General features: G+C 42.7%; 56 protein-coding genes and 1 pseudogene (1 of these 57 only partly in view). 23 read left to right on the top strand and 34 right to left on the bottom strand.

Going from position 1 to position 57,671, the window contains the following annotated elements:
- The 9 genes from HW45_RS24445 to HW45_RS24410 all read right to left on the bottom strand — a co-directional run.
- A protein-coding gene (locus HW45_RS24445; protein WP_038230493.1) for a cell division protein ZapC crosses the window boundary here: on the bottom strand, window positions 1-523 show its 5' portion. 23 nt of this gene lie to the left of the window's left edge; only the first 523 of its 546 coding nucleotides appear in the window; its start codon is at window positions 521-523; its stop codon lies off the left edge, out of view.
- 159 nt (window positions 524-682) lie between these two features.
- Window positions 683-1,693, bottom strand: a complete 1,011-nt coding sequence (gene pyrD, locus HW45_RS24440) for a quinone-dependent dihydroorotate dehydrogenase (RefSeq protein ID WP_038230491.1) — start codon at window positions 1,691-1,693, stop codon at window positions 683-685.
- A 215-nt stretch (window positions 1,694-1,908) separates the two neighbouring features.
- Complete coding sequence (locus HW45_RS24435) at window positions 1,909-6,753, bottom strand: NAD-glutamate dehydrogenase (RefSeq protein WP_038230488.1); 4,845 nt, start codon at window positions 6,751-6,753, stop codon at window positions 1,909-1,911.
- Between the two features lie 157 nt (window positions 6,754-6,910).
- Window positions 6,911-7,129 carry a DUF2835 domain-containing protein gene (locus HW45_RS29105; protein ID WP_081875894.1) on the bottom strand — a complete coding sequence of 73 codons (219 nt, stop codon included), beginning with the start codon at window positions 7,127-7,129 and terminating at the stop codon, window positions 6,911-6,913.
- A gap of 96 nt (window positions 7,130-7,225) precedes the next feature.
- Window positions 7,226-9,835, bottom strand: a complete 2,610-nt coding sequence (gene pepN / locus HW45_RS24430) for an aminopeptidase N (protein ID WP_038230486.1) — start codon at window positions 9,833-9,835, stop codon at window positions 7,226-7,228.
- A gap of 139 nt (window positions 9,836-9,974) precedes the next feature.
- The gene (locus tag HW45_RS24425; RefSeq protein ID WP_038230483.1) at window positions 9,975-10,637 is read right to left on the bottom strand and encodes a hypothetical protein; all 663 of its coding nucleotides are present in this window, start codon (window positions 10,635-10,637) and stop codon (window positions 9,975-9,977) included.
- A 165-nt stretch (window positions 10,638-10,802) separates the two neighbouring features.
- Entirely contained in the window at window positions 10,803-12,806 is a 2,004-nt protein-coding gene (prc, locus tag HW45_RS24420; RefSeq protein WP_038230480.1) for a carboxy terminal-processing peptidase, read from the bottom strand.
- A 17-nt stretch (window positions 12,807-12,823) separates the two neighbouring features.
- Window positions 12,824-13,453 (bottom strand): RNA chaperone ProQ, encoded by a 630-nt coding sequence (proQ, locus tag HW45_RS24415; RefSeq protein WP_006074539.1) that lies wholly within the window; start codon window positions 13,451-13,453, stop codon window positions 12,824-12,826.
- A 98-nt stretch (window positions 13,454-13,551) separates the two neighbouring features.
- Window positions 13,552-14,025 (bottom strand): GAF domain-containing protein, encoded by a 474-nt coding sequence (locus tag HW45_RS24410; protein WP_006074540.1) that lies wholly within the window; start codon window positions 14,023-14,025, stop codon window positions 13,552-13,554.
- 83 nt (window positions 14,026-14,108) lie between these two features.
- Here HW45_RS24410 and HW45_RS24405 point away from each other — a divergent pair, with 83 nt between their 5' ends.
- The 4 genes from HW45_RS24405 (at window position 14,109) to rsmF (ending at window position 21,371) form a co-directional block, all read left to right on the top strand.
- Window positions 14,109-15,905: an ABC transporter ATP-binding protein gene (locus HW45_RS24405; protein WP_038230478.1), complete on the top strand. Its 1,797-nt coding sequence runs from the start codon at window positions 14,109-14,111 to the stop codon at window positions 15,903-15,905.
- 39 nt (window positions 15,906-15,944) lie between these two features.
- Window positions 15,945-17,195, top strand: coding sequence for a paraquat-inducible protein A (locus HW45_RS24400; protein ID WP_038230476.1), 1,251 nt, complete (start codon window positions 15,945-15,947; stop codon window positions 17,193-17,195).
- 8 nt (window positions 17,196-17,203) lie between these two features.
- A complete protein-coding gene (locus HW45_RS24395) occupies window positions 17,204-19,840 on the top strand; it encodes a PqiB family protein (RefSeq protein WP_038230473.1) in 2,637 nt (878 codons plus the stop codon).
- A gap of 112 nt (window positions 19,841-19,952) precedes the next feature.
- Window positions 19,953-21,371: a 16S rRNA (cytosine(1407)-C(5))-methyltransferase RsmF gene (rsmF, locus tag HW45_RS24390; protein WP_038230471.1), complete on the top strand. Its 1,419-nt coding sequence runs from the start codon at window positions 19,953-19,955 to the stop codon at window positions 21,369-21,371.
- 282 nt (window positions 21,372-21,653) lie between these two features.
- On the opposite strand, the gene HW45_RS24385 is transcribed toward rsmF, so the two are convergent.
- Window positions 21,654-22,493 (bottom strand): CvfB family protein, encoded by an 840-nt coding sequence (locus tag HW45_RS24385; protein WP_038230470.1) that lies wholly within the window; start codon window positions 22,491-22,493, stop codon window positions 21,654-21,656.
- A gap of 112 nt (window positions 22,494-22,605) precedes the next feature.
- Between HW45_RS24385 and HW45_RS24380 the strand changes: the two genes are divergently transcribed.
- Complete coding sequence (locus HW45_RS24380; protein ID WP_038230467.1) at window positions 22,606-23,955, top strand: hypothetical protein; 1,350 nt, start codon at window positions 22,606-22,608, stop codon at window positions 23,953-23,955.
- A gap of 38 nt (window positions 23,956-23,993) precedes the next feature.
- Here HW45_RS24380 and HW45_RS24375 read toward each other — a convergent pair whose 3' ends face one another.
- Window positions 23,994-24,473: a PaaI family thioesterase gene (locus HW45_RS24375; RefSeq protein WP_038230464.1), complete on the bottom strand. Its 480-nt coding sequence runs from the start codon at window positions 24,471-24,473 to the stop codon at window positions 23,994-23,996.
- Between the two features lie 128 nt (window positions 24,474-24,601).
- The gene (locus HW45_RS24370; RefSeq protein ID WP_038230462.1) at window positions 24,602-25,513 is read right to left on the bottom strand and encodes a putative PEP-binding protein; all 912 of its coding nucleotides are present in this window, start codon (window positions 25,511-25,513) and stop codon (window positions 24,602-24,604) included.
- A 261-nt stretch (window positions 25,514-25,774) separates the two neighbouring features.
- Between HW45_RS24370 and HW45_RS24365 the strand changes: the two genes are divergently transcribed.
- Together HW45_RS24365 and HW45_RS24360 are read left to right on the top strand one after the other, a co-directional pair.
- On the top strand, window positions 25,775-26,839 hold the full coding sequence (locus HW45_RS24365) for a 3-deoxy-7-phosphoheptulonate synthase (RefSeq protein WP_038230460.1): 1,065 nt from the start codon (window positions 25,775-25,777) through the stop codon (window positions 26,837-26,839).
- Between the two features lies 1 nt (window position 26,840).
- Window positions 26,841-27,323 carry a YajQ family cyclic di-GMP-binding protein gene (locus tag HW45_RS24360; protein WP_038230458.1) on the top strand — a complete coding sequence of 161 codons (483 nt, stop codon included), beginning with the start codon at window positions 26,841-26,843 and terminating at the stop codon, window positions 27,321-27,323.
- 41 nt (window positions 27,324-27,364) lie between these two features.
- Here HW45_RS24360 and HW45_RS24355 read toward each other — a convergent pair whose 3' ends face one another.
- The gene (locus HW45_RS24355) at window positions 27,365-28,303 is read right to left on the bottom strand and encodes a siroheme synthase (protein WP_038230456.1); all 939 of its coding nucleotides are present in this window, start codon (window positions 28,301-28,303) and stop codon (window positions 27,365-27,367) included.
- Window positions 28,304-28,760: 457 nt separating this feature from the next.
- Here HW45_RS24355 and HW45_RS24350 point away from each other — a divergent pair, with 457 nt between their 5' ends.
- From HW45_RS24350 to HW45_RS24325, 6 genes are all read left to right on the top strand, one after another.
- Window positions 28,761-29,789, top strand: a complete 1,029-nt coding sequence (locus tag HW45_RS24350; RefSeq protein ID WP_006074559.1) for an amino acid ABC transporter substrate-binding protein — start codon at window positions 28,761-28,763, stop codon at window positions 29,787-29,789.
- 70 nt (window positions 29,790-29,859) lie between these two features.
- Window positions 29,860-31,062 carry an amino acid ABC transporter permease gene (locus HW45_RS24345; RefSeq protein ID WP_038230454.1) on the top strand — a complete coding sequence of 401 codons (1,203 nt, stop codon included), beginning with the start codon at window positions 29,860-29,862 and terminating at the stop codon, window positions 31,060-31,062.
- Window position 31,063: 1 nt separating this feature from the next.
- Window positions 31,064-32,161, top strand: coding sequence for an amino acid ABC transporter permease (locus tag HW45_RS24340; protein WP_038230453.1), 1,098 nt, complete (start codon window positions 31,064-31,066; stop codon window positions 32,159-32,161).
- 21 nt (window positions 32,162-32,182) lie between these two features.
- Window positions 32,183-32,932 (top strand): amino acid ABC transporter ATP-binding protein, encoded by a 750-nt coding sequence (locus tag HW45_RS24335; RefSeq protein ID WP_031496112.1) that lies wholly within the window; start codon window positions 32,183-32,185, stop codon window positions 32,930-32,932.
- Window positions 32,933-33,149: 217 nt separating this feature from the next.
- Window positions 33,150-33,812, top strand: coding sequence for a Bax inhibitor-1 family protein (locus HW45_RS24330; RefSeq protein ID WP_038230452.1), 663 nt, complete (start codon window positions 33,150-33,152; stop codon window positions 33,810-33,812).
- 146 nt (window positions 33,813-33,958) lie between these two features.
- Window positions 33,959-34,288: a TusE/DsrC/DsvC family sulfur relay protein gene (locus HW45_RS24325; protein ID WP_038230450.1), complete on the top strand. Its 330-nt coding sequence runs from the start codon at window positions 33,959-33,961 to the stop codon at window positions 34,286-34,288.
- 4 nt (window positions 34,289-34,292) lie between these two features.
- Here HW45_RS24325 and yccX read toward each other — a convergent pair whose 3' ends face one another.
- Window positions 34,293-34,568, bottom strand: coding sequence for an acylphosphatase (gene yccX, locus HW45_RS24320; RefSeq protein WP_038230446.1), 276 nt, complete (start codon window positions 34,566-34,568; stop codon window positions 34,293-34,295).
- Window positions 34,569-34,718: 150 nt separating this feature from the next.
- Here yccX and HW45_RS24315 point away from each other — a divergent pair, with 150 nt between their 5' ends.
- The 4 genes from HW45_RS24315 to HW45_RS24300 all read left to right on the top strand — a co-directional run bounded on the left by HW45_RS24315 (window position 34,719) and on the right by HW45_RS24300 (window position 38,725).
- Window positions 34,719-35,909, top strand: a complete 1,191-nt coding sequence (locus HW45_RS24315) for a class I SAM-dependent methyltransferase (RefSeq protein WP_038230445.1) — start codon at window positions 34,719-34,721, stop codon at window positions 35,907-35,909.
- Window positions 35,910-36,293: 384 nt separating this feature from the next.
- Complete coding sequence (locus tag HW45_RS24310; RefSeq protein WP_038230444.1) at window positions 36,294-37,619, top strand: TolC family outer membrane protein; 1,326 nt, start codon at window positions 36,294-36,296, stop codon at window positions 37,617-37,619.
- Between the two features lies 1 nt (window position 37,620).
- The gene (locus HW45_RS24305) at window positions 37,621-38,244 is read left to right on the top strand and encodes an OmpA family protein (protein ID WP_006074157.1); all 624 of its coding nucleotides are present in this window, start codon (window positions 37,621-37,623) and stop codon (window positions 38,242-38,244) included.
- Window positions 38,245-38,365: 121 nt separating this feature from the next.
- Window positions 38,366-38,725 (top strand): DUF2750 domain-containing protein, encoded by a 360-nt coding sequence (locus HW45_RS24300; RefSeq protein WP_006074158.1) that lies wholly within the window; start codon window positions 38,366-38,368, stop codon window positions 38,723-38,725.
- Between the two features lie 33 nt (window positions 38,726-38,758).
- Here HW45_RS24300 and queC read toward each other — a convergent pair whose 3' ends face one another.
- Both queC and queE read right to left on the bottom strand, forming a co-directional pair.
- Window positions 38,759-39,445 (bottom strand): 7-cyano-7-deazaguanine synthase QueC, encoded by a 687-nt coding sequence (gene queC, locus HW45_RS24295; RefSeq protein ID WP_038230442.1) that lies wholly within the window; start codon window positions 39,443-39,445, stop codon window positions 38,759-38,761.
- 17 nt (window positions 39,446-39,462) lie between these two features.
- Window positions 39,463-40,143: a 7-carboxy-7-deazaguanine synthase QueE gene (gene queE, locus HW45_RS24290; protein ID WP_038230441.1), complete on the bottom strand. Its 681-nt coding sequence runs from the start codon at window positions 40,141-40,143 to the stop codon at window positions 39,463-39,465.
- A 148-nt stretch (window positions 40,144-40,291) separates the two neighbouring features.
- On the opposite strand from queE, the gene HW45_RS24285 reads away from it, so the two are divergent.
- Both HW45_RS24285 and yegS read left to right on the top strand, forming a co-directional pair.
- Window positions 40,292-41,095: a Cof-type HAD-IIB family hydrolase gene (locus tag HW45_RS24285; protein WP_006074164.1), complete on the top strand. Its 804-nt coding sequence runs from the start codon at window positions 40,292-40,294 to the stop codon at window positions 41,093-41,095.
- 45 nt (window positions 41,096-41,140) lie between these two features.
- A complete protein-coding gene (yegS, locus tag HW45_RS24280; protein WP_038230439.1) occupies window positions 41,141-42,043 on the top strand; it encodes a lipid kinase YegS in 903 nt (300 codons plus the stop codon).
- 66 nt (window positions 42,044-42,109) lie between these two features.
- On the opposite strand, the gene nagK is transcribed toward yegS, so the two are convergent.
- Both nagK and HW45_RS24270 read right to left on the bottom strand, forming a co-directional pair.
- Window positions 42,110-43,018, bottom strand: coding sequence for an N-acetylglucosamine kinase (gene nagK / locus HW45_RS24275; RefSeq protein ID WP_006074168.1), 909 nt, complete (start codon window positions 43,016-43,018; stop codon window positions 42,110-42,112).
- A gap of 151 nt (window positions 43,019-43,169) precedes the next feature.
- On the bottom strand, window positions 43,170-43,916 hold the full coding sequence (locus tag HW45_RS24270; protein WP_200874598.1) for a tRNA-uridine aminocarboxypropyltransferase: 747 nt from the start codon (window positions 43,914-43,916) through the stop codon (window positions 43,170-43,172).
- A 69-nt stretch (window positions 43,917-43,985) separates the two neighbouring features.
- Between HW45_RS24270 and HW45_RS24265 the strand changes: the two genes are divergently transcribed.
- Entirely contained in the window at window positions 43,986-44,798 is an 813-nt protein-coding gene (locus tag HW45_RS24265; RefSeq protein WP_038230437.1) for a sterol desaturase family protein, read from the top strand.
- A 2-nt stretch (window positions 44,799-44,800) separates the two neighbouring features.
- Here the strand turns inward: HW45_RS24265 and HW45_RS24260 are convergent, their stop codons facing one another.
- A complete protein-coding gene (locus HW45_RS24260; protein WP_038230434.1) occupies window positions 44,801-46,840 on the bottom strand; it encodes a methyl-accepting chemotaxis protein in 2,040 nt (679 codons plus the stop codon).
- Window positions 46,841-46,985: 145 nt separating this feature from the next.
- On the opposite strand from HW45_RS24260, the gene HW45_RS24255 reads away from it, so the two are divergent.
- Entirely contained in the window at window positions 46,986-47,456 is a 471-nt protein-coding gene (locus tag HW45_RS24255; RefSeq protein WP_006074175.1) for an NlpC/P60 family protein, read from the top strand.
- Window positions 47,457-47,520: 64 nt separating this feature from the next.
- Here the strand turns inward: HW45_RS24255 and HW45_RS24250 are convergent, their stop codons facing one another.
- A complete protein-coding gene (locus HW45_RS24250; RefSeq protein ID WP_006074176.1) occupies window positions 47,521-47,865 on the bottom strand; it encodes a DUF3802 family protein in 345 nt (114 codons plus the stop codon).
- A gap of 178 nt (window positions 47,866-48,043) precedes the next feature.
- On the opposite strand from HW45_RS24250, the gene HW45_RS24245 reads away from it, so the two are divergent.
- Window positions 48,044-48,910 carry a fructosamine kinase family protein gene (locus HW45_RS24245; protein WP_038230432.1) on the top strand — a complete coding sequence of 289 codons (867 nt, stop codon included), beginning with the start codon at window positions 48,044-48,046 and terminating at the stop codon, window positions 48,908-48,910.
- Window positions 48,911-48,914: 4 nt separating this feature from the next.
- Here HW45_RS24245 and HW45_RS30080 read toward each other — a convergent pair whose 3' ends face one another.
- The 12 genes and pseudogenes from HW45_RS30080 to HW45_RS24195 all read right to left on the bottom strand — a co-directional run bounded on the left by HW45_RS30080 (window position 48,915) and on the right by HW45_RS24195 (window position 55,452).
- Window positions 48,915-49,361 carry an HAD family hydrolase gene (locus HW45_RS30080; protein WP_327196433.1) on the bottom strand — a complete coding sequence of 149 codons (447 nt, stop codon included), beginning with the start codon at window positions 49,359-49,361 and terminating at the stop codon, window positions 48,915-48,917.
- Between the two features lie 30 nt (window positions 49,362-49,391).
- Window positions 49,392-49,958: pseudogene (locus HW45_RS30075) on the bottom strand (GNAT family N-acetyltransferase); the annotation flags it as partial.
- A gap of 11 nt (window positions 49,959-49,969) precedes the next feature.
- A complete protein-coding gene (locus HW45_RS24235) occupies window positions 49,970-50,338 on the bottom strand; it encodes a GFA family protein (protein WP_038230429.1) in 369 nt (122 codons plus the stop codon).
- A gap of 38 nt (window positions 50,339-50,376) precedes the next feature.
- On the bottom strand, window positions 50,377-50,979 hold the full coding sequence (locus HW45_RS24230) for a LysE/ArgO family amino acid transporter (protein ID WP_038230426.1): 603 nt from the start codon (window positions 50,977-50,979) through the stop codon (window positions 50,377-50,379).
- Between the two features lie 65 nt (window positions 50,980-51,044).
- Entirely contained in the window at window positions 51,045-51,236 is a 192-nt protein-coding gene (locus HW45_RS29095; RefSeq protein WP_006074186.1) for a CPXCG motif-containing cysteine-rich protein, read from the bottom strand.
- 112 nt (window positions 51,237-51,348) lie between these two features.
- Window positions 51,349-51,771, bottom strand: a complete 423-nt coding sequence (locus HW45_RS24225; RefSeq protein ID WP_038230664.1) for a GNAT family N-acetyltransferase — start codon at window positions 51,769-51,771, stop codon at window positions 51,349-51,351.
- Window positions 51,772-51,792: 21 nt separating this feature from the next.
- A complete protein-coding gene (locus HW45_RS24220) occupies window positions 51,793-52,143 on the bottom strand; it encodes a hypothetical protein (RefSeq protein WP_038230423.1) in 351 nt (116 codons plus the stop codon).
- A 31-nt stretch (window positions 52,144-52,174) separates the two neighbouring features.
- On the bottom strand, window positions 52,175-52,636 hold the full coding sequence (locus tag HW45_RS24215) for a GNAT family N-acetyltransferase (protein WP_038230420.1): 462 nt from the start codon (window positions 52,634-52,636) through the stop codon (window positions 52,175-52,177).
- Between the two features lie 19 nt (window positions 52,637-52,655).
- Window positions 52,656-53,069, bottom strand: a complete 414-nt coding sequence (arfB, locus tag HW45_RS24210) for an alternative ribosome rescue aminoacyl-tRNA hydrolase ArfB (RefSeq protein ID WP_038230418.1) — start codon at window positions 53,067-53,069, stop codon at window positions 52,656-52,658.
- A gap of 7 nt (window positions 53,070-53,076) precedes the next feature.
- Window positions 53,077-53,373: a Dabb family protein gene (locus HW45_RS24205; RefSeq protein ID WP_038230417.1), complete on the bottom strand. Its 297-nt coding sequence runs from the start codon at window positions 53,371-53,373 to the stop codon at window positions 53,077-53,079.
- A gap of 74 nt (window positions 53,374-53,447) precedes the next feature.
- Window positions 53,448-53,648 carry a hypothetical protein gene (locus tag HW45_RS24200; protein ID WP_038230415.1) on the bottom strand — a complete coding sequence of 67 codons (201 nt, stop codon included), beginning with the start codon at window positions 53,646-53,648 and terminating at the stop codon, window positions 53,448-53,450.
- A gap of 112 nt (window positions 53,649-53,760) precedes the next feature.
- On the bottom strand, window positions 53,761-55,452 hold the full coding sequence (locus HW45_RS24195) for a mechanosensitive ion channel family protein (protein WP_038230412.1): 1,692 nt from the start codon (window positions 55,450-55,452) through the stop codon (window positions 53,761-53,763).
- Between the two features lie 327 nt (window positions 55,453-55,779).
- On the opposite strand from HW45_RS24195, the gene HW45_RS24190 reads away from it, so the two are divergent.
- Window positions 55,780-56,337 carry a hypothetical protein gene (locus HW45_RS24190; protein ID WP_038230410.1) on the top strand — a complete coding sequence of 186 codons (558 nt, stop codon included), beginning with the start codon at window positions 55,780-55,782 and terminating at the stop codon, window positions 56,335-56,337.
- 6 nt (window positions 56,338-56,343) lie between these two features.
- On the opposite strand, the gene HW45_RS24185 is transcribed toward HW45_RS24190, so the two are convergent.
- A complete protein-coding gene (locus HW45_RS24185; protein WP_038230409.1) occupies window positions 56,344-57,090 on the bottom strand; it encodes a phosphotransferase enzyme family protein in 747 nt (248 codons plus the stop codon).
- Between the two features lie 24 nt (window positions 57,091-57,114).
- Window positions 57,115-57,531, bottom strand: a complete 417-nt coding sequence (locus HW45_RS24180) for a GNAT family N-acetyltransferase (RefSeq protein ID WP_038230407.1) — start codon at window positions 57,529-57,531, stop codon at window positions 57,115-57,117.
- Window positions 57,532-57,671: the final 140 nt, after the last annotated feature.

The raw sequence follows: 57,671 nt of genomic DNA, 5'->3' as shown, positions 1-57,671 counted from the left end.
GGTTAATTCTCATAAATTGGTGTGCACAAGCCATTCTGTCATGCATGACTTTAATGCTCTGGCCAAATTGAACACCTTTACTTGGAGTCAAACTAAATGACTCTAAATCTACTAAGGCACATAAGCTAGCGCTCTCCCCGACTTCTAGGACAATAAAGAAACCTTCCGAATGTTGATTAACTAATCGGACTAAATCGCCTTCTTGGGGTTGATAGCTGCCATTTTGATGGTCAAAGAACCAACTCTTTGGCTGAACGGGCTTATGGAAGCGCTTGGCTGCAACACAATAGAGTGTGAGTTCAGCCTGTCGAGGCTCAGATAGCCCCAATATGCTTATTTGGTCTTTAAAGGTTTGGAACGCGGATGCGTCATCTACAGTAAAGTTGTTCTGACCCATCGCGCAGTCGACAAGGAGCTTTCGGGAAAGATTGGTTTTAAAAACCATCTCATCTCCCAAATCCAGCATGAGAGAACCTTCGTCCTCATCCATATACCAGATCCATGTATCGCTGGGTTTAAGCATCGTTCCGTCTCTTATATTTAAAGAATAATCAGACTGTTAGGTAAAACGCTTAATTACCTTTTTTGTCAGTTGAATATAATTCTACAAACGATTACGCAAAAAAAAAGGGGAAAACAATTTTCCCCTTCTCTTATGTTAGACCCAGTAACTTTTCAGTAATTACAGGTTTTTAACGATGTCTTTAACAAGTCTTGGACCATGGTAAATGAATCCGGAGTAAACTTGGACGAGTGTTGCACCTGCCATCAACTTCTCTTTCGCAGAAACATAGGAATCAATGCCGCCAACACCGATAATTGGCAGCTTACCTTGCAAATTCTCAGCAAGTAGACGCACTACTTCGGTACTACGTGATTGAACTGGACGACCACTTAAGCCACCAGCTTCATTCGCATGCTTCATTCCTTCTACGATAGAACGATCCAACGTAGTATTCGTTGCGATCACGCCATCAATTTTATTTTTGATCAACGATTCACAGATTTGGCCAATCTCGTCGTCACTAAGATCCGGAGCGATCTTCAATGCCAAAGGTACATATTTATTATGTTTTTCAGCAAGTTCCGCTTGTTTCGTTTTCAGTTCTTCTAACAGCTCATCAAGTGCTTCACCATATTGAAGGCTGCGCAGTCCCGGAGTATTTGGAGAGGAAATGTTTACGGCAATATAACCAGCGTGCTCGTATACCTTTTCCATGCAGATAATGTAGTCTTCAGCACCCTTTTCGATCGGAGTGTCTTTGTTCTTGCCGATATTAATACCTAGAATACCGTCAAATTTTGCTTTCTTTACGTTCTCTACAAGGTTATCGACACCTAGGTTATTGAAACCCATTCGATTAATAATCCCTTCAGCTTCAACTAAACGGAAAAGACGAGGTTTGTCGTTACCTGGTTGAGGACGAGGTGTCACAGTCCCTACTTCCACAAAACCAAAGCCCATAGCAGCAAACGCTTCGATGCATTCGCCATTCTTATCAAGACCTGCAGCAAGACCTACAGGGTTCTTAAAAGTCAGCCCCATACATTCAACAGGACGATTAGGAAGTTGTTGACGATATGCTAGATCAAGAGGAGTGCCAGTAAAACGTTTGAAGTTCTGAATAGCGAGATCGTGAGCCTTTTCGGCATCAAGTTGGAAAAAGCCAGTTCTGGCAAGACGGTAAAGCATTGTGCCTCCGATAGAAAACCCGTGTAAACGGGGTGGTATTATTTACTTATTTGTTTGAACATGCAATGAAGTTTTTAGTTTTCTCGCGAAAACGCAAACGATTAGGCGAATAAAGACACAAATTATGTGACATTGTCACTCATTATTCTCTCGACAATAAAAAAGCGCCTATAAAAGGCGCTTATCACTTAATAAAACCGGTTAGCAGTATCTATTTATTGTGTGTTTGCACAATTTAAATTTAACAAGCTCAATTCTCGGAGAGCTACAGAGAACTTAGCAAACTCATGAACATTACCTACTTTGAACTCGTTGAGTATATTTTCCCAACGAAGCAAACTACTCGCATTAGTTTCCATCCAATTATTAAGTGACAGGATAACGTCTTCGTTATCGCCACCACAGCCACATTTAAGGACTTGCGCTGTCAACAAACGTTGCTGCCAGTCTAGATCTTCGCGGAATGCTGCCCTAGCAAGAGCTTGCCAATTATTGTCAACGCCTTGACTGTTTATTTGGTTTAAGAACCAATGCAATGATAGACGGTCACCGAGATGGAAATAGAGTTTAGAGGCTTGCTCAACACTAAAGTTAGCTTCTGCAGCGATTTCCGAAATATCAACAGCGGATAGTAAGCTAGATAAACGAGCTACATAATTGGCCAGCTCTTTTCCTACTCCTTGCTCCACCCAGTTTTCAGCTTGTAGACGATGTTCCGCTACTTCTTCAGCTACAAGGCAAGTTTCAAGTGTTTCCTCTACTTTCATAACATCATCACGATAGCGAGCAACGAGTTGCTCAACCGACTGTTTGCCAGGTCGATTTCTCAAGATCCAACGAGCAAGTCTGCGTAATGTGCGGCGTACAATAAACAACAGCTCATATTGCGCTTCTGAACTGGCAATATTATCAAGTTTACGTATTTGCTCGAAGGTGTATGCAAAACCATAGATCTCTCTAGATGCTGCGTATGCATTGGCAATATCAACCACTGTGGCACCCGTCTCTTCTTGTAGACGAGTCACGAAATTACATCCCATTTCGTTAACCATCTGATTTGCAAGCATTGTAGAGATGATTTCAGCCTTCAGAGGATGCGTTGACATACTTTCTATGTAGTTACGGCGTAACTCAGATGGGAAGTATTGTGTCAGTTGCTGCTGATGATACGCATCGGTCGCGATCTCATCAGTCACCAGTTCTTCTTTCAATACCATCTTACCGTAAGCCACCAGCACTGAGAGCTCAGGTCTTGTCATTCCAATGCCTTGTTTCTCGCGCTCAATCAGCTCTTCATCAGATGGAATATATTCCAAACCACGATCCAAATGACCTGCTTTTTCTAGCGTATGTATGAAACGAATCTGTTCTTTGACTAGCGATACGCCTTGGAATTCTGTTACTGAGATAGACTCTGACTGGCAATAAGCATCATCTAGAACAATTTCGCCAACCTCATCTTCCATAGACTCAAGGATTTCATTGCGTTGTTTGACTGTCAGATCACCGTTAGACACAAGACCATTCAAGAAGATCTTAATATTAACTTCGTTATCGGAGCAATCTACACCACCTACATTGTCAACAAAGTCAGTATTAACACGACCACCAGTTAAAGCGTACTCAATACGCCCCAGTTGAGTCATACCTAAGTTACCGCCCTCACCAACTACCTTGGCTTTCAATTCGTTGCCGTTGATGCGTAGTACGTCATTAGCGCGATCACCTACATCAGTATGCGTTTCAGCGCTAGACTTGACGTAGGTACCGATACCGCCGTTCCAAAGTAGATCGACTTCCATGGAGAGAATCATCTTGATAAGATCATTTGGTGCCATGGATGCTTTCTTGGTCCCAAGCATTTTTTGGATCTCAGGAGTTAACGTGATCGATTTTGCTTTGCGAGCAAAAACACCACCGCCCTTTGAGATCAATTTCGGATCATAGTCTTCCCAACTCGAGCGTGGGAGATCAAATAATCGTTTACGCTCTTCCCAACTTTTCGCTGAAGATTGTGGGTTTGGATCAATGAAGATATGCATGTGGTTAAACGCAGCTTGAAGTTTGATGTGCTTCGATAACAACATACCGTTACCAAATACATCCCCTGCCATGTCACCAACACCAATAGCAGTAAAGTCTTCGTTCTGACAATCAATGCCCATTTCACGGAAGTGACGTTTAACTGACTCCCAACCACCCTTAGCGGTAATACCCATTGCTTTATGGTCGTATCCGTTGGAACCACCGGAAGCAAACGCATCACCCAACCAGAAGTTATATTCATCTGATACCGAGTTGGCCAAGTCAGAGAACGTCGCAGTCCCCTTATCCGCAGCTACTACTAAATACGGATCGTCTTCATCATGTCGAACAACACTCTTCGGTGGAATAATTTCACCTTCGATAATGTTGTCGGATACATCCAATAACGCTCTGATGAACTGTTTATAACAGCGTTGACCTTCAGCAAATATCTCATCACGTGATGATAGTTGTGGTTGGCGTTTACAAACAAAACCACCTTTTGCCCCTACAGGTACGATCACCGTGTTCTTAACTTGCTGCGCTTTCACCAACCCAAGTATTTCGGTACGGAAATCTTCTTGGCGATCCGACCAACGCAAACCACCACGAGCAACTTTACCACCACGTAGGTGTACACCCTCAATGTCCGGCGCATAAACGAAAATTTCAAACGCAGGTACTGGAGCTGGAATTTCCGGAATGTTCTTTGGCTCAAGCTTTAAAGATAACCAAGGCTTGTTAACACCATTGTTATCTTTCTGATAGTAGTTTGTACGCAGCGTAGCCGAAATCATTTCGACATAGCGACGGATAATACGGTCATCATCCAAGCTTTCTACTTTATCTAACTGTTTGTGGATCTTATCAATAACACGTTGTTGCCCTTTCTTGCTTCCTTTTAGAGAAGGCATAAAGCGCTGTGCAAATAACTCAACTAGGTCTTTTGCTAGATCTGGGTAATGATTCAGAGTGTCTTCAATATAGTGCTGGCTGAATGGGAAACCGACTTGACGCATATAACGCGCATACGCCCTTAAGATTGACACTTCACGACCAGTTAAACCGGAACCTAGTACCAGACGGTTGAAACCATCACTTTCCAAACCACCAGACCAAATTGCAGCGAATGCTTGTTGGAATCGATCGCGAGCTTCTCGAAGATCGACAACCGCATCACTCTTATGTAGCATCGCAAAATCTAGGATCCAGTATGTTCCGCCGTCTGACTTAACAATCTCATACGGTGATTCACCGATCACTCGCAGACCAAGATTTTCGAGCATTGGCATTACATCGGATAAGTGTATTGGTTCATCACGATGATATAGTTTCAGTTTAACTTCTTTGGAATCCGCCGCCGCTTCTTGTGGTCGGTAGAACAGCATGCCCAACTTATTATCTTCATCAAGGGATTCAAGTCGCTCAATATCCGCCACAGCAGAGGTCGGCATCATGTCTTCTTTATATGAACGAGGGAATGCTCTTGAATACACTTTCGATAACGGTAGTCCTTTGCTCTCACCAAAATTGGCAACAATAGCTTCCGAAAGACGATCATCCCAAGACGCTGATACTTCCATTAGGTTTCTTTCTATCGCCTTCACATCCATATCCATATTATTGTTATCAACCCTTACGATGTAATGGGTTCTAGCCAGAGGGCTTTCGGAGAAATAAGTCGTAAACTCAACCTCTTGCTCACAACCAAAGTAGTTTTGAAGGATCCGTTGTGTATCTTTTCGAAGCTGAGTGTTATAACGATCTTTGCTAACATACACCATGCAGCTAAAGAAACGACCAAACGGATCTTTACGAACAAACAAGCGGATCAAGTCACGATCCTGCATTTGAACCACACCCATACCTATCTCAAGCAATTCTTCTTCTTTTGCTTGAAGTAGTTCATCGCGCGGATAGTTTTCTAATATATTACGAAGCGCTTTATATGAATAAGATCCATTTCGGTATCCACTAGCATCCAAGATACGATCAACTTTTTCGCGAATTAGTGGAATGGTGGATACACTTTGGTTGTACACGGCTGATGTATACAGGCCAGTAAATCGATGTTCTCCCACAACCTTTCCATTTGCATCGAATTTCTTGATTCCGATGTAATCCGTATACGCGGGTCTGTGGATACGACTTGCTTTATTACCTTTGGTAAGAATAAGTAGGAAAGGCTTTTTCGCTTCTAGGCGTGCCGAGTCGGAAAACTCAGAAATTTTTACCGAACGGACACGTTCTTCACTGGCGAACAGGCCTAAGCCTTTATCTTCGGTAGGTTTGAGTATGGAGTCACCCTCTTCATTGATGAGATCAAACTCTTTGTAGCCCATAAAGGTAAAATTGTGGTTACCAACCCAATCTAAAAACGCGATGGTTTCATCAAAACGATCGGCTTCCATTGGAAGTTTCTTTTTGTTCTTAACCAGATCTTTTGTGATTTGCTTAAGCTTATCCGACATCGCCTCCCACTCATTAACGACCAAACTAGTGTCTTCGAATATAGAAACCAACTCATCCTTAAGCGCTGACATTTCAGCTTTGTCACTTAAACGGTCGATTTCGATATGGAAAATCGATTGTAAGTGCCCTTTCCCTTCATTAACTGATGTTATCTGCCCTTGTTCATCGCGTTCAAATTGAGTCGGACCATGAAGCATGATGTGACAAGTCAAATCTACTCGATTAAGAGCCATCTTGACTGAGTCAACTAAGAACGGAGAATCTGGAACGGCGATTTCTAAAATAGTGTGAGTTGATTGCCACCCATGACGACTAACCGCCGGGTTGAATACCCGAACCGACACTTCATCGTATTTTTTCTCATTGAGATGATGCCATAAACTAACAACAGCACCGTAAAGATCTGATTCATTTCTTTGTAGCAAATCATCGGGGGAAACATTGCTAAAAATATGTTTGGCGAGTTTAGTTACTAAAGGCTGATTGCTCCCTTCAACTTTGGATTCAATCAACTTGTATACTTTCTCCAGTAGAACCGGAACAACTGGTTCACGCGTGGTCATAGAAACGCTCCACTTTTTGTTTTTATGAGGGATGTAGGCTTGTTCTATATTGTAAAAGTTTTATTGAGAAAGAGTTAATAAAAAATGGAAGAAGTTTCAGGGAAATGTTTGATAGTGTGACTGATGCACTTATTCATATCACTATAATTTGGAGCAGTTACAGTGATTCTAACCGTATAAACTTGTTGTTCTGGTCAGTTATCAATCTAAAGCGACCTTTAATACCTAATTGTGTCAAAAACGGTCGAAACCGACTTGCGGGAAGCTGCAGTTTTAAACGCTCATCGGTGACCACTAAAATACTGGATGCATAACCAGTATAATGAGAAAGGTAATTCTGATACGAGATACTGAGATTGAAGTAGTACTGTTTCATATTGTTTGAATGTTGAGCAATTTAGATGGTTTTCCTGAGGTTTATTTAAGAAAAAAGCCAATACTGTTTACATATACAGTATTGGCTTTTTGTCGATTATGACTCTAATGCTTTTGTGACTTTCTCAAATAAGTCTTTAGCTAAGTTGTCCAAACTACGTAACTTATTCAATTCGACTTTGATAAGTTCCTGACGTTTTTCGTCGTACTTTTTCAACTTGAGCAACGGATCAATTAAACGCGACGCTACTTGTGGATTTGATTCATTTAACTGAGTCAATATCTCACCAGCAAACTGATAGCCCTCACCCGAGATATCATGGAAGCGACGTGGGTTCATGTTCAAGAAAGACCCTATCAAACTGCGAGTACGATTTGGATTGCTTAAACTAAACGCTTTGTGTGACATACAATGTTTAACATTCTCTAGAGCGTTGATTGATGGATTGGCACCTTGTAAGGCAAACCATTTATCCATAACCAATCCATCATCACTCCACTTCTCACTGTAATCGTCCATCAATAACTGGCGGCATGAAAGTGATGCACTATTTGCTGCAGTCATTGCGGCGATCGTGTCTGTCATATTGTTAGCATCACGATATTGTTGCTCGGCCAAGTATTGGTATTCATCAACGTTTACCAAGTACTGTAGACAAAGATTTCTTAACGAACGTTTACCAATAGCGTCATGTTCAATCGAATAATCAGCTTGAGTTAACGTGTGGTATAGCGCAGACAGTTCATCTTGTAACGCATCTGCTAGCAGTGATTTAATCTCTTTCAATACGTCGCAGACTGCATCGACATCTACAGTTTTATACCAACCGGCTACTTCATTAAAGCTTGGCAAAGATAATGCTTCAGCAATGAACGCCTCTTCTAAATCTTTGTTCAGTAGCACACCTCTAAATGCATCAATCACTAGGCTCGGTAGTTCTACACTATTGCCACTTTGAACGGAATTAACATTCGACTTAATGTACTTTGCCAACAACATTTGGCCAGCATCCCACTTAGCAAAATCGTTTTTCGCATTGATCATTAAAAAGGCTAATTGCTCATCGCTGTAATCGAATTCGAGACGAACCGGAGCTGAAAACTCGCGAAGCATTGAAGGCACAGGTTTCGAAGATATGTTCTCAAACACAAATTCTTGTTCACTCTCAGTGACGTTTAACACGTTATTCAACTCAATTTCATTACAGCGTAACTCTAGAGAACTTCCTTTCTCATCATACAGTTCTACGTCAAACGGAATATGTAACGCTTGCTTTTCAACTTGATCTTGAGTCGGTTGAGTTTGTTGAGAGATTTTAAGCGTATAAGTCTTCGCAGATTCATCGTAACTATCGGTAACCGTTAATGTTGGCGTACCCGATTGACTATACCAAAGACGGAATTGCTTCAGATCGATACCCGATGCATCTTCCATTGCGGAAACAAAATCTTCACACGTCGCGGCAGTACCATCATGCCTTTCAAAGTACAATCTCATGCCCGCTTGGAATTTGTCTTCACCCAGCAACGTATGCATCATTCGAATAACTTCACTTCCCTTTTCGTAAACCGTCAAAGTGTAGAAGTTATTCATTTCAATGACTTTGTCAGGTCTTATTGGGTGTGACATTGGACTAGCATCTTCAGCAAACTGAGGGCCACGAATAATACGAACATTATTAATGCGGTTAACAGAGCGAGAGCCTAAATCCGAAGAGAATTCTTGGTCACGGAATACCGTTAAACCTTCTTTTAAACTCAACTGGAACCAATCGCGACAAGTTACTCGGTTACCTGTCCAGTTATGAAAATACTCATGACCAATAACAGCTTCGATTCCCAAGTAGTCAGTATCTGTAGCGGTTTGGTCGTTAGCCAAAACAAACTTAGAGTTAAAGACATTGAGGCCTTTATTCTCCATTGCACCCATATTGAAGAAATCGACCGCAACAATCATATAAATGTCTAAGTCATACTCAAGACCGAACCGGTCTTCATCCCACTTCATCGAGTTAATTAATGAAACCATCGCATGATTAGCACGATCGAGATTGCCTTTGTCTACAAATATTTCCAGTGCGACATCTCTGCCTGAACGTGTTTTAAATACATCTTGCAATACATCAAAATCACCGGCGACAAGAGCAAAGAGATAGGAAGGCTTTGGATGTGGATCTTCCCAGGTAACAAAATGTTGACCACTTTCCAATTCACCTTCTTCGATTTTGTTACCGTTACTTAGGAGGTATGGGAAAGCTGCTTTGTCTGCGATGATTTTCGTTGTGTATTTAGCGAGAACGTCTGGTCGATCTAAGAAATAAGTAATACGTCGGAAACCTTCGGCTTCACATTGAGTGCAGTAAGCACCGTCAGAAATATATAAACCTTCAAGAGCAGTATTCGTTGAGGGAGAAATGTGGTTTTCAATCACCAATTCAAATTCTTTTGGTAGATTTGAAATCTCCAAACCGGAATCAGTAGTAATGAAATCACTCCAAGCTTCTCCATTCACTCTGACTTGAATAAGTTCGATATTTTCTCCATCAAGTACCATGGTTGTTGCCTCACCAAGTTGCTTAACTTGGGAAACGGCGGTCACTTTAGTTTGGGTTTCATGAAGGTCGAAAGTAAGGTTTACATCTGTGATAGTGTGCGACGGTGTTTGATAGTCGCTACGGTATTTGGCTTTAGGTGCTGACTCGGTCATCCTTTGTCCTTATATTATTATCGTTAGCATAGTTAGCTTAATCCTTGACGATTATATACCTTTGAACTGTTACTGTGCAGAATTGGACACAAAAAAAGCGTCAAACTAAGTTGACGCTTTTGACTAACTGCCTGTGTTGCTAGCGAATGCGGTTGAGGACAGCAAACATATCACCGTCTTCTACCTCTAAAGTCAGTTCATCCTGATTTAATGTATACGTTGCATCGTGTTCACCGTCTTTATAAAGCAACACGATGTGATCATTTTCGGTGTAGTAGACGCCACTATGAATCGCTTCATCCCCATCGCTTGAACTGACACGAAACGTAAACACGAAATCTGGCTGGAGGATTAAATCCATTCTCGCAATTTCTTGAGCATGTTTGTCATCACCACTCACACTCACCGAAGACCAGATACCAGCGAGTGCATTAGGCAACGCTTTGGTAAAGACGACTCCATTTAGATTGAGCATATTGTGGTTGCCGCTGTAATTATAGACCTGAGGTTCATCACTGTTTAGGCCGAGAATAATCGTATCATCATTGGCGGTAAACAACCCTTCCCAATGTTCAATACTGTAATCTTGTTTTTGAATGTCTATCGAAAAAGTGTAGTTGGAACCCAGCGATAGTTTGATTGCTAAAAAGGTGTCCGGTCCTTCATCTGGACTTGGGTTTACTAAGTACCAATCTCCCAACAGAAACGGTTGGTCAAACTGAGTTAAGTCATTGTTATCTTTACGTGTATCCGACAGTACTCCAAACGACAAAACACATAAAAGTAGTGTAATCCATCTCATATGTATCCCCCTCACAGTTACATTAAGCTTAGGTGGGTTAATACGAGATTGCGAAATTTTTTGATCTAAATCACGATTTTTAATTTTAAGTATCAAATCTGAGGCAAGCGAGAACAAGCATTAAAAAAGCGAGCACTAGGCTCGCTTTTGTTTAGTTTGAACAGGTTAAGATTTGGCGTTTACCATGTCGACCATAATAGCCACGGCTTCATCTAAGTAAGCATCTGGGACTTCATAATCTTTCGGGATATCATCCAAAGTTTTATAAGGTTCTTCTCCTGCCGCTTTCTGACGCAAGTTGACACGCTCTAATCTAAGCTCATCATTATTATCACTTTCTGCTTTACGTGCAGATTCACTCAAGGATAACGTTTTATCGTCTTTTTCAGCCTTGTACTTAGCAATGTCTTCAGCAATAAATCCAAATTCCATATCTGATTTAATGCGTTCTTCGTGCTTAGTCGTAAGCGACGCAATCATTTCATCGTTACGTTGTAACTCACTGTATTTCGCTTTATCTATGCTGTCCCATGGTAGTGCGTTATCTTCAACGCTCTCACCAGTTTCAGCAGGTTCGATTGGCGTTGGGAAGGCGATATCTGGAACTACGCCTTTGTTCTGCGTACTCCCACCATTAATTCTGTAGAATTTCTGAATGGTATATTGTACGTAACCTAACTCTTTATCGAATAGATCATAGATATGGTTTAGCGAGCGATGTTGCTGAACTGTACCTTTACCGAATGAGTTCTCACCTAACACAATTGCGCGGCCATAGTCTTGCATTGCAGCTGCGAAAATTTCAGAGGCAGAAGCGCTATAACGATTAACAAGTACAGTTAATGGGCCTTGATAACTGATTTTTCCGTCAGTATCACTGTTTACATTAACTCGACCATAACTGTCTCGTACTTGTACAACTGGACCATTTTCAATAAATAGACCCGACATTGCGGTCGCTTCGGTCAAGGCTCCACCACCATTGTTGCGCAAATCAACAATAATGCCATCGACACCTTTCTCTTTCAGCTCAGTAATTAGTTTGTCTGTGTCTTTAGATAAGCCAACGTAGAAACTCGGTACTTCAAGCACACCAATTTTCTTACCGTCTTTCTCGATAACTTCAGACTTAACCGCTCTGTCTTCTAGACGAATCTTGTCACGGACGATTTCAACTACGGTCGCCTTAGCGTCTTTGCCATCAGGTAAAATTTGTAACTTGACCTTGGTGCCTTTAGGACCTTTGATAAGTTGTACTACATCATCAAGTCGCCACCCGATGACATCTACGATCTCTTCACCATCTTGACCAACACCGATAATCTTATCGCCTTCGCCTAATTGCTTACTCTTAGATGCCGGACCACCTGCTACTAGAGAACGAATGACAGTATAGTCATCTGTGAGTTGGAGAACGGCACCAATACCTTCCAGAGACAGATTCATCTCTGACTGGAACTGTTCTGCAGAACGAGGAGATAAGTAACTAGTATGAGGGTCAACTTCTCGAGCAAACGCATTCATATAAATTTGGAATGCATCTTCGTTGTGTGATTGAGTTAGGCGTTTGATTGCGTTGTTGTAACGTTTACCAAGCGTTTCTTTTATCTCATCCCAATTCTTGCCAGCCAACTTCAGATTCAACGCATCATACTTAACGCGTTTACGCCAAAGCTCATTTAGCTCTGCTTCATCCTTTGGCCAAGCTGCCTCTGAACGATCTAACGTAATACTTTCGTCAACATCGAATTTCATCTCTTTGTCTAATAGAGATAACGCGTATGCAAATCTGTCATAACGTTTCTGCATCGAAAGGTTATACACATCAAATGCAATTTGGTTGTTACCAGCTTTGAGTTGATCATCAAGTTGAGTCGACCAAGAGTTGAACTTGTCTATGTCGGCTTGTGTGAAGATATTTCGGTTGTAGTCGAGCATTTCCAAATAACGTGCAAAAATCGCTTTTGAAAATTCGTCGTCTAGAGTGAAGTGTTTGTAGTGAGAACGAGTAAAACGAGAAGTTACGCGTTTACTGGCTGTTTCATGTTGTACTTCGGGAGCCAAGGTAGGAATATCTGATTTTTCAAATTTCGCTTCCAAAGCGTGAGCTGATGAAGCTGCTAGCCAAAGGCTAGCAGCAACTATCGATAATTTTGAACGGCACTTCATGCGTAGGAATTTCTCCTTTATGCGCGCAGGTGCTCCGCTTTAACAACCATTTGTAGGCCATTTACTAGCTGAACGCGCACATCTTCCTTATTGATTTCAACAATGGTCGCAGCCATGTTCCCTTTGCCCATGTTTACGTTTACTTGCTTACCGATGATCATTTCATCTGCATTCAAAGCGCGCGTTTCAACTGGCGTATTTACTTTCGCTGGTTTCTTAGTATTGTTTTGTGGCTTACGTGCTTGAGGCTTTTTAGCTTTAGGTTTTGCTTTGCCTTCTTCACGAGCTTTCTGAGCTTGTTCTTTACGACGAGCTGCAACTTTAGCTTTACTTTCAGCCAGTGTAGCTTGCGCGTGTTCAACATGCTCAGCTTCTAGCTCACCACATTCATTGCCATCTAGGTCAACACGCACTGCACCCGGTTTTACACCGTGTAGATAACGCCAAGAAGAAGTGTATTGTCTTAACGCTGCACGTAGCTGAGTCTTACTGACTTTCTCGTCATCTTTTAAACGTTCAGCAAGATCTTGAAAGATACCAATTTTAAGTGGTTTTGCTTCACCTTCTACAGTAAAGCATTTAGGGAAACATTCAGCAATATACGCGATAATTTCTTTGCTGTTCTTCAACTTCTCAGTGTTTTCCATGTGGGTTCCTGGTTAATGCGGTTATCCGCGAAGCATTAAGAAAAATATTCTTGGTATTATAGTGACCTGCACTAGAAAAACCACAGGCAAATTTCATTTTAAGCCGCGTTTGTATGTGAATTGAGCACCTTTTCTACCGAATTCATGAAGTTTTTTAGTCCCTCTTCATCTATTTCGCTGAATCGACCAATTGTTGGGCTATCAATATCTAGGACGCCGACTACTTCACCACCGATCGAAAATGGAATCACAATCTCTGAGTTGCTTGCAGCATCACATGCAATGTGACCTTCAAACGCGTGTACATCGTATACACGTTGTATGGTGTTGGTTTCTGCCGCAGTGCCGCAGACACCACGACCGACTGGAATGCGAACACACGCTGGTTTTCCTTGGAAAGGGCCTAACACTAACTCGCCCTGTTTCATTAAATAAAAGCCGGCCCAGTTAAGATCATCTAACTCCATGAAAAGAAGTGCACTAATATTAGATAGGTTAGCAATAAAATCCGTTTCGGATTCAATGAGTGCTGTGGCCTGTTTCGCCAAGCGTTCATAGTTTTCTAGATTCATGATACGTCCATCAATAACACTTTCAATATCTTACAATACCAGTACAATGCCTCAAAATCGTAATAGGAACTATTCTCAAAAGCATGACAAGTACGAAAGACACTATTAGCCGTTCCTGGTTAATAACTCAAGTAAAAAATCATAAGTCTCGACTTATTGCGGCGAATATTATCGCTCTCATTGCTACGCTCATTAGCGTCCCTATCCCATTATTAATGCCACTGATGGTCGACGAAGTGCTGCTTAACCAACCTTCCACCGGTTTGCAGTATATGAATATGATCATGCTAGACAGTTGGCAGACATCTATAGGTTACATCGCTGTTACTTTAGTGCTCGTCGTTCTTATGCGTACTGTCAGTCAAGGTCTTAATATTCTTCAAGGTCGCCAGTTTACGCTGGTTTCCAAGACCATTACTTATAAAATCCGATGCAAGATGATAGACAAGCTCGGTCGTATCAGCATCAAACAATATGAGACTCGTGGTAGTGGCGGTATTAATGCGCATTTAATTACTGATATTGAAACCATTGACCAGTTCATTGGCTCAACGTTAAGCAAGTTTATTATTAGCTTCCTAACCGTTTTAGGCACCGCTATCGTCTTGCTGTGGCTAGAATGGCGCCTAGGCCTGTTTATCCTATTGGTCAACCCAATCGTCGTCTATTTCTCCCGAAAATTGGGCGGAATGGTTAAGCATCTAAAAAAACAAGAAAACCAAGCGTTCGAAAAGTTTCAAAATCGCCTAGTTGAAACACTTGATGGTATTTATCAACTTAGAGCAGCTAACCGAGAACGAGATTTCTTACAACAGCTCAAAGAACAAGCCAATGAAGTTCGCAGTAACGCCGATAAATACGCGTGGCAGTCTGAAGCCGCAGGTAGACTGTCGTTTCTCCTTTTCTTAATTGGCTTCGAGCTATTCAGAGCTATAGCAATGGTTATGGTGCTATTTAGCGATCTCACCATCGGGCAAATCTTTGCTGTCTTTGGTTACTTGTGGTTCATGCTGGGTCCTGTTCAGGAATTATTAGGCATTCAATTCTCTTGGTATAGCGCAAAAGCCGCACTAACAAGAATCAACAGCTTACTCGAATTGGAAGAAGAGCCGCGCGCCAATAGCAAAGTCAACCCATTCAAAGCTGATCGCGAGGTTGATGTCGCTGTTGAAAACGTCTCCTTCTCTTATGATCAGGATAAAGACGTACTCAATAAACTCAACTTGCATATCCCAGCGGGTAAGAAGGTTGCTCTAGTGGGAGCAAGTGGCGGAGGCAAGTCAACTCTCATTCAGTTACTTATCGGTGTTTATAAACAACGCAGTGGCATCATTTGCTTCAATGGTGTTAACACTGACGACATAGGTTTCGACATAATTCGAGATAAAATTGCTGTTGTTTTACAGCAACCTATACTTTTTAATGACAGCTTGAGGCATAATCTGACACTTGGCAGAGAGTATGACGACTTCTCCATTTGGAATGCGCTCAAAGTTGCTCAGCTACAAGACGTCACTGACAAGTTAGTCGACGGTCTGGAAACACAAATTGGTCGCAATGGTATTCGGTTGTCTGGAGGACAACGTCAACGACTCGCTATTGCTAGAATGATATTAAGCGATCCGCAGTTCGTCATCCTTGATGAAGCGACGTCTGCACTCGATACTGCTACCGAAGCGGCTTTACACACCGCATTGACTGAGTTTTTGAAAGGCCGCACCACGTTGATCGTCGCTCACCGACTATCAGCAGTAAAACAGGCCGATCTCATCTATGTTCTGGAAGATGGACAAGTTACTCAATCAGGAACGCACGTCGAATTGGTCGAAGCAGAAGGACTGTATCAGACACTTTATGGCTCAGTGCAATCAGCAAGTTAACTCCACAGCAACACACTCATCTTTTACAGGTAATGAAAGATGAGTGCTTGTTCTCACGCGCGAACACCTACCCAAGTTCGCTTATGCCAATGCTGTGAACTGCCTGTTGACATCGTCGACCTAAAAAAAGGCTACAGTGCTGATTGCCCTCGTTGCGGTACTCAACTCTATCGCAGCGAAAGTTACTCAATTGGTGGCAACCTCGCGCTAGCAATAACCTGCCTACTTCTGTTTATACCGTCTCATTATTTCGACTTTATTACTATCCGACTTGTAGGAATGATGATTGAGGGTACCTTAATGGAAGGGGTTTTTTCCCTCATTAAGGAAGGCTACCCTGGGCTTGCTTTGTTAACCCTTTTTTGCCACACCATTGCCCCACTCGCTATGTGCGCCACTGTGCTAACTGCTCATGTCGCACTGAAGTATCGTTGGTTTAATACGCTAAAAATATCGCTCAACATTCTTTCGCACAGTAAGCACTGGGTGATGTTAGATGTCTTCCTGATCAGTGTCGCTATTTCATGCTTTAAGCTCCAAGATTATTCGGATATCTACGTTGGTAATGCACTATATAGCTTGGTGATCCTACAAGTACTTACTATTGTCCTAGTGAACCGAGTAAGCACACGACGTTATTGGGAAAGTTGGCAAGCAGAAAGCTCATTGCCAGTAGAAGCAAAAGAAATCCACTGCCACACATGCCATTTATCACAACCCGACGCTGAGTTTTGCGTTCGTTGCCACAATCCATTGCACCATCGCAAGCCCAACTCTATGCAAAAGACATGGGCACTGCTTATTGCCGCTACCGTCGCAATATTCCCAGCCAACCTTGTGCCCATTTCAATCCTAATTACCAATGGACAACGCCTAGAAGACACCATTTTTTCTGGGGTCGCATCGCTTATTAACAATGACATGCTAGGCATTGCCATTATTATCTTTGTGGCGAGTATCGTAGTACCCGTAGCTAAGATTATTGGCCTCAGCTATCTGATGTTTTGCATTCAATTCGACAAGGTTAAAAATCATAAAGTCGAAATGAGCATTTACCGAGCGATTAAATGGATCGGAAAATGGTCGATGACTGATCTGTTCGTCATTTCAATCATGCTTACCCTAGTAGACCGTGGCCAGATTTTGAACTTCACCCCAGGGTTTGGTGCCGTTGCCTTCGGTATAGTGGTTGTATTAACCATGTTTGCGGCCGAAACATTGGACCCACGATTACTGTGGGACAGACATAATTCGAAACCTTCCTTGCAACCTGAAACCAAAGTTGAGTAGTAGCTTTAATGAGTAACGAGAATCAACAACAACCATCCTATAGCCCAGAGATTAAGAAAGATCGACGCATCTCTCCTCTCTGGATCTTGCCTGTTTTGACCATAGCCTTGGCGGGTTGGTTATTAGCAAAAGCCGTACATGATGCCGGTCAACGAGTGCAAATCTACTTCTCTGATGCGCAAGGATTAATAGCAGGTAGAACGACTATTCGCTATCAAGGTTTAGAGGTTGGTATGGTGCGAGACATCAATCTATCAGAAGACCTGAGTAACATTTATGTCGATGCTGATATATATCCTGAAGCAACCAAATTACTGGGTGAAGACACGAAATTTTGGTTGGTAAAACCTTCCGCGTCGCTATCTGGCATTTCTGGATTGGACGCTCTGGTATCCGGCAACTACATATCGATTTTCCCTGCTACCGAATCCGATAGCGCGAAATCCAAATACGTGGCTCTTGAGTCAGTACCTACAGAACTGGCCGTTAACGACGGGTTAACCGTTACTTTAAAGGCAAGAGACTTAGGGGGCATTTCAGTAGGCTCAAAAATCGTCTACAAAAAAATTCCAATTGGTGAAGTCTATAGCTTCAAACTTGATAATGATGCTGAAACCGTCATTATCAAAGCATCCATTCAAGACGAGTTTCGTCACATCATTACTGACAAGAGCCGCTTTTGGAATGTGAGTGGCATCGGTGCTAATGTTGGTTTTCAAGGTGTCGACATTCGTCTTGAGAGCTTGAGTGCTATTCTCGCAGGTGCCATTGCCGTAGACTCTCCCGACGGTGGTGAACCGGTAAAAGCTGGGACAGATTTTAGACTGTACAAAGATCTTAAAACCGCTGGTCGAGGTATTCCAATTCGCATTGCCCTTCCCGACAACAGCAACCTGAAGGCCAATGGCTCACCGATTATGTATCGCGGCCTTGAGATCGGTCGTATCAACAATTTGGCACTAAGCGGGGAACGAGACTCTATCATTGCTTCAGCATCTATCGAGCCAGCCTTTAGTGATATGCTCAATCAGGGCACATTGTTCTTATTGGAAGAAGCCAAAGTGTCACTGTCTGGGGTTGAAAACCTATCAAATCTGATTACTGGAAACTTTTTAACGCTCGTCCCTGGAAGTGGCGAACAAGCCCGTGACTTTGTAGCGGTTAAACAAGACGAGCTCGACCGCGTTCAAGCGAAATCTATCGCTATACGCCTACTTTCTGAGAACTCATTTGGTCTTGAGCCTGGTAGCAGCGTCCTTTATCGAGGTATTCCTGTGGGCACGTTAAATAGCGTGGAACTGGTGGACGACAAAGTGGCAATGGATATCTCCATTGATATTGAGTACAAAGATCTGATTCGCTCGCAAAACCGCTTTTTCGTAACAGGCAGTGCTACCGCTGAGTTAACTAAAGCAGGACTCAACGTTACTGTCCCACCTGCAAAACAACTTCTCACAGGCTCTATCAGTTTTGTCAGTGAAGGTTTAAAAACAGACCGTGCGGAATTTGCCTTGTTCCAGACCAAATCGTTGGCTGAGTTAGCAAAACATGACCAAACTGGTTCAATGCGCCTGACACTATTCGCTAATGAGCTTCCTCCAATCCAAGAAGGTAGTCCTGTTCTATATCGAAATATGCAGGTTGGTAGCGTATCAAACTACTCATTGACCGATGGCGGAGTCTATATTCAAACGAGCATCGATAACCAATACAAGCACCTCGTTACACCACAAACCGTATTTTGGAATCGTTCTGGCGTTGAAATTGAAGCCTCTTTATCTGGAATTAATGTTAAAGCTGCGCCACTCAAAACACTTATCGATGGTGGTATCGCATTTGATAGCATGCCGGGTATCGACAACAAAACAGGAAAGAACTGGAAACTATATCAGGACTTCAATTCAGCTCGTAAATTTGGTCAATCTATTACTCTCTATACCACGACAACGGACCAACAAGTTAGTAAAGGTATGCCGCTAAAATACCAAGGGGTAAAAGTTGGTGAAGTGATGCTTACCGTTCCAGATTTCGATAAAGAGCGTGTTGAAGTAATAGCAAGGATTCTGCCGGAATATGTCAATCAATTGGCGACATCTGGCACGTATTATTGGATGGTTAAACCGCAAATCGGTCTTAACGGTGTGAAGAATCTAAGCGCTATTGTTAGCCAATACATAGCGGTAGAACCTGGTAAAGGAAAAGCTTCTAAGGTTTTCGATCTTAACGATTTTCCTAAAGTAGAGAACGGCGTTGAGTATACACTGCAAAGTGAAACTCGCGGCTCAATTAAACCAGGAACACCAATCCTATATCGAGACATTGAAGTAGGTCGTGTCACTGACGTCGAGCTTGGCACATTCGCTGATCGTGTTATCTCCACCTTTCAAATTGATCCTCACTATGCGTATTTAGTCCGTTCCAATAGCGTGTTTTGGAATGTGTCTGGTTTAGATGTGCAAATTGGCCTCTCCGGGGCTAACATCAAGGCTGGTACGGTTGATAGCCTGATTCGAGGAGGGATTACTTTCTCTACTCCAGAAGGGAAACAGCTTCAACCTCAAGCAGAGGCTGGACAGTCGTTTTATTTAAACAAGTCTGCAGAAGAAAACTGGAAAAAATGGCGCACGCCGATCCCTACTCCTTAATCGAACAAAAGACGCCTTTCCTAAGCCCGCAAGAGCGGGCTTTTATTTGCTTTGATTACCGCTAGGTATATAATTCGCTGCTAAATAAACACAGCTATCGAAAGGCATCATTTTGCACGCCAATGTTTACCTCCCAGAAGACTTCTTAAGACATGTTGAAACGTTCCTCCCTAGCACTCTCAACATGGAAGACTTCATCGCCGCTTGTCAAAGACCCTTAAGAAAGAGTATTCGCGTTAATACCCTTAAGACTTCAATTGATGACTTTTTAAAAAAAGCGCAGACAAATGGTTGGGAATTAACGACCATCCCTTGGTGTGAAGAGGGATTTTGGATTGATGCTGACGAAAGCATCGTTCCTCTTGGCAACACCGCCGAACATATGGCCGGATTATTCTATATTCAAGAAGCCAGTTCTATGCTGCCGCCTAGTGCTTTATTTTGTGGTGATGAAAAATTTGAAGCCGTCTTGGACATGGCCGCCGCTCCCGGCTCAAAAACGACTCAGATTGCCGCATTGATGAATAACGAAGGGATATTGGTAGCGAATGAGTTTGCTGCTAGCCGCGTTAAAGTATTGCACGCCAATATCGAACGTTGTGGCGTCAGTAATGTTGCAATGAGTAACTACGATGCTCGCGTGTTTGGCGGATGGTTGCCAGAACAGTTTGATGCCATTCTCTTAGATGCACCGTGTTCAGGGGAAGGAACCGTTCGTAAAGATGCCGATGCGATGAAAAACTGGAGTTTAGCGTCTACCAAAGATATTGCTCAAACCCAAAAAGACCTGATTGAAAGTGCATTTCATGCCCTAAAAGTAGGTGGTTCTCTGGTCTATTCTACTTGTGCTTTAAGTCCAGAAGAAAACCAACAGGTTGCCCTTCATCTCACACAAACGTTTGGAGGTGCTGTTGAAATCACGTCATTGCAACAGCTGTTCCCTGATGCAGAAAAAGCGACAACACAAGAAGGGTTTCTGCACGTTTTCCCGCAAACCTACGACAGCGAAGGCTTCTTTATTGCCAAGTTTAAGAAAACAGGAACTCATCCTGCTCCAACGGTAAAGAAACGGCTCGGTAAGTTTCCTTTTCAGCCATTAACTCGAAAAGAATCAAGTGACGTTGTCACTCAACTGCAACAAACTATGAGTATTTCCGTTCCACAACACAGCACATTATGGAAGCGTGACAATGACATTTGGTTATTCCCACAAGCGCTAGAACCAATGTTGGGAGAGTTTCGTTTCTCGCGCATGGGTATCAAGATCGCGGAACAACATAAAAAAGGTTATCGCTGGCAACACCAAGTCGCAACGGCTCTGACTAATACTGATACAACCGCTGTTCCCCTATCTAAAGAGGACGCAAGAGAGTGGTTTATGGGTAGAGACGTAAGGCCTGAGGGCTTATCCGGCAAAGGTGAAGTGTTCGTTAGTTATAACGGTTTTATTATTGGTTTGGGTAAATGGGTTGGAAATAGAGTAAAGAATGGCCTTCCAAGAGAGTTGGTGCGCGACAAAAACCTGTTTTAAGCCAAATACATAGCGGTTTTAGCTAGCTAAAACCGCTGGTCACATCGCTTTTTTCCTGTTCTGTACTACACTTTAAAGGTTATCAACACATAGGCAATTAAACGCAATGGCCGTTTAAAGTAAAGATTCTAAGCACTGACGTAAAGAAGCATAGCGACGCATTCTTGAAGTCAGGTTTGTTTAAAACAGTTAGCGTAGGCTCTCCATGAGCCATTCCCCTAGGCCCAAATCAGGATCAGTTTTGGGCCTCTTTTTGGTCTGAACTTTTATCGCTAGTTTTGATTAGTCTTGAATCAAACGGATACCATCTTTATCAATACTGATCTTACCTTGCTTATATAGACCACCGATACTCTTCTTGTATGTACCTTTACTGGTTTTGAAGGTGGCAAAAATCGCTTCAGGCGTAGATTTATCGCTCAATGGTAAGAAGCCACCTTTCTTCTCTAGTAAACTTAGGATTTTTTCACTTAAATCATCCATTTTCGCAACGCCCACTTTTTGAAGCGTCAAGTCTATCTTACCATCAGAACGAACTTGCTTGATAAAGCCCTTCAACTGCTTACCGATAAATAACTTACCAAATACATCCGAAGGGAAAATCATTCCCCAGTGTTCACCATTAATGATCGCTTTGTAACCCAAGTCACTGCGTTCAGCGATGAGCAAATCAACTTGCTGGTTCTTTGTATATTGTGCAGGTGTTTTGTCTAGAATCTTGTTAAATTTCGTGGTACCAACGATACGGCCGGATGCTTTGTCGGTGTACACGTAAACAAGAATCGTTTGTCCTGCTGACAGGCGACCACGCTGTTCGCTAAAAGGAATAAGTAAGTCTTTCTCTTTAATTCCCCAACTGGCAAATGCGCCGATGCTATTTACGCCTTCAACTTTCATCAGGCCCCACTCACCAACTTGTGCAACTGGTTTTTCTGTGGTTGCAGCAATTTGGTTGTCCGCATCAAAATAGAGAAAAACATCAACAACATCACCAACCGCTACACCCTCAGGAGCGTGCTTCTTGGTTAATAAAATCGAACCGTAATCTTTTCCGTCTAAAAACCAACCAAAATCCGCTTCTTTTGTTACTTCTAGCTGGTTGATACGACCTACGTTAATCATTGTGTTTATCTCTATTGGGGTAATTGGCGCGATTATACCTGACTCGCTTTAAGATGCTAGTTTACCTTGGTTCTGATATGCTTAACGTTATCAAAGCACACGGAGAAGTTGTTTGATCACCGTCGACAAGCAAGACGCCATTACACTCAAAATTGCACACGTGATGGCCAACTCAAAAAGATTAGATTTAGATGTTTACTTATTCGTCCCGAACGAACTAGGGATGAAGTCACATTTGGTATCAGAAACAGATTTCTACTACGATTCAATTTCGCAAAAGCGAGCCTATTATAGTAATGAAACACTTCTGCCGCTCGTTCACTCGCGACTAGCAAAACGAGGACGCCTTTCTAATACTCAATACCGCGTCAGTTTGAGCCTATTCGCCTACCAATACGTTATCGCTCTCGATAAAGCTGTGGCAACCTTAAAAGAAACGGCGAAGGAAGACGTCACCGCAGATGAAATAGATGAAGTCATTGAGCTCGCTCTCGATATTCTTAAGAAGATGCGCCGTTCGATTCCTTACGAAGAAAGCCTTAAACGTCACTATGCTAACATTGATAATTACTTATCTTGGTATACCGGGCAGAAGTTTCTCGAACTCGTCGTCTATATCCCTAACGGTAAGGCATATACCCCTTTAAAAGATCGACTTATTACCATTGTCGAGAAAGAACAGGCACATCGAAATCTTAACAACTACAACTCCGAAAAGGTTCGTAAAGACCCTACTCGTCTTAGCAACAAGATGAGATTATTGCGCCGCTTGATTGAACACCCTGTAGTACTGCAAGAGAAATCAACGTCTGTCGGCAGTAATACTAAACGGGTTATCAAAGGTACTGCGACTGGACTGGTGATGTTATTTGTGACGTCCGCGGTCATATTGGCACGCGATTATTTGGGCGAGATTACCGCTTCATTTATTCTTGTTCTATCAGTTATCTATGCATTGCGTGAAGTATTTAAAGATGACCTACGCGATATTATGTGGCGCTGGATACAAAGAGGAAAACCTAAGTGGCGCAGACGTTATATCGATGCAACTACAAAGAAAGATGTAGGCAGGAAAATTGAGTGGCTGGATTATACAACGTTCGAAAAGATGCCTGATAGAATTAAGTCTATTCGTAAGAAACGCGTGGTTCAAAGAGAAGAAGAAATCTTGCACTATCGCGCACTGACCGACATGGCCACCTCAAAATTTACCAGTGGTTATGATCAAACTCGCGAAGTCATCAATATTAACTTCCGGGCGCTGACGAGATTGATGGACAAATCCAACAACCGCTTTTATAAGCTCCAAGACGGTCAAGTAGTGAAAGAATCGTTAGAAAAACGTCACTTGCTCAACCTAATTGTGAAGGAGCACAACCATGGTAACGAACCCGTTTACTATCGTTGGAAAATTGTGCTCAGCCGTTCGAAAATTGTCGATATAGAACAGATCCCTCTGTAGTACTAAAAGTTTGAGTACACACAGTTTGGTTGGCTAGGTTAGGCAGCCTTAGCTTTTAATGACAAGACCAACGAAAACTCCGCCATTGGTTCGTTGCCATGTAGTGATGGACAGATGGCGGTAATCTTTACTGGTCTGTTTACACGCTCTCCCGTTCTTATCGTCTCATCTAACATTTCATCAATAAGCTTTCCGTCAGAACATACAAATTGAACGTCAGCTTCTGGACGTTTCAAAAATTTGCCTTCGACCTCTTTGAATGCCAACGACACTTTATTACCGCGTTTTTGCGCTTTGTTCATAGCCATAAATCCGCCGGCCACATCAGCACCTACCGCAAGCACGCCAAAATACATACTGTTTAAGTGATTCTTCGTACGTCGCCTTAATGGAATATTAATTACGACCTTTTCCTCGTTCAGTTCCAATAATTTTGGACGGCATAACCAAATTAACGGCACCTTCATAAACCCGAACGCGTTAAGGTAAAAATTAGCCTTTTGTAACGGCGATAACATACGACTTCCCTCATCTATACTTGTCTGACCAGTAAACTAGAAAGCCACGAAGATGTCAAAAAATTGTTAATAAAAAGCTCCTAACTTCTTATGAAGGTAGGAGCTTTTCACTTTAAATACTGCCGTGATTAAGCTGCGGTGGAATACACGTCGATTCTACCCAGCTCAGCAATGAAGTCTTTAAGGACTGAATAGTCGTCAAGTGCCCCAATCGTTAGTAGAACCGGTTTTCTCGCTTCTTTAGAGGCGGTAACCGCTTCTTTAATTAGCTTTAGTACCGCTTCGTTTTGAGGGTCGTATAGATGAACCAGCTCTTCTTGATTAATGTCGACACCTAAGGTCAATTGAGTCAAGCTCTCAACTTTAATTACCAATCCATCGAAATACTGTAGCAAACGCTCAGACAGCAGCACTGCAGAAGGAGTGTCGCAAGCAAACAATACTTTGAGACCATTAAGGCCTCGTGGCAAGCCCTGCTCAGCGAGTCGGTCAATGATTTTAGCGGCATCACTCAAGGCGCGTACACAAGGCACAACGATTTCTACATTAATACCGTCTGCTCTCAAACGCTTTATCACTTCACATTCAAGCGCAAAGCACGCTTTATAAACGTCAGAAGCAAATCGGGAGACACCACGGAGTCCCAGACAAGGGTTAACCTCATCAGGTTCCGCGCCTCCACCTAGTAGAGCGCTCATCTCGTAGCTATTTGCATCATTGAGTTCAAGACGTACAGTGTCGTAAGAAGCAATATTCGCCGCTTTAATTGCATTCACCAACGTCTCAACAAAAAACTCTGAAGCACTTTGCTCACCTAAGATAGCATTTATTGCCTCGAGCTCTACGGTATCGAGAGAGTCAACCATTGAGGCATAGTTGGGGTGAAAGAATATCTTTTCCATAATGAGCTCAGAAATAGATACATAAAGATGGGTAGCAGGTTGCTGCTGCTCGCCAAAACTAGGCAGTACATTTCCAAGGTTCAGGTTGGTTGTTGATTCGGCTTCTTCTTGGCCAGTTTGGATAGTGTCGTACCCCATTGCTGCTCCGTGCTGTTGTTATTTGCTTTAAAGGAAAAATACCGACTCCCGCCAATGAATACAAGGGATTCCTTTTAATTAAATGTGACCACTATTTTTGTAGCACGAGGATAAAGCCAAACTTTGATTCTAATTTAACCAATGTGTGTTTTATGAAGGACGAATCAATGCAAATGATACGGTTATCTCCGGATTAGAGGTTTATTCTAACTGTCATTTCGTTTATCTTTACCGCTTCGTAATAAATTTGCAGGCTGCACCATGCCATTAAAGACAGATGAACTAAGAACACAGGCATTAGGTCCAATGCCGACTCCGTCAGAATTGAGTACGAATCACCCAATTACGGATGACGTTGCAGAGCGCATTGCTAATTCTCGCCGTCAAATTGAAAGTATTTTAAGTGGAGAAGATGATCGTCTTCTTTGCATTGTGGGCCCTTGTTCAGTCCACGATACTGAAGCTGCACTAGACTATGCTAAGCGTTTAAGTGCAATTCAAAACGAGTATAAAGACGAACTATTTATCGTCATGCGTACCTACTTTGAAAAACCACGCACTGTTGTTGGATGGAAAGGCTTAATTACGGACCCTAATCTTGATGGTTCTTATGCGCTTGAGACTGGCTTGAACAAAGCTCGTGGTTTGCTTCTAGACATCAACAAACTTGGTTTGGCTACGGCAACTGAGTTTTTAGATATGATTACCGGCCAATACATCGCCGACCTTATCACTTGGGGCGCAATTGGCGCGCGTACTACTGAGTCGCAAATTCACCGAGAAATGGCCTCAGCTTTATCTTGCCCTGTTGGTTTCAAAAACGGTACCAACGGCAGCATCAAAATTGCTATTGATGCGATTCGCGCCGCGAGAGCACAGCACTATTTCTACTCACCAGATAAACATGGTCGTATGACAGTATACCGCACCAGTGGTAACCCATTCGGTCACGTGATTCTACGTGGTGGAGACACAGGACCAAACTTCGATCAAGCGTCTATCGAGAAAGCATGCGATCAGTTAGCATCATTCGACTTGCCAGCTCGCCTAGTTGTTGACTTCAGTCACGCAAACTGCCAAAAACAACACCGTAAGCAACTCGACGTTGCGAAAGACATCGCTGGTCAAATCATCTCTGGTTCCAATAAGATTTCAGGCATCATGGCTGAGAGCTTCATAGAAGAAGGTAACCAGAGCATGGAAGATCTCCATAACCTTACTTATGGACAATCAATCACAGATCCTTGCCTTAGCTGGAATGATACCGTTCAAATGCTAGACATTCTTGCTGATGCTGTAAAACAACGTAACGAGAAGGAAGGTTAACATGCCGTCATTTGATATTGTTTCAGAAATCGACACAGTAGAACTGCGTAATGCTGTAGACAATGCAAACCGTGAACTGGCGACGCGTTTTGATTTTAGGAACGTCGAAGCATCGTTCTCTCAAAACGATGAATCCGTAAAACTTTCATGTGAAGGCGATTTCCAGCTTAAGCAAATGCGCGATATTTTGCGTGGTAACCTGACTAAGCGTGGCGTTGATGTAAACGCGATGGAATCACAAACGGCTGAACAATCAGGTAAACAATGGCACCAAACCGTATTGTTCAAGCAAGGTATCGAAACCAACGTTGCAAAGAAAATCGTGAAACTGGTAAAAGACTCGAAAATTAAAGTTCAAGTCGCGATTCAAGGTGACAAAGTCCGCGTAACAGGTAAGAAACGCGATGACCTGCAAGCAACTATGCAGTTAGTTAAGAATGGCGAACTGGGTCAACCATTCCAGTTTAATAACTTCCGCGACTAACTCGAGTTAGTCGTTTTAAATAAAAGGGCGTTAACGCCCTTTTATTTTATCTGCGCCAAGCCAATTTCCTCATCGCCCTCTTTAAGAAGCCTATGTGAGGAAGATTGCGGGTCTACAAACACTACTATACGTTCTTTGTTTGCTTTGCGTTTCTGAATGTCTTGAGAGACTTGTGCGATATCTTGAAACTCGATGCGCTCTGCGTCCCGTCGAACTAAATCAACAAATCCGAATGGACAACTCTTGTCAAAGAACACCACTTCAGCCTCTTGCATAATCCTTAGTGCTTTAATAGGCAGGAGTTCCGGGTCAACACCAAACTTGATCCACGTACAGGCATTGGAAAACTCTGTGTCACTGTTTATGAGCTGTTGATAGGCGAGCTCAAGCTCATGATTATTCTTACATTCCACTACCCTAGGTTCGTTGAAAAACAGCTCCCAGAACTTACGTCGCTCATCAACGGTAGCGAAATGCTGTTTAATATCACCACGTTTGCTTGCGGCAAAATCCGCCAGCTGAGCCGTATTCATGGGAAGTATGGACTCAAGCTTTTCACGAATACCTCTAATTAGAACTGGCGAGGCACCACCACTTGATATGGCAATTTGAACGCGGCCGCGATTGATTATCGATGGAGTAATAAAGTCGCAATACGGAGTATCATCAACGACATTTACCAAAATACCCATTTTTTTAGCATCTTTATGCACCTGATGGTTAAGTTCTGGGTTATCAGTTGTCGCCCAAACTTGCACAAAGTCCTGATGCATTAACTCAGCTTCGTAGAAACGCTTTATCCATAAACATTTACCTTGCTCGACTAAATCAGCAAGGTAAGGCTCTAGTTGAGGTGATACTATCGTTACGCGAGCCCCTGCTCTCGTTAAAGTATCCACTTTTCGGCACGCGACCTCTCCGCCCCCTACGACCAAAACTGGTCGATCTAGTAAATCCATAAACAGTGGAAAGTAACGCATAAATTTCCTTTTCTAAACGAAATAACTATTCATTCATATTCACCATTACGGTGCATATTTGTCACCGAGACATTGGTCACAAAACAATTTTTCACTGAATTTTTAATGTTTATTAGTCAAAAATTTGAACCAAAATCAATAAAACGGCCGATCATGTTAATTTAACACAAATATAACATACCACTCTCTAAAGCACCTTTTTGGTGCCAAGCTGCACTATTTACAAAATCATCACATTTCGTCATTCTAACTACTGTTTAGACGTATGTGGCAACTCAAAACACTATTTAAATTAATAATTTGAGAAATCACAAATCATTATCTACGCTTTAAACGGTCGTTACAAATTGCACCAAATCAGTTCAATTTTAACGACTTATGATGCAACACAACAATAACTAGCACATTGTATTCAGGCTGGACCTGATTTACACGGAAATAACAGGAAGGATACACAATGGCAAAGAAACTCACTCTTATTGCTTCTTTAGTAGCGGCATCTGCTGCAATGATGAGTACATCAGCATCTGCTGCTGACGGCACTCTCGACAAAGTCACTAAAGCTGGCGTTTTAACCTGTGGCGTTAGTACTGGTCTTCCAGGCTTCTCTAACCCTAACTCAAAAGGTGAGTGGGAAGGTATTGACGTAGAATACTGCCAAGCTCTTGCTGCTGCGGTATTGGGTGACAAATCCAAAGTTAAATACGTTCCATTGACTGCAAAAGAACGTTTTACTGCACTTCAATCTGGTGAGATTGATGTACTATCACGTAACACAACATGGACTCTACACCGTGACTCTGCACTAGGTCTAAACTTCGTTGGTGTTAACTACTACGATGGTCAAGGCTTTATGGTTAAGAAAGATCTAGGTCTTTCTAGCGCTAAAGAGCTTGACGGCGCGTCTGTTTGTGTTCAATCAGGTACCACTACTGAGCTGAACCTAGCTGATTACTTCCGTAACAATGGTATGGAATACAAGCCAGTAGTATTCGATACTGCAGCTCAAACGTCAAAAGGTTTCGACTCAGGTCGTTGTGATGTGTTAACAACAGACCAATCTGGTCTATATGCACTTCGTCTAAACCTTCAAGATCCAAGTTCAGCGGTCGTTCTTCCAGAGATCATTTCTAAAGAGCCTCTTGGCCCAGTAGTTCGTCAAGGCGACGACCAGTGGTTCAACATCGCTAAGTGGACACTAGCAGCAATGGTGAACGCTGAAGAATATGGCATCACGTCTAAGAATGCGGATGAAATGCTTAAATCTAAAGATCCAAACATCAAGCGTATTCTTGGTGTTGATGGTCCTAAAGGTAAAGGCCTAGGAATCCGTGATGATTGGGGCTACCAAATCATTAAACAAGTAGGTAACTACGGCGAGAGTTTTGAGCGTACAGTTGGTGAAGGTTCACCGCTTCAAATCTCACGTGGCGTAAACGCACTATGGAATGCTGGCGGCTTCATGTACGCGCCACCAATCCGCTAATAACTATTAAGTGCTCAAATAAGGGCGGTTCATCCGCCCTTTTTTTAAAAGGATTTGAGGTTATAGCTGTATGAAACCTACTACGACTCAAGTCGCACCGCAGAACAAACCTGCGAAAAGCGCAAATCTACTATACAACCCCACCTTCCGCTCTATTGTTTTCCAAGTTATCGCCGTTCTCGCTTTAGGACTCTTTTTCTATACGATCGTTAACAATGCGTTAAACAATCTAGCTGCTCGAGGTATCGCAACGGGTTTTGATTTCTTAAACCAAGAAGCGGGCTTTGGAATCGGTCTTACTCTTATCGAGTATGACGAAACCTTTTCTTATGGCCGAACCTTTTTCGTGGGGCTTTTAAACACGGCGCTAGTCTCTGTGCTAGGCATTGTGTTAGCTACTGTTCTCGGGTTTGTCATCGGTATTGCTCGACTTTCTTCTAACTGGCTAGTTAGTCGATTTGCTGCAGTGTATATCGAGATTTTCCGAAACATTCCTTTATTGTTACAGATCTTCTTCTGGTACTTTGCGGTCCTTCAAGCCTTACCTTCCGCTCGTCAAAGTATGAGCCTTGGTGAAGCTATTTTCTTAAATGTTCGCGGCCTTTACTTCCCTGCTCCAGTGTTTGGAGAAGGCAGTAGCGTGGTGATCGGCGCTTTTATACTCGGTATTATTGCGACAATCATTATTAATGTTTGGGCTAAGAACAAACAAAAGCTTACTGGTCAACAAACACCAATGTTTCGCATTGGTTTGGGTTTAATCGTTGTCCTTCCTGTTGTTGTATTTTTTGTTATGGGCATGCCTATCACGGCAGAGTACCCCGTTCTTAAAGGCTTCAACTTTAAAGGTGGTATCAGTATTATTCCTGAGCTCGCGGCTTTGACTCTTGCTTTAAGTATCTATACCGCTTCCTTCATTGCTGAAATCGTTCGTTCAGGCATTAATGCTGTAAACCACGGTCAAACCGAGGCAGCAATGTCTCTTGGATTACCTAAATCTCGCACATTAAAACTGGTCGTTATTCCTCAGGCAATGAGGATCATCATTCCACCACTCACCAGTCAATACCTTAACCTGACAAAGAACTCTTCTTTAGCTATGGCGATAGGTTACCCAGATTTAGTATCTGTGTTCGCTGGTACTACGTTAAACCAAGTTGGACAAGCCATTGAAATCATCGCAATGACTATGGCCGTTTACCTAACCTTGAGTTTGGTGACGTCTGCATTGATGAACTTGTACAACAAGAAAGTTGCATTGGTGGAGAGGTAATATGTCACAGCATCAATTTCAACCGGACCTTCCGCCTCCAGCCAATACTGTTGGTGTGGTAGGTTGGTTACGAAAGAATCTATTTAATGGCCCAGCTAACTCTCTACTAACGATTGTTTTAGGCTACTTTGCTCTCTCTCTACTTTGGTATGTGTTCGATTGGGCTATTCTCAAAGCAGATTGGGTTGGTACCACTCGCGACGCTTGTTCGAGAGAAGGTGCGTGCTGGGTGTTTATCAGCGTTCGCTGGGAACAGTTCATGTATGGCTTCTACCCTCAAGCTGAGTTATGGCGCCCTCGCCTGTTCTACGCAACACTGGCAATTTTCGTTGCTTTGCTTGCTTATGAGCGAACGCCTAAACGTTTATGGATTTGGTTGTTCTTCGTCAACATCTATCCTTTCATCGCCGCTGGCCTCTTATACGGTGGTGTGTTTGGGCTTGAAGTCGTAGAAACACATAAATGGGGTGGACTACTTGTCACACTGATCATTGCTCTTGTGGGTATTATCGTCTCTCTACCTATTGGTGTGGCGTTAGCATTAGGTCGACGTTCAGAGATGCCAATTATTCGCAGTATCTGTACTGTCTATATCGAAGTATGGCGTGGCGTTCCGCTTATCACTGTTCTGTTTATGGCGTCGGTAATGCTGCCGTTATTTTTCTCAGAGGGTGTAGAAACTGACAAGCTAATTAGAGCATTGATTGGTGTTGTCATGTTCAGTGCGGCTTATATGGCGGAAGTTATTCGTGGTGGTCTACAAGCTATTCCAAAAGGCCAATATGAAGCAGCAGACGCGCTAGGTCTTACTTATTGGAAAAAAATGGGGCTTATTGTGCTACCGCAGGCACTTAAGATTACCATTCCTTCAATCGTAAACACCTTCATCGGTTTATTTAAAGATACCAGTCTAGTACTCATCATTGGTATGTTTGATGTACTGGGTATTGGTCAAGCCGCAAACACCGACCCCGAGTGGCTTGGTTTTGCTACGGAAAGTTATGTATTTGTCGCGTTAGTGTTCTGGGTGTTCTGTTTTGGCATGTCGAGATACTCGATTTGGCTAGAGAACAAACTGCATACCGGTCACAAACGATAAACGGAAATTCGAGGACGTATTATGACGCAACAAGAAGATTACATGATCCAGTTAAAGGACATGAACAAGTGGTACGGCGAGTTTCACGTACTGAAAAATATCAACCTTGACGTTAAAAAGGGTGAAAAAATCGTAATTTGTGGCCCTTCTGGTTCAGGTAAGTCAACGATGATTCGTTGTATTAACCGATTAGAAGAGCATCAAGCAGGACACATTTTTGTCTCTGGTAACGAATTGACTGAAGACCTGAAAAACATCGAGGCAGTGCGACGTGAAGTGGGCATGTGCTTCCAACACTTTAACTTATTCCCTCACCTCACGGTGCTGGAGAACTGCACGCTTGCTCCTATTTGGGTCAAAAAGATGCCAAAAGAAGAGGCGGAAGCCATTGCGATGAAATATCTTGAGCGCGTTAAAATCCCAGATCAAGCTGACAAATATCCTGGTCAGCTATCTGGTGGACAGCAGCAACGCGTAGCTATCGCTCGCTCGTTGTGTATGAACCCGCAAGTTATGTTGTTCGACGAGCCAACGTCAGCTCTCGACCCAGAAATGGTTAGAGAAGTACTGGACGTAATGGTAGAACTCGCAGAGGAAGGCATGACCATGCTGTGTGTAACGCACGAAATGGGTTTTGCAAAAGAGGTTGCCGACCGAGTGATATTTATGGATGCCGGGGAGATAATCGAAGAGAACAATCCTGTTGATTTCTTTGAAAATCCGCAATCAGATCGAACGCAAAACTTCCTGAGTCAGATACTTCATCACTGATTGCTCTGGATGATAAATGGCGGCTTTTTTAAGTCGCCATTTTTACATTGTTTTGCCATTTGCAACGTAGAAATATCGTGTTACAACTTACTACACACTTAACCAATTATTTTTATTATGATTTTGTTCAATGACTTGTATTTGTGGACTTGATTTTTCGAACAAACAGCCCCATAAATAGTCATATAAGTAAAGACAATCATCTATGAGGAAGATTATGAACGATCCTATGGTATCTCGCAGTTCATCTCAAGCGAGTGTACTGCAAACTAACAAAGTATTGCGAAATACTTACGCGCTGCTATCTATGACGCTACTTTGGTCTGCGGTCGTTGCAGCATTTTCTATGGCTATGAACCTGCCTCGTCCAGGTTTGATTATTATGCTGGTTGGCTTCTACGGTTTGCTTTTCCTTACTGAGAAGAACCGCAACAACAGCATGGGCTTGGTATTTACGTTCCTATTTACTGGCTTCCTAGGCTATACAATCGGTCCTATCCTTAACGCTTATGTTGGCGCTGGTATGGGCGATGTTATTGTGACCGCTCTAGGTGGTACTGCTCTAGCGTTCCTAAGCGCATCAGCTTACGCACTAACAACCAAACGTGACCTATCGTTCCTTAATGGTATGCTACTGGCTGGTTTCGTTGTGCTATTGGTAGGTATGGTTGCAAACATCTTCCTACAAATGCCAATGCTATACCTAGCGATGAGCGGAATGTTTATCCTGTTCTCAACCGGTGTTATCTTGCTTACAACTCAGCAAATTGTTCGCGGCGGTGAGACTAACTACATCTCTGCAACCGTAAGCTTGTATGTCTCTATCTACAACATCTTCATCAGCCTACTATCTATCCTAGGTATTATGAACGACGACTAATCAAGTCGCTGGATGTTAAGGAAAGCCCAAGACACGTTCTTGGGCTTTTTTGTATCTAAATACTGATTAAACCGCCCTACCACTCTTGAAAAAAAGCGTGTAACTAGGCTAACCTTGCCACGTGTTTCAATTACAAGATCAAAAACATGTTTGAATTTAACGGTAAAGCTATCGAAACCGACGCCGAAGGGTATTTGCTCAATCATCAAGATTGGGAACCAGCAATGATCGAAACTCTAGCGCAAGAAGAAGGTATTGAATTGACCGATGCCCATCTAGAGGTTGTGATGTTTGTCCGCGACTTTTATGTGGAGTTTAACACCTCACCTGCGGTACGAATGTTAGTAAAAGCGATGGAAAAGGCGCATGGTCCGGAAAAAGGAAACAGTAAATATCTATTCAAGCTGTTCAAAAAAGGCCCGGCAAAGCAAGCTACCAAACTTGCGGGTTTACCAAAGCCTGCAAAGTGCTTATAAGCTCTTAAAGAATTTTAAAACCACTGTAAACAGTACTTTGTTCGCAAGGCTCTTTGGTCACCGAATCAACCGTTGCGGTCCTTGGGCCTTGCATTAACCATTCAAACAAAGCTTCAACTTTGGTTTGATCACCACACGCAACCACCTCAACCGAGCCATCATATAAATTTTTAGCGTACCCAGTCAGTCCCAATTTTAACCCTTCATGACAAGTGTGGTAACGAAACCCTACTCCTTGAACCATTCCTTTCACGACAACCTTCTGACAAATGTGAGTCATATCTTCTCTCCTGCATGAACAGCGTGCTAAGCTGATTTTAGTTCATCTATACAGTTTCTAAGTCAGGTTAACGGAACTCTATTTGCATTTGTTTGAATCTTCACACAAAATAGCCAACCTTTTCACTGTTTCAACTTCGTAAGGCATCCCATGGCTCCAGCTATTCATCTTGTTAAAGGTCGCGACAAGTCACTTCGACGCAAACATCCTTGGATTTTCTCTAGAGGTATTTCTCACGTCGATGGCCAACCGTCACTCGGCGAAACAGTCGACGTGTTCGCTAGCAATGGCGAATGGTTAGCTAAGGCCGCATACTCTCCTAACTCTCAGATTCGAGCACGTGTATGGAGCTTCAAAAAGCAAGATATTGACGTTAGCTTTTTCGTCAGCCGTATAAACCAAGCACAGTTACTAAGGGAAGATATTATTGAACGAGATGGCTTGACCGGATATCGCTTAATCGCTGCAGAGTCGGATGGCTTACCGGGTATTACCATCGACCGCTATGAAAACTTCCTAGTTTGCCAATTGCTAAGCGCTGGAGCAGAATTCCAAAAGGATTCTCTTGTAGAAGCGCTTACGCAGTGCTTCCCAGAGTGCTCTATTTACGAGCGCTCAGATGTATCGGTTCGTAAAAAAGAGGGATTAAAAGAACGTACAGGCGTACTGCATGGAGAAACACCATCAAAACCAGTCGTCATTGAAGAAAATGGCGTAAAAATTAGTGTCGATATCATTAACGGTCACAAAACGGGGTTCTATTTGGACCAGCGGGATAGCCGTTATCAAGCTCAGAAGTATGTAAAAGATAAAGAAGTACTAAACTGCTTCAGTTATACCGGTGGATTTGGACTTTATGCATTAAAAGGCGGTGCCAAGCGTGTCATTAATGCCGACGTTTCTCAACTGGCGCTTGATACCGCGAAACACAATGCCGAGCTGAATGGTTTCACCGAAAAGAAAAAAGCAGTGTTCCTCAATGCAGATGTTTTCAAGTTATTGCGTGAATACCGAGATCAAGGAACCAAGTTTGATGTGGTTATCATGGATCCACCAAAGTTTGCCGAATCGAAAGCTCAGCTCAATGGCGCTTGTCGCGGCTACAAAGATATCAACATGCTAGCAATGCAGATCTTGAAGCCAGGTGGTACCCTTCTTACGTACTCTTGCTCAGGGTTAATGGACGGTGCCTTATTCCAAAAAATAATCGCAGATGCCGCTGTAGATGCTAACCGTTCAGTTAAGTTTGTAGAACGATTTGAACAAGCCGCAGACCACCCAACAGATACCGCTTACCCGGAAGGCTTCTACTTGAAAGGGTTTGCTTGTAAAGTTCTCTAGACCTAAAGCACTTTAGAGTCAAGACTCTATGACATTTTCTAAGCCTTTCTTTTTTCGAAAAGAATGGCTTTTTTGATTGAACTGTCTCAAAAATAAGACATTTTTCCTTTTCCCTAATTGAATTAACGAATTTCTCTACTATTTTCAATAGTATGTGGCAATGTATAACAAAGCTAACATCTAGCCTGAACCTATCCCTCTTTAGGTTCAAGGTGTGATCGAGCTAGGTTGAAAGAACAAGGTTGTGCGCTATAGTAATTCTATGGTGCGTTACCTAAGTTTATGACTTGACTCGAATAAATAGTAGTGAGTAGAAGTGATGAATTTGCGAGCTCAAAACCAAAAATCAGCAATTCGTCTAGCCAAGGATTAAGGAGAATAACATTGAACAGGTTCACTCTAACAGCAGCCGCTTGTTTTGTAGCCCTTAGCCTTCCGGTTAGCAGTCAAACATTAGAGCAAGCCGTAGCAAACACACTTGCTACCAACCCTGATATTAAAGCCGCTTATAATGAATACGTCAGTAAACGATATGACGCAGAAGCTTCTGTGGGTGCGTATCGACCTAAAGTCGACTTGGACGGTGGTATCGGCTACGAAAGAACCAATTATGACCGAGATCAAAATCCTCAGTTGAATAATAGGGATGACAGCCTAACAAGAAAAGAAATTGGCATTAGTTTGACCCAATTACTTTGGGATGGTAACGAGATATTAAATGATATGGATCGTACTGCAGCAGAAGCAGAATCAGTAAGATATCAATTACTTGCGGATGCCTCAGATATTGCGCTTGAAGTTGCTCAAATTTATCTCGACGCAACTAAAGCCTACGAAATATTGGCTCTCTCCGAAGCTAATCTAGAAGTACACAAGAAAATATATAAAGACATTAAAAAGCGTGTTGACTCAGGTATTGGTTCCACCGCAGACCTTTCACAAGTCGAAGCTCGTATTGCAAAAGCTCATGGTAACTTACTAGCCGCGCAGAACAACCTTTTCGATACACATACGCAGTTTAAACGCTTAGTAGGGCAAGCTCCTTTAGGTCTCAAATACCCTAGAGCTGATGAAGTTGCTATTCCCCCAACCGTGGATGACGCCCTAAAAATAGCCATGGAACACCATCCAGTAATCAAGGTCTCACAGGTTGATGTAGACTCTGCTCGTTTCCAATACCAACAGACTAAAGGGGTTAACTACCCTACTTTCTATATCGATGCGGGCCACAACTGGCGAGATGATGCCAACGGTAATAGAGGTACCGATAATGAAACTCGCGCTATGCTTCGAATGCGTTACAACTTATATAACGGCGGCTCAGATTCCGATCGTACTGAAGCTGCAGCGTACCAACTCAATAAAGCCAAAGACTTCCGTGACAGAACCTACCGCATGGTTGAAGAAGGATTAAAACTCTCTTGGACAGGTTTAGAGTTCACCATTCAACAACGTGAATTTTTATCAGATCACGTAGACTCTGCTTCTGACACTGTTGTTGCTTACCAAAAACAATACAAGATAGGCAAACGTACTCTTCTTGATGTTCTTAACACCGAAAACGAACTGTTCGAGGCTCGTAAAGGATATTTAGACGCTAAATACGCTGAGCAATTTGCTCGCTATCGAGTGATGAATGCTACTGGCGATTTACTTGCAGCATTACGAGTTGACACTCCAAAAGAGTGGAACGAGAAGGTGGAGTATTAATATGAAACTACAGACCAAATTACTGCTATGTGGCCTTGTTTCTCTGCCGCTTTTTGCATCAGCAACAACGCCTGAAAATGATAAATACGACTACATCGCAACTCCTCTTGCCGATCAAAAAGCCGATTTAATCGACGATGATGGTGATGGCGTTATTAATGCCCGCGACTTATGTATTGCAACTCCGGAGGGCGCTGCGTTAGATAACGATGGTTGTGAACAATATGTCGACGTGTCGAATACGATGGCGTTGAGAATTTTGTTTGATAACGCGTCAACATATATCAAGCCAGTATTCCAAACACAAATCAGCCAAATGGCAGACTTCTTAAAGGAATACCCAGATACCACTATTGAAATTCAAGGCTATGCGAGTGTTGTTGGTAACCCAGAGAAGAACTTGGTACTTTCGAAGAATCGCGCTGAGGTTGTTCGTGAAGCTATCATCAACAACGGTATTGCCCCAGAACGCCTAACTATTGTGGGCTATGGCGATACCCAGCCAGAAGAGCTTGGTGATACCGAGTTTGCACATGCGATGAACAGAAAAGTGGTTGCTTCCGTTGTTGGTTATAAAGGTGAAGTAGAAAAAGAATGGACTATCTTTACTACTATCGGTAAATAGTTCACTCTTCACTCAGTTAAACTAAGAGCGCTATGTATTAGCGCTCTTTTTGTTTTATTTCATTTAGATATTCGGTATCTCATGCTAACCTTGTAGCAATTCTTATTAAGAGTATAAAGTGATGAGTAAATTAACTTCAGATATCGAACAAAACCTTAACCTGTTTATTGAGGAAACCACCCAAAACCAGCTTGTTTGGGGCCTGCGTAATGAAGATGGTTGGTTAGCGTGCGATTCTACTGAGTTCGAAAACACAGAAGTTATGCCGTTTTGGTCGTCTGAGGAAGACGCAAAAACACACAACGTTGAAGAGTGGGCTGATTTTGAAGTGTTACACATCCCACTTGATATCTTTGTAGAAGATTGGCTACTAACTCTCGATGAAGATGGTGTGTTAATCGGTACCAACTGGAACAGTCAGCTAGACGGTAAGGAAATGGAACCATCAGCTATCGCTAAGTTGTACTTAAACGCTAAGTAAACGAAAAAATAGAGGCTTTAAGCCTCTATTTTTTTATTCTGACTTCTCGTTCAGAGAAGCCATGACTTGGGACTTATTCTCTAAATAATGATTCAGTCCGTTCGCTCGAAGATCACACGACGGACAATCTCCACAACCGTCGCCAATAACACCGTTATAGCAGGTTAACGTCTCTTCTCGGATTAACGATAGCGCATTAAACTTATCAGCCAGCGCCCATGTCTCTGCCTTATCTAACCACATAAGTGGCGTAACAATATCAAACTCTCTGTCCATCCCTTGCACCAGAGCGCTATTCATAGCTTTGATAAAGTCATTTCGACAGTCAGGGTATCCAGAAAAGTCCGTTTCACATACACCGGTAATGACAGCTTGCGCGCCGATTTGATAGGCGTAAATACCCGCCAAAGTCAAAAACAGTATATTGCGACCCGGCACGAATGAATTCGGCAGACCATTTTCTTGAAGCTCATGTGAGACAGGAATATCGTCACGAGTTAATGAGCTAATCGCAAGCTCGTTGAGCAAGCTAACGTCCATAACTTTGTGTGCTTTCACATTGAGCTTGTTTGCCAATGCTTCCGCTACTTCAATCTCTAGCTTATGGCGTTGGCCATAATCAAACGTAATTGCATGTACTTCATCGTACTGCTCAAGTGCTTGGACTAAGCAAGTTGTTGAATCTTGTCCACCACTAAAAACGACTACTGCCTTGTTCATCAATATCTCCTCGCCCTTTAAGCAATACTTAAATATTTATGTGTTTGAACTGATAAACGCCAATTTCTCTGAATACAAGTTTCAATACACAATTCAGTTGCGCGTGGCTTTTGGCTGATTGGTTGAAGCGCAATAACCACATCACTCTTTAACTCTACACCCTGTAAAAGCTCATCTAATTGGTCGACGTTCTTTTGCGTCGCAACTGGGTGCTTGATTTCATCAGCACGTTCTAACGACGAGGAAAGTACAGGAAGTTTTCCCTTCATTGCCACTTTTGGTGACACCGTAACCCAAGTTGCTGGCGTGACTCTTATTTCTGAAGTACCACTGGTCTCGATTTGGCAACGACATCCAATGGCTTCAAAGGCTTCACATAGCGCGGTTAGATCATACTCACAAGGCTCGCCTCCAGTAATCACAATGTGCTTTGCGTTAAACTGCTGCGATTGATACATAGCCACAATTTCCGCTGCGTCGACATCGCTCCACGTAGGGCTATCACCTTGTTTACTTATGATTTCTCCAAACGAACGCTGGTCTTCATTATTCGCATCCCATGTCTGCTTCGTATCACACCACGAACAGCCTACGTTACAAATTTGAAGTCGGATAAATACCGCCGGGACGCCGGTAAACATGCCCTCACCCTGGATGGTTTCAAACATCTCGTTGATTTTAAATCGAGTATTACTCATCAAATCATGCCAATTATATAAGATGAGCAGACCTTAAAGGATGCGACCAAGAAATTCAATACAAAGTGTCATACTAAATCTCTGGTAGTGTAACGCGCTTTTTCATATCCTAGAGGCGTTTGATTTATTTCTTTTTTAGGTAAGTAACGTGTATAAACTCATTGCCATCGATATGGATGGAACCCTACTAACATCTGATAAAAAAATCTCTCCGCGTACTAAACAAGCTATCCAATCTGCCAAACAACAAGGCGTCCAAGTGGTGCTTGCATCTGGTCGCCCTCTCAACGGTATGTTAGATGCCCTTAATGAGCTTGGTTTGAACGGTGAAGAAGATTATGTCATCCATTTCAATGGTACCTTTGTACAGAAGGTAGTATCAGGTGACATACTTCATCAACAAATCATCGATGGTCGTCGCGCTAAAGAAGTAGCGAACCTAGCGAAACAGCTCGGCCTGCATTGCCATGCCTTTAGCCGCGAATTGGGTTTGATTGCTACAGAAGCGAATCCTTACACCGACCACGAAGCTGAGATCAATAAGCTAGATATCACCATCTATGATTTTAATAAGCTAGAGGATGATCACGAGATCATCAAAGCGATGATTGTTGGTGAGCCAGCTCAACTAACTGAGGGCATCGGTAAAATCCCAGCGCGCTACCACGACGACTATACCATTGTACAAAGCGCCCCATTCTTCCTTGAGTTTTTGAACCCTTTAAGCAACAAAGGTGAAGGTGTTAAAGTTATTGCCGATCACTTAAATATCCCGTACGAACAAACCATGTGTTTTGGTGATGCAGAAAATGACCATCATATGATCAAATTCGCTGGTAAAGGTGTTGCGATGGCGAACGCCATGCCAGAAACTAAATCCATTGCCGACTATATTACTGACAGTAATGACGATGACGGTGTAGCTAAAGCCATTGAAAAGTTTGTGCTATAGTTTTCATTGTGTTGACTAGGTAACATACTGTTTTAAGGAAAAAATATGACTTATCGCCTCCTACTTAACGGAAAGAAAGCTGCTCAAGATGATATTAGAGAAGCCATCTATCAACTCCGTGGTGAAGGTTACCCTATAGAAGTCCGTGTGACTTGGGAAGGAGGCGATATTGAAAGATTAGTACAAGAAGCGGCGGATCAAGGCGTCTCTCGGCTCATTGCTGGAGGTGGCGACGGAACCATAAACGAAGTAGTCGATGCACTTCTAAAAAACAATATCACCACAATGGAAGTTGCGGTTTTGCCACTTGGAACCGCTAACGACTTTGCGACCGCCTGCTCCATCCCAACCAATTCTGCTTACGATGCCTTGCTATTAGCTGTTTCGGGAACGTCTAAGCCAGTTGATGCAGCGAGAGCGAATGACCGTCACTTTGTGAATATCGCTACAGCTGGGTTTGGTGCGCAAGTTACAGCAAACACACCTATTGCCCTAAAAAACTTCCTTGGCGGAGGAGCTTACACGCTCGCAGGCCTCGTTCAAGCCATCAACTTCCAACCTTTTAAAGGCACGGTTAAGTTTGATGGTCAAACTGTCACAAGCAATGTGGTTGTCGGCGCTATTTGCAATGGCAGAATGGCCGGTGGTGGCCAAGCGCTCTCTCCAACCTCCTTTATCAACGACGGCTATTTAGATGTGGTGTCGCTTGAGGAATTCACCCCCAGCGATATCCCTGCCGTAATTGAGGAGTTGATGCAAGATGATGGTTATAGTGGAACGTTCGTTAAACGTAATCAGGTAAAAACCATTGAATGGATTTCCGATGGTATCATGCCTGTAAATTTAGATGGTGAACCTATCGAAGCTACCAATATCGAGTTTTGTGTGCTGCCGAACACAATCCAATTGGTTTTACCAGAGCACTGCCCAATGCTAGTTAGTCACTGATTTTCAGCTTAATGCAAGTAACAAAAAAGCGACCATTTCTGGTCGCTTTTTTCAATCCAATCAACACTACTTGATGTTAAGGAATGCAGCACCACGAACACCACCAGAATCTCCGTGCTTCGCTTTGACGATTTTCGGACACTTCGCCACAGACATTAGATATTTAGGGATACGCTTAGGCATTTCTTCATAAATAAGGTCGTAGTTAGATAGACCACCGCCTAACGTAACCACATGCGGATCGTTGCCCGTGAAGATGTTAGCGAAACAAATAGCCAAAAGTTCCATGAACATATCAACGAACTCAATAGCATCGGCGTCACCGGCTTCACGTGCTTTAATTATGTCGATAGCTTTCTTCTTTTCGCCGTAATAATTTGCATAAAGTAGCTCGAATCCACGTCCAGATAGGTAGTTATCTAAGCACCCTTTCTTACCACAGCCACAATCAAGAAGCGGCGCTTTTTCACCAAGGTGGAACCAAGCATCAATAGGCAGTCGCATATGGCCTAGTTCACCGGCTACGTGGTTACGACCAGAGAACACTTTGCCTTCGTAGATCAACCCACCACCAAAGCCAGTTCCAAGAATTAGACCCATTACAGATGGAGCATCTTTCAGTTCGTCATCCCATGCTTCAGACAATGCAAAGCAGTTTGCATCATTCTCAAGTTTCACTTCGCGACCAATCTTCGCTTCTAAGTCACTACGCAGAGGTTTGCCTTTCGCACAAGCAATGTTTACGGTGAGTACAGTTCCGTCGTCAGCGTCTTCCATACCAGGCAGACCAAGACCTACTTTACCTTCGGTTCCAAGTTCTGCATCGTATTTAGCCACTAAGCCTGCTAGGGTCTCTACTAGTAGCGGATAATCATCGCCTGGTGTAGGTACACGTTCTGTCGCAACGCGTTCAAGTTTTTCATTAAATGCACCAAATTCAATTTTAGTGCCACCGACATCAAAGCCGTAATACATGCAACTCTCCTTGCTAACCTCAACTTGAGGCAAAAAATAGATAACTGTTGGCATTATCCATATCCCTACCCCCTCAAACCGTGACGTAGAGCGGATTTATGCCCTTGTTCGAACTGCTTGTTCAACAAGCCATCACATTAGAACTGGAACTTTAGAGCGAGTTCTCGTTTTTTATTAGACCTATGAAATTATTCAGTGCTGGTCGCGATAAATCTGGAGAGAGACGCGTTTTGCTCAACATGTAACTTTCGCGGAAAACCGCGAACCATTCCCTCAATATCATCGAATGACGCAATGACCCAAATTGCTCAAAGACAATACTCGCAACTTCTGCGGTAGCAAGATGATCTTCGTTTTCTGACTTTCGCATCATATAGTTAGACAAAGCATCAGGCTTAATCGAACACACAGGGAAATGATTGAGATATGGTGACTTTCTAAACATACGTCTAGCCTCACGCCAACTGCCATCCAAAAGGATAAACAAGAGTTTCTTAGTTCCCTCTACTTCGAACTGGTTTTGATCGATTAAACGCTTTTTATCATCAACATAATCTTCTGGAAAGATTATGACTGGTTGATAGGTCTCATCTTTTAGCAGTGCAAGGAGTTCTGGTTGAGTTTCAGTTCGATGCCAAGGAAACGCATAGCCTTCTTCGACCGTATCAAGTATCAGGCGGCCTGTATTACTTGGCTTTAGAATTTCTGCATCAGAAACCAACAGTAACACTGCAAAGTCATTGCTCGGTTTTGGCTGGTACTCACAAATACAATACTGCTGCGCAATTTGGCAGCTTTTACAACGTATGACTTTCGCTCCACGAGCCTTAAATGGTTTAGTTGCCGCGGCTAGGCGCTCATCGTACATTTTATGGAAGGCGTGACGTCTCATTTTCATGGTATTCTAGCGAAAGGTGGCGGGATTCTACTCTGGTACACTTTGTAAGTAAAAGGGAAACCCTATTCAATGGAACACAGTGACTCTATTCGATTGTCGATCTTTCTCTCTGTACTCATAATTTGTGCGGTGTGGGAGTGGTGTGTACCTAGAAAACAACGTACAAGAACACGACGTTTGCGTTGGACCAACAATCTCAGCCTAGTTGGCCTTAACTCTCTAATTCTCGCCTTAGTCATGCCACTTCTTGCCATAGAAGCTGCACTCTTCGCTCAGAAACATAGTGTTGGGCTTTTTAACCAGTTCGAAATTAGCACATGGTTAATTGCCCCACTTTGCGTAGTGCTGTTGGATGCAGCAATCTACTTCCAACATATAGTCTTTCATCGCGTTCCAATCCTATGGCGATTGCATAGAATGCATCACGCTGATCGGGATATCGACGTCACCACAGGTTCTCGATTCCACCCTATTGAAATCATCCTCTCCATGTGGATAAAAATAGTGATCGTGATTGCCTTAGGCGTACCTCCAATCGCAGTGCTTATTTTCGAAATTGTACTCAATGCCAGTGCGATGTTTAACCATAGCAACGGCAAGTTGCCTTTGAAGTTTGATGCCTTGCTGAGAAAAGTTATCGTGACACCGGATTTTCACCGTGTTCATCACTCGGAGATCGTCAAAGAAACTCATTCCAACTTTGGCTTCTTTCTATCCATCTGGGACATCTGGTTTGGAACTTATCGCGCTCAACCTAAGTTAGGGCATGATGGCGTGGTAATCGGTATTCCAGCCTTTGTCGAGCTAAGAGAACAAAGGTTGGACAAACTGCTTACCCAACCTTTTAGGAACGATGAGAACGACGCTAGTCATTCTCAGTAGAACTAGGCTTGGTTCAATTGATATTTATGTAACATCGATTGTTGGTGGCCTGCAATTTCCGCTACTTGCTCAGCACTTTCTACCATGGACTCCAATTGCATGCTCGAATTTTCACCTTGCTCAGTAACCTGAATGATTGAGCGGCCCACTTCAGCCGTGGCACGCTCCTGTTGTTCAGTAGCCACAGAAACTTGCTCTGCTCTGTTACGGATCTGATTCACTGAATTGGCGATGTCAGTAAAAGACGTTTTTACTCGCTCGCTGGATTCCAAAGCAAAAGACATTTCTTTGCGTGACTCGACAACCGATTGACGTGAGTCTTGGGCTGCTTGGATGAGCTCCGACATCATTTGTCGAATATTTGTGGTTTGTGCAGAAGTATCACTAGCGAGTTTACGAACTTCGTCCGCCACAACAGCAAAACCTCTACCCTTCTCGCCAGCCCTTGCAGCTTCAATAGCCGCATTTAATGCTAATAGATTTGTGTTATCAGCAATCCCACTGATCATATCTACCATCTCTTGTATCTGCTTCACTTTGCCATCTAACTCAGTCATTGACGCTTCATTGTTGCCTAAAGTCGTATCCAACATATGAAGTCGTTCTTGGTTGTCAGATACCGCCTCCAAACCAAGATTTGCATAACTATCCGCTTGTTGAGAATCGTTAAACGACGCGGTCGTCACTTGAGCTATCTCCTTAATCGATGCTTCCAGTTCTGTAATCGTTGTCACCATGCTATCTAGGGAGGCGTTTTGTGAACGCAAACTCAGACGACTTTCCTCTGCCGCACCGTGACTTATTTCAGCCGTTTGATAGAGTGTTTCACAGTTTCTCGTTACCACCTCAATTGAATCATGAGTCGATTCGATAACTTGGTTCAACTTTCTGGCGATATCTTGCATTTCAGCAGGACCCGCTAGCATCACTTTGCCCGTTAGTTCGTATTCTGTGAGCCCTTTCAATTGAGAGATGATGTTCTTTAAAGGTCGATTTATCCATCGACGCAGAGAGAAGAAGATTACGACGATTGTTGCAATTAGAAATGTTGTAGCAGCAATTAACCATTGTGAGGTTGTATCAAGAGTATGATTCACTACGGATTGACTATCTTTTATTAGTGTCGAGGCAGTATCAGAGATTTGCTGTAGGAGTTGTACCGTCTCATCGGCTATCACAACAGCACGTTCCAACTCCACTTTTTGCTTTTCAACCACTTCTAGCCTGTCGAGTATTTGACTTAGTACACCACTTTGTTTAAATCCGTCCTGAACCATTTCATATGGTGCAATCAGGCTAGCAAACTCTTTGACTTCAGGGTGCCAATCAGAGAAGTCTGCAAATGCTAGGTTGATTCCAGCGATTCGATTACGCATTTCACGATATTCACTTTTCGCTTTACTCAGTTCTTCTTGCATCATCATGACTAAGAACGTGCTCTCCATTGAGCTAGCACTCGCAATAAATCGACTTGCCGCATCTAAAGACAATGGATTGTCTTGAGACAGAATTAGGCTAATACGATTCATTTCAGGGCCAATAGAACTTAACCCATAACGGAATCCCGTCACTTGCTTATCTATACGACCTTTCATTGCAATGAGTTGAGACTGAAACGCCAATACGGACTCAGTAACGGATTGCAATTCAGCTATTTTTTCCCTGAGTTGAGCTCTTTGATCTTGAGTCATGGCACTATCTATCTTTTTTGCAATCTCGAACAGACTATTGACCCGGGTTTCACTAAGGCTAGTCAGCAAGTTGATACGTTCCTGGATAGCATTTAATTCTGCCTCAGAAGATAACTGGCTTCCATAGTTCAGTAACTTTACTTGTTCCAACGTATCTTGTGTTAAGGCTGCATTATTCATTGCCAGAGGGAGTACGCGATCCGATAAATTATCGAATTGATGTTTTACTTGTGTTAATCCACTTGAACTTAGCCAACTTAGAGCAATAAAGAAGATACAGATTAAAATGAATATTGCGCTGAGTGAGTGAATTATTGAGGTTGGACGTTTTCGTTGTGTTGACGATGTCATAGCGATTCCGTTGCATCAATCGTAAAATTGCGACCAAATTTTGCGGATAAATAGTACAAACCGTTAATTTGGTATAAAATTATTCGGAAATGGTAGAGGCCGTTAATGACATATTTATTACACATAAATGTAAGCAGTGTGACAGATGAAAATTGTTAAATTATTGATTCCATACGGTATAGTGGCATTATTGACGGCTTGTTCAAGCCAACCAAGCCAAGCACCACACACACAAGTTAATTATAGAAGTGCTGAAAATGCACCATTTTTGGCTGAATACAAGAAATGGCAAGGCGTTCCTTATCGACTTGGTGGCACCAATTATTCTGGAGTCGATTGCTCGGCATTTGTACAGGCTGTCTATCAAGATGCTTATGCTGTTAGCTTACCCAGAACCACTGCGCAGCAAGTTAAAATAGGTCACAAAGTAGCTTACAATAATGCTCAAAGCGGAGATTTAGTGTTTTTTAAAACGGGAAGAAAAACTAGACACGTAGGTATTTATTTAGGTGGGAATACATTTATGCATGCCTCAACATCTAAAGGTGTGGTCCTTTCTCGACTCGACAATCCTTATTGGGCATCAACATTTTGGCATTTTAGAAATATTCAGTAATAGAATGCCTCCCTCTCAAAGAAATAAAATATCCTGAGAGGGAACGATCCTTTTGTTAATTTCTTTAATCATATATTGCAACAGCAGTATCAAAAAGATTTTTGACTAACGCTATATACTCTTCAAGAAATGCAACCTGCTCATTGGTGGCCGGCTTGTTCCAAACTCCAGCCAATACTTCTTCTAAGTCTTGAATCACTAAATCTACTTCTTTTAGCAACTTAAATCGCACACTTGAATGAAGTTCTGGGTTTTGTTCAAACAACACCATAATGTTGGACGCGACCATGTCCGTGGACACATCTTCTATTGTTTCTTCGCCCGTATCTCCAGAAGTTGAAGTGAATACATCAAGATTCATGGCGAGATGTTCGATTAATGCCTGATAGCCGTCAGTATCTACAACCACGACTGAACTCCTAGCAATTGTTTAAATGACAAGAACTTAAACATAGCAAACCTAGTTCACGTTTGTAAGAACTAGTGCGAAAAATCGCGCTGCACGTCAATGATTCTGTGCGCTGGCAGTATGTTATGTAGTCAATATTGTTCTACACTAGCCATAGATTGGCAGACGGGAGTAACTTATGTGGCAAGCGATTTCAGATCAGCTATCCGATGCACTCATGTTCAACTTTTCTATCAAAGAACGTGTCAAAATGAGCGGTGGCGATATTAACCAATGCTATATGATTAGCGATGGTGATCAGCGTTACTTCGTGAAAACCAATCACAAAGACTTCCTTGCTAAATTTGAGATTGAGGCGGATAACCTCAAAGCGCTCCGTGACACCAATACGGTTCATGTACCCGAGGTGGTGTTAATTAGCAAAACTAAAGAATGCGCGTTCATTATTCTTAATTACATCCCTGTCAAACCTTTAGACGTCAGTACTGCCAGTCATCAGTTTGGAATTGAGTTAGCAAAACTGCACAAATGGGCCGAACAAGCCGAATTTGGCTTTGATCAAGACAACTATATTGGTGCTACGTTACAACCCAATCAATGGCATAAAAAATGGTCCCGCTTTTTCTCTGAACAACGTATAGGCTGGCAACTGCAGCTACTTAAAGAGAAACAAATCAGCTTTACCGATATCGACCAGTTTGTCTCCCTTATCAACGAGCAGCTCTCAGGCCATAATCCTAAACCTTCTTTGTTGCATGGCGACCTTTGGAACGGCAATGTGGCTAACTCAGCCTTTGGGCCTATTTGTTATGATCCTGCCAGTTATTGGGGAGATCGAGAGTGCGATCTTGCCATGACAGAACTCTTTGGTGGTTTCAGGCAGGAATTTTATGACGGTTACGAAAGTGTACTGCCCATTGAGCCCATGTTTGAGTATAGAAAACACATCTATAATCTCTATCATGTGCTCAATCACTGTAATCTTTTTGGTGGTAGCTACCTAGACCAAGCTGAAGAGCTGATCTCAACGATTCAAGCCTCTTAGAGGTTTACTCGAACTTCATCTCTTTATCTAGTATCTCAAACAGTGAGGCGAAGCTAACGTCATGAGGCTCGGGTGACACACCACTAGAATTAAACCAGTTGGTGACTAAGCCAACGGATTTCGCAGGTACTATGTCCTTGTCCCTTTGATCGCCTGTCATCGTCAACTTGTTAGCTGGGATACCTAATTTGCTTGCAATGAGCTGATAGAATTCTGGGTAATTTTTTGAAACACCAAGATTGTTAAAACAGAAGTAGCCAGTGATGTATTGAGCCAAACCACCACGTTCAAACGCCTGTTTTATCTCGATTTCATTAGAATCTTGTGCATTAGTTGCAACATAAATGGGATGCTGCTTAGAAAGCGCTGACAACAACTCCAATGCGCCAGATACTACTTCAACATTTGGCCAATCACACATTTTTCCAATTTGTGTAGGGTCATCGACCATTAGAGTGTCACCCCAATCAAACAAGTACACTCGGTCTCGACTCAACCAACACTTGTAGAGCTCTTGCCACTCTTCACGCAGGACTCCGTACTTTATCGAATCAAAGTACTCACCTAAGTAATAGCGAACTTTGCGCAGCCTTGCCTCTTGCGTCATTCCAAGTTTCTCAGCACATCGCATCATTCCAGGGTTTCCAGACCAAGTAGTAAAGCCTACTCGCTCGATCTCCATTGTTGCGAAAAGATGCTCAACCCATGGAATCAGTGCTTTCAGTCCAATGCCTCTGCCCCAAAGTGATGAGTCGTAAATGGCCACACCAGCTTCAAGCCAACGCGTGTTTTCATCCTCCCAGTAATAGCTGACACTGCCTATTGCTCGCCCCAAATAATCTATAACCAAGCCTGTGTCACCAGCTAGGAACTTATGGAACTGTTGCTGCTTAAATTCAGATAATGTTGGCCGAACATAACCGAAGTAAGGGCCGTTGTATTTCGTCCACTCTTCGTCAGCCGTCATAAGTTGATAAAGCGGCTCTAGATCTTCGGCTGATGCCTTGCGTAAGGTAATATCCTGAAACCTTAGTTTGGTATTATTCATCGAAATCCCGTCTAATCATTAAGATACTTCCAACTGTCTGCACCATCAAAATAGCGAATGTGTATGGTACTTGTCTCTTCTGGGGTCACCATTTTGAAATTGATAGCAACTTTCTGGGTTGGCGATTTATCCGTTGAAGTGTAATGCGTCACGCATCCGCATTCTGGACAGTGGTGAAAGTCGATAAAACCATCACCCCATTGATACGCCTTTGTCGGTTGACGTAATACTGAAACTGTCACCGAATCAGGCTCATAATAGCCCCATAATGTTCCATAACGACGACATACAGAGCAGTTGCAACTTGTTAAATTCGCCGGCCAGTTGGCAAAACTGAGAGTTATATTTCCGCAATGACATTGCGCGTTATGGTGAGACATTATTTCTTCCCTGTTTACATTAACGATATCTAGCTAGGTTACAAAATCAAGCTAAGGGCGATGGATAACATAATAGTACCAACAAAGAGCTCCAATACTTTCCATGATATTGGTTTATGAAAGATAGGCGTTAGCAGTCGAGCACCGTACCCCAAGGAGAAAAAGAACACAAAGGAAGCCATCACGGCACCGAGCCCGAAAGAGAACTGATTCGGAGCATATTGGGTGGAAATAGAGCCTAGCAAAACAACGGTATCTAGATAGACATGTGGGTTTAGCCAAGTTAGCGCTAAACAAATCAGAATGGTTTTTAGCAAACTTGCACTTGAATCACCTTTAGGGTCGAGTTGATGTTTGCTTTTGAAAGCAGAACGCAAAATTTGGATCCCGTATACAGTAAGAAAAGCAGCCCCCGCATAACGAGCTACTATTTCGATTTGAGGAAACCGTTCAATAATGACACCGAAGCCGCCGACACCCGCAGAAATGAGAATGGCATCAGAAACTGCACATACAGAACACACTGCAAATACATAGTGTTTCTTTAGCCCTTGTTTTAGAACAAACGCATTTTGAGCACCAATTGCAAGTATCAACGACAGACCCAAGGAAAAGCCTGTCAAAAAAGTCGTTACATCCAAGTAAACCTCACAATCCTTTATCGAGGAGAGGTTATCTTGTAACGCGTAATTAATTGAATTTCAAGCTATGTTTCGTTCTCGTGTCTTACTGTTACAAACACATCATCACTGTCTAATGTGACCTCAAACAAGATTGGTCGACAACATACATAGCAGTCTTCAATATACTCTTGCTCATCAACGGAACAGTCAATTGATGTTTCAAAAGCCTCCCCACAATACGGGCAGTTTACTCGCCACTCTTTTAATGCTTCCATCGATTACACTCATGGTAGGTTTTATCAAAGTGTAGAATCGTAAAAAGAGATACTCAAATATGGCAGTCAGAGATATTTGTCGTCCAAGGTGCTCAATACTAACGCAGTGCTGCTACTCATATCTTAGCGTTGATAAAACTAACGACGCCTTTTTGTATGCCACGCCTTTTTTGTAAAATATGTCTCCTTCAATAACCATTCCAAATCTCTTATAGAAATCCAGCGCAGACTCCCTTGCATCGCACCAAAATACCTCAATATTTTGCCTTTCAAGCATGTTCAAGACAAACTCGATGACCTGTGAGCCAATACCCTGACCTTGGTAATTAGGAAGCGTTGCAAATTTACGCAACCTACCTTGATTACCATCGATAAATATCGAAGCAACGCAGACCAACTTATTACTCACAGATGCGCCGATATGTATCGCTCGGTTATCTCCTTCTACCAGCGAGCTCTCTATTGGTAAATCGGGCCACAGAACGTGCTGACGAATAGGTAGGACCTGTTCGAGTTCGACTAAAGATATTTTCACCACGTTATTATTACCTACTTCTTAATTTAACCAAGTCAGAACTGCAGAAAGGAGCAAAGGAAAAACGCCTGCAACAAACAAAGAAAAACCAAAAGAGTAGTTTTGTCGATAGTGCTTATGTTTTTCAGCTTCAAGATAATGCTCTTTAACCATTGCTCTCATCTTTTGTGACACAACATCGACGTCATAGGTTCGACTTATTCTTCCGCCATCCCACGCCAAACCAGCCACGCCCCATAACACGATAGCGACGTAAAATGAGAAATCAGAAAGTTCGGATGTTTTCAACATAGGGAAAATATAGCCAGCTAAGCAAACCACAATCCCCGAACTTATATTCGCTATGAGAACAAAGCGAAATAGAGAGCCCATACTCAAAAGGCTTCCTTCAATCCGATGATGCTCATCTTGTCAGCGATTTCGTCATAAACACGCTATTAGGGTCAAGCGAGTAGCTAGCAAATGGTTCACACTCTACAAAGCCATCTCTTTGATATAGGTTTCTTGCTGGTTCGAAAAAAGCCTCCGTTCCTGTCTCTAAACTCAGTCGCGTCAAGCCATTTTCTGCGGCCTTACTGGTTAAATGAGCCAGCAGTTTTCTTGCTACTCCTTTGCCACGAGCACTCTCTGTCGTGCGCATCGATTTTATTTCACCATGTCCCGACTCAATGGTTTTTAAGGCTATACATCCTGCCAAATCATCTTCAAACCATGCAGTCCAGAACGTAATTTCTGGCTGGCGAAGAGCCTCAATGTCAAGAGCATGGACACTTTCTGGTGGAGAAGTCGCGTACATATCATCCAAATGAGCTTGTAAAAGGGCTTTGATTTCTGGTCCCGTCAAATCATCCTTAATTATTTTCACTTTCTCTCCTTAACTAGATTTACAATAATGGCTTTCCACGTAGGGATTTCTTCTGCCCTTGCTTCTTCTTATTATCCACGCGTCTTATTTGCGATGAACGAGTCGGCTTTGTTGCATGACGTTTCTTTTGCACGACCATCACTGACCGAATCAAATCAGCTAGCCTCGTAAGTGCGTCTTCCCGGTTTTTCTCTTGAGTACGATGTGATTGCGCTTTAATCACAATGACACCATCCTTAGAGATTCTAGAGTCGTTGCTTGCAAGCAAACGTTCTTTATATATCGCGGGTAGTGTCGAGCGTCTAATATCAAAACGTAGATGGATAGCAGAGGAAACCTTGTTAACATTCTGACCACCGCTCCCCATCGAACGAATTGCATTTAGCTCGATTTCCCAATCTGCCAACGTTACCGTATTAGAAATCTGTAACATGCTGAACTTAAACTGAGTAATCGAATACGATAATGTCGTCTAAAATCGGTCTGAACACCGATTTTAGAGCATCATGTTCGGGGTGAGGCAGATAGTTCTGTCGACCATTTTCATCCTTGAATGTCATCATTACGCTGTGCGTATAGGATTTATTTTTACCTTCTGGGCTATCGTTCACACCCCACTCTACCGCTTCCACTCCTGCTATTTTTTGGGGCATAGCCTCAAACAAAGCCATAAGTTCGTTAATGCTTTGCTCTGTTGCTTTTTCGTTGAATCGAATCAACAAGATATGTCTAATCATTACTAGAGTTCTACTTAGCGAATCAATCACTCGATACTACAGAAATTCAACCACAGTGACTAGACAAGGACATTTTAGTAGTGCCCCATTCCGCCATGAAAGCCGCTAAAAATGCCACCAAAGATCATACCAAAGAGGCTGAATATCAACCCAAGGATGATCATAGCTGGTATTGATGCTATGGCGAACTTGACCATAAATATCACCATAGATAGAAATGGCATTTTGATGTCTACGACTGTCACTTCGCTATTATTTGTATTTTCTTCCGTCATAATCGTACCTCTGAGCTTTTATATTCAACTTATTTAATAACCAATATTACAGATAATAAAAAGGCTCTAATTTATGAAATTAGAGCCCTATCAATGAATAATTGTGTTGATACTAAGCGTTAGACTCAGACTTCAATTTATCCACCATATGTAAATGCACGTCTTGTTGAGGGAAAGGTATAGAAATGCCCTCTTTATCAAAGCGTAATTTAACTTCTTTAGTCACATCCCAATATACATCCCAGTAATCATCCGTTTTAACCCAAGGTCGAACGATGAAGTCTACCGATGAAGTATTCAGAGTATGAACTCGAATGTTAGGTTCTGGCGATTTAAGAACCGCAGGATGCGCCTCAATAATCTCGTGTAGAACTGATTCAGCTTTGAGTAAGTCATCTCCATAACCAATACCAAACACCATATCCACTCGACGAGTACGCTCGTGAGTAACGTTTTTAATGACGTCTCCCCATATCTTACTGTTAGGAACAATGATGATTTGGTTATCAAAGGTGCGAATTGTGGTATTGACCAAACTCATATGACTTACCTTGCCATCTACACCACCAGCAAAAACGAAATCGCCAACATCAAATGGGCGATAGATAAGAAGCATCATACCTGCTGCGAAGTTCGATAATGTATCTTGTAAAGCAAAACCAATAATCACACCCGCGATACCGAAACCCGTCAAGATAGGCGCTAAGTTAAGCCCTATCTGTGACAGCCCAACCATGATACCGATAATCCAAACAATATTGCCCGACATAGACACAAAGAAGTTTTGCATTAAGTGAGAGAGCTTCAAATTCTTGTTATGAACTGCTTTTGTCACAATCTTTCGCACTAGCTTTACAATCGCACGTGTTACGAAAAGAATAAGAATGAAAATAAACACTTGGAATAGTTGCTGCGGCGCATTATCGCCTAACCAATCGACGGCGGCACTCCACCAATGGCTCAGCAGCGAAATCAACACTTTTGAGTCCAAAATGTCTTGAGTGATATTGCCAGTAACAGAGAATACTTGTCTTTTATACTCAGACGTTTCTAAACCAACATCATCACCCAATACGATTAAATTGCGCAGACTGTCAGTCTCAATGCCAATACGCTGCTTGAGCACTAACTGACTAGTTTGAAGCGCAGCTTTATCTCCTTCTGGCGCCGATGCCAACTGAGAATTGATCGCCTCTACCTGCTGGTTGAAATATTCAATCGACGCTGACGTTAACCTCAGGTTTTTCGCGACTAGTACTTCAAATTGTGCTTCACCACTTTCGTCTGGTACTCCTAACTTTTTTAACCACGTTAGGTTTTGCCAACCTGCGTTAAAGGTGGCACTCAGGTACTCTTGAACTTCGCTATAGGTGTTAAGGATAGAGAGTTTGTTCTCGGCCTTCGCACTATTAAACTGTTCGCTAACAGCTTTTAACTTGTCTTCTAGGTAAGTTTTCGCGCCTTCAGTATACTTTTGCTGAAATCGCACCTGCTCAATGAGCATTTCTTTAGGTAAGCTTCCCGATTCAACGGCTTTTCCTATCACATCCCTTAGTTCATTATTTTTATTGAACAGTCGGAATTGAATTGCATCCTTCTGATCACCACTTGACGCTTTTAGAGTTTCAGAAAGATCACGTATTTCAGCATTGATATTGTCCAAAGCAACTTGTGCTTTAGAAGGAGAAACCTCTGTTTGCGATTCTGTTTGAGCTTGCACTCCACCACTAAACAGCGACAGTAACAATATGAGAAAAGCCACAATGGTATTGGCTCTAAAAGATTGAGGGAAACAAACACTCATTCACAACTCCCTGAAAGTGTTAGGTTTAGATTAATTGCTATAATGATAGGTCATAAAATCGTTTATAGACTTATCTCTAGATAGAGATTGACGACATGATCACCAATACACTGATGTTCGGTGTCATACACATGAAAACTCTTGACTATGCCTGGGTAGATTCTGACAACACTCTATGTAATACGAAGCCAATGCGCTTTATCCTTCTCAAATTATAAAATGCCAGATTTTTACCTCACGGCCATTGTTATCAGCTAGTGTTCTACCCTATTATGCGTGCCACAGATTAGTTCGATTTAATTCATCACATTAAGGTGAGGATGTAACATGAAGTTTCGCCGATTATTATTCCTAGCTACTATTCTCATCGCCAGTGGATGTTCATCATTGAGTGAACAACAAAAAATAGCCGCGCAGAATGAACTCGACAAAATGGCGCAAACCACTATATCGGAGTTACTAAAAAAAGAACCACACCTGCAAGCTCAAATGAATGAAGCATTGGCCTACGGTGTTGCAAACATGAAGGTGACCAAAGTACCCGTTGTGGGTGTTGGTGGCGGCGAAGGCGTAATGGTAATAAAAGGTACTGAGCCACACATCTACTTCACGGTTAAACGACTTGACTTCGGTGCTGGTTGGGGTGCTCGCTCATACAAAGTATTGATTCTACTAAACACACAAGAATTGGTCGATGATTGGAAAGACGGCGAGTGGAAATTTGAAATTGGAGCGGAAGCCTCTGCAGGCAGCGCCGCAGCACAAGGGTCTTCTGGTGATATGGACCCCGAGTTCACTCTACATGTACTGTCTGATGGCGGAGCATCAGCAACTGTTACAGCCAGAGTTATTCGCGCTAAAGTGAACCAGTCGCTTACTGATTAGCTGAATCTACTGAATTCCACCGGTAATCACATCAGAGTTGCGCAGCAGATAATCAATATCGTTGAGATAGCTGCGCCTATGACCTTCCTCTATGCATTGCTGCATACCTTGATCACCCTTGTCGGCCTTGTCTTCCATAAAACTGACGAGATACCTTAAACGAGACACCATTGTTTCAACCAATTTCAATCGACTTGCTGTATCTATTTCATAAACATCCAAATATGCTTTTGCTCGACCCACTTGTTGCTCGATATCACCAAGTTTATCTACCGAGTTGGTTTTGAAAGGTGCCCAGCAATAGACAGAATACGATAAATCCCACAACCTTGAGCCTGGATGAACGGTATCAAAATCAAATACCCCGACGACATTATTCGCCTCTAACGCCACGTTGTAGGGTGCAAAGTCCCCATGACACATAACTTCAGATTCAGTGTCTGAGCTCAGCATCCAATCTAAACGTGCGACGTCATACTGCTCAATAAATCCAACACTCGCGTCATGAAGCCGCCTTTGCAGTCTCGCCGCTGTTTCCAGTGCCTGTAGACTGGCTATTTCCTCAAGTAACGGATAGTTAAATGTTTTGCCTTTTACCAATGAAAGTGTCTCATTATCGTTATCCAGAGCGAGTACTTTAGGAACGTAATGGATGCCTTGCTGCTCTAAAAACTTAAGGAAAATATGTACAGAACGAGACCATGGACTTGCAGGCCTGATAACCGTGTCGGTTTTTACTACAATGGGGCTCATTGGTTTCACTCATTAAGGTTAAAATTAAATATCGACGTTTGCAGAGGCATTGAATGAATACATTTTGACTTCTTTTCGCACTTCCCACCCCATAGAACGATAAAACTCTTGTGCAGCCTCGTTGTCAGCTTTAACAAATAAGTGCGTTTTCTCGATACCAATTTGAGCAAAAGAGTCCGTCACTTTCTCCACCAATGTTTTACCTATTCGTTTTCCACGATGCTGGGATGCAACCGCCAAATGCTGCAGGTAGCCACGCCTCCCATCTGTTCCTGCTAAGACAGCACCCACTACTTCTCCATGTAGGATGGCCACAAAACTCATATTCGGATTTTTATCTAGATAAGCAATGATGTTGTCGCGGTTATCCGCCTCTCGAATCACCATATGATCAGTTTGCCGCCACAAAGTCATCACGTTATCGTAGTCGGCGATTTGCATCTCGCGGAAAGTTACGCTCACTTGAGTTACTCCTTTTTACTCAGGTCATTGTTTTTGTCTAGAGCCTTCTTTCAGGTACAAGGATATTTAGACTCCATTTCTGCTACTGCTTTTACAAGCAGTAACTACATAATTAAAAA

It is taken from the genome of Vibrio sp. ER1A, from assembly GCF_000733315.1.
Classification (GTDB): domain Bacteria; phylum Pseudomonadota; class Gammaproteobacteria; order Enterobacterales; family Vibrionaceae; genus Vibrio; species Vibrio mediterranei.
Note: the sequence above shows the minus strand (reverse complement) of the source record. Positions and strands in the feature narration are given on the sequence as shown.

Excerpts from the sequence above, each read along its gene's own strand:
- pyrD (WP_038230491.1), bottom strand. The coding sequence starts at position 1,693 with ATGCTTTACCGTCTTGCCAGAACTGGCTTTTTCCAACTTGATGCCGAA.
- HW45_RS24435 (WP_038230488.1), bottom strand. The coding sequence starts at position 6,753 with ATGACCACGCGTGAACCAGTTGTTCCGGTTCTACTGGAGAAAGTATAC.
- HW45_RS29105 (WP_081875894.1), bottom strand. The coding sequence starts at position 7,129 with ATGAAACAGTACTACTTCAATCTCAGTATCTCGTATCAGAATTACCTT.
- pepN (WP_038230486.1), bottom strand. The coding sequence starts at position 9,835 with ATGACCGAGTCAGCACCTAAAGCCAAATACCGTAGCGACTATCAAACA.
- HW45_RS24425 (WP_038230483.1), bottom strand. The coding sequence starts at position 10,637 with ATGAGATGGATTACACTACTTTTATGTGTTTTGTCGTTTGGAGTACTG.
- prc (WP_038230480.1), bottom strand. The coding sequence starts at position 12,806 with ATGAAGTGCCGTTCAAAATTATCGATAGTTGCTGCTAGCCTTTGGCTA.
- proQ (WP_006074539.1), bottom strand. The coding sequence starts at position 13,453 with ATGGAAAACACTGAGAAGTTGAAGAACAGCAAAGAAATTATCGCGTAT.
- HW45_RS24410 (WP_006074540.1), bottom strand. The coding sequence starts at position 14,025 with ATGAATCTAGAAAACTATGAACGCTTGGCGAAACAGGCCACAGCACTC.
- HW45_RS24405 (WP_038230478.1), top strand. The coding sequence starts at position 14,109 with ATGACAAGTACGAAAGACACTATTAGCCGTTCCTGGTTAATAACTCAA.
- HW45_RS24400 (WP_038230476.1), top strand. The coding sequence starts at position 15,945 with ATGAGTGCTTGTTCTCACGCGCGAACACCTACCCAAGTTCGCTTATGC.
- HW45_RS24395 (WP_038230473.1), top strand. The coding sequence starts at position 17,204 with ATGAGTAACGAGAATCAACAACAACCATCCTATAGCCCAGAGATTAAG.
- HW45_RS24385 (WP_038230470.1), bottom strand. The coding sequence starts at position 22,493 with ATGATTAACGTAGGTCGTATCAACCAGCTAGAAGTAACAAAAGAAGCG.
- HW45_RS24375 (WP_038230464.1), bottom strand. The coding sequence starts at position 24,473 with ATGTTATCGCCGTTACAAAAGGCTAATTTTTACCTTAACGCGTTCGGG.
- HW45_RS24370 (WP_038230462.1), bottom strand. The coding sequence starts at position 25,513 with ATGGGGTACGACACTATCCAAACTGGCCAAGAAGAAGCCGAATCAACA.
- HW45_RS24365 (WP_038230460.1), top strand. The coding sequence starts at position 25,775 with ATGCCATTAAAGACAGATGAACTAAGAACACAGGCATTAGGTCCAATG.
- HW45_RS24360 (WP_038230458.1), top strand. The coding sequence starts at position 26,841 with ATGCCGTCATTTGATATTGTTTCAGAAATCGACACAGTAGAACTGCGT.
- HW45_RS24355 (WP_038230456.1), bottom strand. The coding sequence starts at position 28,303 with ATGCGTTACTTTCCACTGTTTATGGATTTACTAGATCGACCAGTTTTG.
- HW45_RS24350 (WP_006074559.1), top strand. The coding sequence starts at position 28,761 with ATGGCAAAGAAACTCACTCTTATTGCTTCTTTAGTAGCGGCATCTGCT.
- HW45_RS24345 (WP_038230454.1), top strand. The coding sequence starts at position 29,860 with ATGAAACCTACTACGACTCAAGTCGCACCGCAGAACAAACCTGCGAAA.
- HW45_RS24340 (WP_038230453.1), top strand. The coding sequence starts at position 31,064 with ATGTCACAGCATCAATTTCAACCGGACCTTCCGCCTCCAGCCAATACT.
- HW45_RS24335 (WP_031496112.1), top strand. The coding sequence starts at position 32,183 with ATGACGCAACAAGAAGATTACATGATCCAGTTAAAGGACATGAACAAG.
- HW45_RS24330 (WP_038230452.1), top strand. The coding sequence starts at position 33,150 with ATGAACGATCCTATGGTATCTCGCAGTTCATCTCAAGCGAGTGTACTG.
- HW45_RS24325 (WP_038230450.1), top strand. The coding sequence starts at position 33,959 with ATGTTTGAATTTAACGGTAAAGCTATCGAAACCGACGCCGAAGGGTAT.
- yccX (WP_038230446.1), bottom strand. The coding sequence starts at position 34,568 with ATGACTCACATTTGTCAGAAGGTTGTCGTGAAAGGAATGGTTCAAGGA.
- HW45_RS24315 (WP_038230445.1), top strand. The coding sequence starts at position 34,719 with ATGGCTCCAGCTATTCATCTTGTTAAAGGTCGCGACAAGTCACTTCGA.
- HW45_RS24305 (WP_006074157.1), top strand. The coding sequence starts at position 37,621 with ATGAAACTACAGACCAAATTACTGCTATGTGGCCTTGTTTCTCTGCCG.
- HW45_RS24300 (WP_006074158.1), top strand. The coding sequence starts at position 38,366 with ATGAGTAAATTAACTTCAGATATCGAACAAAACCTTAACCTGTTTATT.
- queC (WP_038230442.1), bottom strand. The coding sequence starts at position 39,445 with ATGAACAAGGCAGTAGTCGTTTTTAGTGGTGGACAAGATTCAACAACT.
- queE (WP_038230441.1), bottom strand. The coding sequence starts at position 40,143 with ATGAGTAATACTCGATTTAAAATCAACGAGATGTTTGAAACCATCCAG.
- yegS (WP_038230439.1), top strand. The coding sequence starts at position 41,141 with ATGACTTATCGCCTCCTACTTAACGGAAAGAAAGCTGCTCAAGATGAT.
- nagK (WP_006074168.1), bottom strand. The coding sequence starts at position 43,018 with ATGTATTACGGCTTTGATGTCGGTGGCACTAAAATTGAATTTGGTGCA.
- HW45_RS24270 (WP_200874598.1), bottom strand. The coding sequence starts at position 43,916 with ATGAAAATGAGACGTCACGCCTTCCATAAAATGTACGATGAGCGCCTA.
- HW45_RS24265 (WP_038230437.1), top strand. The coding sequence starts at position 43,986 with ATGGAACACAGTGACTCTATTCGATTGTCGATCTTTCTCTCTGTACTC.
- HW45_RS24260 (WP_038230434.1), bottom strand. The coding sequence starts at position 46,840 with ATGACATCGTCAACACAACGAAAACGTCCAACCTCAATAATTCACTCA.
- HW45_RS24255 (WP_006074175.1), top strand. The coding sequence starts at position 46,986 with ATGAAAATTGTTAAATTATTGATTCCATACGGTATAGTGGCATTATTG.
- HW45_RS24245 (WP_038230432.1), top strand. The coding sequence starts at position 48,044 with ATGTGGCAAGCGATTTCAGATCAGCTATCCGATGCACTCATGTTCAAC.
- HW45_RS30080 (WP_327196433.1), bottom strand. The coding sequence starts at position 49,361 with ATGGTCGATGACCCTACACAAATTGGAAAAATGTGTGATTGGCCAAAT.
- HW45_RS24235 (WP_038230429.1), bottom strand. The coding sequence starts at position 50,338 with ATGTCTCACCATAACGCGCAATGTCATTGCGGAAATATAACTCTCAGT.
- HW45_RS29095 (WP_006074186.1), bottom strand. The coding sequence starts at position 51,236 with ATGGAAGCATTAAAAGAGTGGCGAGTAAACTGCCCGTATTGTGGGGAG.
- HW45_RS24220 (WP_038230423.1), bottom strand. The coding sequence starts at position 52,143 with ATGGGCTCTCTATTTCGCTTTGTTCTCATAGCGAATATAAGTTCGGGG.
- arfB (WP_038230418.1), bottom strand. The coding sequence starts at position 53,069 with ATGTTACAGATTTCTAATACGGTAACGTTGGCAGATTGGGAAATCGAG.
- HW45_RS24205 (WP_038230417.1), bottom strand. The coding sequence starts at position 53,373 with ATGATTAGACATATCTTGTTGATTCGATTCAACGAAAAAGCAACAGAG.
- HW45_RS24200 (WP_038230415.1), bottom strand. The coding sequence starts at position 53,648 with ATGACGGAAGAAAATACAAATAATAGCGAAGTGACAGTCGTAGACATC.
- HW45_RS24195 (WP_038230412.1), bottom strand. The coding sequence starts at position 55,452 with ATGAGTGTTTGTTTCCCTCAATCTTTTAGAGCCAATACCATTGTGGCT.
- HW45_RS24190 (WP_038230410.1), top strand. The coding sequence starts at position 55,780 with ATGAAGTTTCGCCGATTATTATTCCTAGCTACTATTCTCATCGCCAGT.
- HW45_RS24185 (WP_038230409.1), bottom strand. The coding sequence starts at position 57,090 with ATGAGCCCCATTGTAGTAAAAACCGACACGGTTATCAGGCCTGCAAGT.
- HW45_RS24180 (WP_038230407.1), bottom strand. The coding sequence starts at position 57,531 with ATGCAAATCGCCGACTACGATAACGTGATGACTTTGTGGCGGCAAACT.